Annotated in this window: 51 protein-coding genes (2 of these 51 running past the window's edge); 29 read left to right on the top strand and 22 right to left on the bottom strand. The window is 64.9% G+C overall.

Annotation, left to right across the window (positions count from 1 at the left end):
* Positions 1–1699, top strand: partial view of a glycoside hydrolase family 127 protein gene (locus EH240_RS15360; RefSeq protein ID WP_124999564.1) — the 3' portion only. 266 nt of this gene lie to the left of the window's left edge; only the last 1699 of its 1965 coding nucleotides appear in the window; the start codon falls outside the window, past its left edge; its stop codon occupies positions 1697–1699.
* 65 nt (positions 1700–1764) lie between these two features.
* Here EH240_RS15360 and EH240_RS15355 read toward each other — a convergent pair whose 3' ends face one another.
* Both EH240_RS15355 and EH240_RS15350 read right to left on the bottom strand, forming a co-directional pair.
* Positions 1765–2664 carry a DUF1194 domain-containing protein gene (locus EH240_RS15355; protein WP_342634089.1) on the bottom strand — a complete coding sequence of 300 codons (900 nt, stop codon included), beginning with the start codon at positions 2662–2664 and terminating at the stop codon, positions 1765–1767.
* Positions 2648–3643, bottom strand: coding sequence for a DMT family transporter (locus tag EH240_RS15350; protein WP_124999562.1), 996 nt, complete (start codon positions 3641–3643; stop codon positions 2648–2650). The genes EH240_RS15355 and EH240_RS15350 overlap by 17 nt, the downstream gene beginning before the upstream one ends.
* Before the next feature lie 161 nt (positions 3644–3804).
* Here EH240_RS15350 and EH240_RS15345 point away from each other — a divergent pair, with 161 nt between their 5' ends.
* Together EH240_RS15345 and EH240_RS15340 are read left to right on the top strand one after the other, a co-directional pair.
* Positions 3805–5781, top strand: a complete 1977-nt coding sequence (locus EH240_RS15345) for a BTAD domain-containing putative transcriptional regulator (protein WP_124999560.1) — start codon at positions 3805–3807, stop codon at positions 5779–5781.
* Between the two features lie 246 nt (positions 5782–6027).
* Positions 6028–6324, top strand: coding sequence for a hypothetical protein (locus EH240_RS15340; protein ID WP_206075272.1), 297 nt, complete (start codon positions 6028–6030; stop codon positions 6322–6324).
* A gap of 43 nt (positions 6325–6367) precedes the next feature.
* Here EH240_RS15340 and EH240_RS15335 read toward each other — a convergent pair whose 3' ends face one another.
* Positions 6368–7147 (bottom strand): response regulator, encoded by a 780-nt coding sequence (locus EH240_RS15335; RefSeq protein ID WP_124999556.1) that lies wholly within the window; start codon positions 7145–7147, stop codon positions 6368–6370.
* Between the two features lie 122 nt (positions 7148–7269).
* Here EH240_RS15335 and EH240_RS15330 point away from each other — a divergent pair, with 122 nt between their 5' ends.
* The 5 genes from EH240_RS15330 (at position 7270) to EH240_RS15315 (ending at position 13019) form a co-directional block, all read left to right on the top strand.
* On the top strand, positions 7270–8292 hold the full coding sequence (locus EH240_RS15330) for a cytochrome-c peroxidase (RefSeq protein ID WP_124999555.1): 1023 nt from the start codon (positions 7270–7272) through the stop codon (positions 8290–8292).
* The gene (locus tag EH240_RS15325) at positions 8289–10805 is read left to right on the top strand and encodes a two-component system VirA-like sensor kinase (protein ID WP_124999553.1); all 2517 of its coding nucleotides are present in this window, start codon (positions 8289–8291) and stop codon (positions 10803–10805) included. Before EH240_RS15330 ends, EH240_RS15325 begins: the two co-directional genes overlap by 4 nt.
* Positions 10806–11014: 209 nt before the next feature.
* A complete protein-coding gene (locus EH240_RS15320; protein ID WP_342634088.1) occupies positions 11015–11812 on the top strand; it encodes a methyltransferase family protein in 798 nt (265 codons plus the stop codon).
* The gene (locus EH240_RS39865; protein ID WP_342634087.1) at positions 11809–12069 is read left to right on the top strand and encodes a methyltransferase; all 261 of its coding nucleotides are present in this window, start codon (positions 11809–11811) and stop codon (positions 12067–12069) included. The genes EH240_RS15320 and EH240_RS39865 overlap by 4 nt, the downstream gene beginning before the upstream one ends.
* A gap of 77 nt (positions 12070–12146) precedes the next feature.
* Positions 12147–13019, top strand: coding sequence for a class I SAM-dependent methyltransferase (locus EH240_RS15315; RefSeq protein ID WP_167484029.1), 873 nt, complete (start codon positions 12147–12149; stop codon positions 13017–13019).
* Positions 13020–13135: 116 nt separating this feature from the next.
* On the opposite strand, the gene EH240_RS15310 is transcribed toward EH240_RS15315, so the two are convergent.
* The 5 genes from EH240_RS15310 to EH240_RS15290 all read right to left on the bottom strand — a co-directional run bounded on the left by EH240_RS15310 (position 13136) and on the right by EH240_RS15290 (position 19158).
* Entirely contained in the window at positions 13136–13933 is a 798-nt protein-coding gene (locus tag EH240_RS15310) for an endonuclease/exonuclease/phosphatase family protein (protein WP_124999549.1), read from the bottom strand.
* 25 nt (positions 13934–13958) lie between these two features.
* Positions 13959–15419 (bottom strand): phospholipase D-like domain-containing protein, encoded by a 1461-nt coding sequence (locus EH240_RS15305; RefSeq protein ID WP_124999547.1) that lies wholly within the window; start codon positions 15417–15419, stop codon positions 13959–13961.
* Positions 15420–15613: 194 nt separating this feature from the next.
* Positions 15614–16327 (bottom strand): alpha/beta hydrolase, encoded by a 714-nt coding sequence (locus EH240_RS15300; RefSeq protein ID WP_342634086.1) that lies wholly within the window; start codon positions 16325–16327, stop codon positions 15614–15616.
* 110 nt (positions 16328–16437) lie between these two features.
* Positions 16438–17913, bottom strand: coding sequence for an NAD-dependent succinate-semialdehyde dehydrogenase (locus EH240_RS15295; RefSeq protein ID WP_124999543.1), 1476 nt, complete (start codon positions 17911–17913; stop codon positions 16438–16440).
* Positions 17914–17931: 18 nt separating this feature from the next.
* A complete protein-coding gene (locus EH240_RS15290; protein WP_124999541.1) occupies positions 17932–19158 on the bottom strand; it encodes an iron-containing alcohol dehydrogenase in 1227 nt (408 codons plus the stop codon).
* A gap of 240 nt (positions 19159–19398) precedes the next feature.
* Here EH240_RS15290 and EH240_RS15285 point away from each other — a divergent pair, with 240 nt between their 5' ends.
* From EH240_RS15285 to EH240_RS15265, 5 genes are all read left to right on the top strand, one after another.
* Positions 19399–20097: a GntR family transcriptional regulator gene (locus EH240_RS15285; protein ID WP_124999539.1), complete on the top strand. Its 699-nt coding sequence runs from the start codon at positions 19399–19401 to the stop codon at positions 20095–20097.
* A gap of 75 nt (positions 20098–20172) precedes the next feature.
* Complete coding sequence (locus EH240_RS15280; protein WP_124999537.1) at positions 20173–20766, top strand: DJ-1/PfpI family protein; 594 nt, start codon at positions 20173–20175, stop codon at positions 20764–20766.
* Between the two features lie 367 nt (positions 20767–21133).
* Positions 21134–22021, top strand: a complete 888-nt coding sequence (locus EH240_RS15275; RefSeq protein ID WP_124999535.1) for a metal-dependent phosphohydrolase — start codon at positions 21134–21136, stop codon at positions 22019–22021.
* A gap of 199 nt (positions 22022–22220) precedes the next feature.
* The gene (locus tag EH240_RS15270) at positions 22221–23288 is read left to right on the top strand and encodes a cyclic nucleotide-gated potassium channel (RefSeq protein WP_124999533.1); all 1068 of its coding nucleotides are present in this window, start codon (positions 22221–22223) and stop codon (positions 23286–23288) included.
* 776 nt (positions 23289–24064) lie between these two features.
* The gene (locus EH240_RS15265) at positions 24065–25810 is read left to right on the top strand and encodes an adenylate/guanylate cyclase domain-containing protein (protein ID WP_124999532.1); all 1746 of its coding nucleotides are present in this window, start codon (positions 24065–24067) and stop codon (positions 25808–25810) included.
* Positions 25811–26202: 392 nt separating this feature from the next.
* Here EH240_RS15265 and EH240_RS15260 read toward each other — a convergent pair whose 3' ends face one another.
* Together EH240_RS15260 and EH240_RS15255 are read right to left on the bottom strand one after the other, a co-directional pair.
* A complete protein-coding gene (locus tag EH240_RS15260) occupies positions 26203–26475 on the bottom strand; it encodes a hypothetical protein (RefSeq protein ID WP_124999530.1) in 273 nt (90 codons plus the stop codon).
* Positions 26476–26567: 92 nt separating this feature from the next.
* The gene (locus tag EH240_RS15255; RefSeq protein ID WP_124999528.1) at positions 26568–27317 is read right to left on the bottom strand and encodes a DUF899 domain-containing protein; all 750 of its coding nucleotides are present in this window, start codon (positions 27315–27317) and stop codon (positions 26568–26570) included.
* A gap of 125 nt (positions 27318–27442) precedes the next feature.
* On the opposite strand from EH240_RS15255, the gene EH240_RS15250 reads away from it, so the two are divergent.
* The 3 genes from EH240_RS15250 (at position 27443) to EH240_RS15240 (ending at position 30438) form a co-directional block, all read left to right on the top strand.
* Positions 27443–28663, top strand: a complete 1221-nt coding sequence (locus tag EH240_RS15250; RefSeq protein WP_124999526.1) for a helix-turn-helix domain-containing protein — start codon at positions 27443–27445, stop codon at positions 28661–28663.
* A 30-nt stretch (positions 28664–28693) separates the two neighbouring features.
* Positions 28694–29698 carry a zinc-dependent alcohol dehydrogenase family protein gene (locus tag EH240_RS15245; protein WP_124999524.1) on the top strand — a complete coding sequence of 335 codons (1005 nt, stop codon included), beginning with the start codon at positions 28694–28696 and terminating at the stop codon, positions 29696–29698.
* A 98-nt stretch (positions 29699–29796) separates the two neighbouring features.
* Positions 29797–30438, top strand: a complete 642-nt coding sequence (locus EH240_RS15240) for a Vgb family protein (RefSeq protein WP_124999522.1) — start codon at positions 29797–29799, stop codon at positions 30436–30438.
* 23 nt (positions 30439–30461) lie between these two features.
* On the opposite strand, the gene EH240_RS15235 is transcribed toward EH240_RS15240, so the two are convergent.
* The 3 genes from EH240_RS15235 to EH240_RS15225 form a co-directional block, all read right to left on the bottom strand.
* Positions 30462–31550 (bottom strand): acyltransferase family protein, encoded by a 1089-nt coding sequence (locus EH240_RS15235; protein WP_124999520.1) that lies wholly within the window; start codon positions 31548–31550, stop codon positions 30462–30464.
* 112 nt (positions 31551–31662) lie between these two features.
* Complete coding sequence (locus tag EH240_RS15230; RefSeq protein ID WP_245436068.1) at positions 31663–32895, bottom strand: MFS transporter; 1233 nt, start codon at positions 32893–32895, stop codon at positions 31663–31665.
* Positions 32892–33623, bottom strand: coding sequence for an MBL fold metallo-hydrolase (locus EH240_RS15225; RefSeq protein ID WP_124999518.1), 732 nt, complete (start codon positions 33621–33623; stop codon positions 32892–32894). Before EH240_RS15225 ends, EH240_RS15230 begins: the two co-directional genes overlap by 4 nt.
* A 110-nt stretch (positions 33624–33733) precedes the next feature.
* Between EH240_RS15225 and EH240_RS15220 the strand changes: the two genes are divergently transcribed.
* Positions 33734–34399 (top strand): ArsR/SmtB family transcription factor, encoded by a 666-nt coding sequence (locus EH240_RS15220; RefSeq protein WP_124999516.1) that lies wholly within the window; start codon positions 33734–33736, stop codon positions 34397–34399.
* A gap of 841 nt (positions 34400–35240) precedes the next feature.
* Positions 35241–36083, top strand: a complete 843-nt coding sequence (locus EH240_RS15215; RefSeq protein ID WP_124999514.1) for a hypothetical protein — start codon at positions 35241–35243, stop codon at positions 36081–36083.
* A gap of 197 nt (positions 36084–36280) precedes the next feature.
* On the opposite strand, the gene efp is transcribed toward EH240_RS15215, so the two are convergent.
* The gene (efp, locus tag EH240_RS15210) at positions 36281–36850 is read right to left on the bottom strand and encodes an elongation factor P (RefSeq protein WP_124999512.1); all 570 of its coding nucleotides are present in this window, start codon (positions 36848–36850) and stop codon (positions 36281–36283) included.
* A 129-nt stretch (positions 36851–36979) separates the two neighbouring features.
* On the opposite strand from efp, the gene epmA reads away from it, so the two are divergent.
* Entirely contained in the window at positions 36980–38026 is a 1047-nt protein-coding gene (epmA, locus tag EH240_RS15205; RefSeq protein ID WP_124999510.1) for an EF-P lysine aminoacylase EpmA, read from the top strand.
* Between the two features lie 33 nt (positions 38027–38059).
* On the opposite strand, the gene EH240_RS15200 is transcribed toward epmA, so the two are convergent.
* The 4 genes from EH240_RS15200 to EH240_RS15185 are packed head-to-tail and all read right to left on the bottom strand — an operon-like array spanning position 38060 to position 42407.
* Positions 38060–38884 (bottom strand): ABC transporter permease, encoded by an 825-nt coding sequence (locus EH240_RS15200; protein WP_124999508.1) that lies wholly within the window; start codon positions 38882–38884, stop codon positions 38060–38062.
* 2 nt (positions 38885–38886) lie between these two features.
* Positions 38887–40170 carry an ABC transporter permease gene (locus EH240_RS15195; protein ID WP_124999506.1) on the bottom strand — a complete coding sequence of 428 codons (1284 nt, stop codon included), beginning with the start codon at positions 40168–40170 and terminating at the stop codon, positions 38887–38889.
* A 6-nt stretch (positions 40171–40176) separates the two neighbouring features.
* The gene (locus tag EH240_RS15190) at positions 40177–41229 is read right to left on the bottom strand and encodes an ABC transporter substrate-binding protein (RefSeq protein ID WP_124999504.1); all 1053 of its coding nucleotides are present in this window, start codon (positions 41227–41229) and stop codon (positions 40177–40179) included.
* Positions 41226–42407, bottom strand: coding sequence for an ABC transporter ATP-binding protein (locus tag EH240_RS15185; protein ID WP_124999502.1), 1182 nt, complete (start codon positions 42405–42407; stop codon positions 41226–41228). The genes EH240_RS15190 and EH240_RS15185 overlap by 4 nt, the downstream gene beginning before the upstream one ends.
* Positions 42408–42690: 283 nt before the next feature.
* Here EH240_RS15185 and EH240_RS15180 point away from each other — a divergent pair, with 283 nt between their 5' ends.
* Entirely contained in the window at positions 42691–44079 is a 1389-nt protein-coding gene (locus EH240_RS15180) for an aminotransferase-like domain-containing protein (RefSeq protein ID WP_124999500.1), read from the top strand.
* 2 nt (positions 44080–44081) lie between these two features.
* Positions 44082–45335 (top strand): NAD(P)/FAD-dependent oxidoreductase, encoded by a 1254-nt coding sequence (locus tag EH240_RS15175; protein WP_124999498.1) that lies wholly within the window; start codon positions 44082–44084, stop codon positions 45333–45335.
* A 12-nt stretch (positions 45336–45347) separates the two neighbouring features.
* On the opposite strand, the gene EH240_RS15170 is transcribed toward EH240_RS15175, so the two are convergent.
* Positions 45348–45764: a VOC family protein gene (locus EH240_RS15170; RefSeq protein ID WP_124999496.1), complete on the bottom strand. Its 417-nt coding sequence runs from the start codon at positions 45762–45764 to the stop codon at positions 45348–45350.
* 222 nt (positions 45765–45986) lie between these two features.
* Here EH240_RS15170 and EH240_RS15165 point away from each other — a divergent pair, with 222 nt between their 5' ends.
* From EH240_RS15165 to lpxK, 6 genes are all read left to right on the top strand, one after another.
* On the top strand, positions 45987–47330 hold the full coding sequence (locus EH240_RS15165) for a TldD/PmbA family protein (RefSeq protein WP_124999494.1): 1344 nt from the start codon (positions 45987–45989) through the stop codon (positions 47328–47330).
* On the top strand, positions 47317–48126 hold the full coding sequence (locus tag EH240_RS15160) for a 3'(2'),5'-bisphosphate nucleotidase CysQ (RefSeq protein WP_425374803.1): 810 nt from the start codon (positions 47317–47319) through the stop codon (positions 48124–48126). Before EH240_RS15165 ends, EH240_RS15160 begins: the two co-directional genes overlap by 14 nt.
* Before the next feature lie 75 nt (positions 48127–48201).
* Complete coding sequence (locus tag EH240_RS15155; RefSeq protein ID WP_040973997.1) at positions 48202–48447, top strand: DUF4170 domain-containing protein; 246 nt, start codon at positions 48202–48204, stop codon at positions 48445–48447.
* A 5-nt stretch (positions 48448–48452) separates the two neighbouring features.
* Positions 48453–49229 (top strand): lysophospholipid acyltransferase family protein, encoded by a 777-nt coding sequence (locus tag EH240_RS15150; RefSeq protein WP_124999492.1) that lies wholly within the window; start codon positions 48453–48455, stop codon positions 49227–49229.
* Entirely contained in the window at positions 49226–50542 is a 1317-nt protein-coding gene (gene waaA, locus EH240_RS15145; protein WP_124999490.1) for a lipid IV(A) 3-deoxy-D-manno-octulosonic acid transferase, read from the top strand. Before EH240_RS15150 ends, waaA begins: the two co-directional genes overlap by 4 nt.
* Before the next feature lie 74 nt (positions 50543–50616).
* Positions 50617–51654 (top strand): tetraacyldisaccharide 4'-kinase, encoded by a 1038-nt coding sequence (gene lpxK / locus EH240_RS15140; protein WP_124999488.1) that lies wholly within the window; start codon positions 50617–50619, stop codon positions 51652–51654.
* A gap of 194 nt (positions 51655–51848) precedes the next feature.
* Here the strand turns inward: lpxK and EH240_RS15135 are convergent, their stop codons facing one another.
* Positions 51849–52082: a DUF2093 domain-containing protein gene (locus tag EH240_RS15135; RefSeq protein ID WP_124999580.1), complete on the bottom strand. Its 234-nt coding sequence runs from the start codon at positions 52080–52082 to the stop codon at positions 51849–51851.
* Between the two features lie 114 nt (positions 52083–52196).
* Between EH240_RS15135 and EH240_RS15130 the strand changes: the two genes are divergently transcribed.
* Positions 52197–52796 carry a hypothetical protein gene (locus EH240_RS15130; protein WP_124999486.1) on the top strand — a complete coding sequence of 200 codons (600 nt, stop codon included), beginning with the start codon at positions 52197–52199 and terminating at the stop codon, positions 52794–52796.
* A gap of 6 nt (positions 52797–52802) precedes the next feature.
* Here the strand turns inward: EH240_RS15130 and EH240_RS15125 are convergent, their stop codons facing one another.
* Entirely contained in the window at positions 52803–53729 is a 927-nt protein-coding gene (locus tag EH240_RS15125) for a LysR substrate-binding domain-containing protein (RefSeq protein WP_124999484.1), read from the bottom strand.
* 90 nt (positions 53730–53819) lie between these two features.
* On the opposite strand from EH240_RS15125, the gene EH240_RS15120 reads away from it, so the two are divergent.
* On the top strand, positions 53820–54713 hold the full coding sequence (locus tag EH240_RS15120; protein ID WP_124999481.1) for a DMT family transporter: 894 nt from the start codon (positions 53820–53822) through the stop codon (positions 54711–54713).
* Positions 54714–54911: 198 nt separating this feature from the next.
* Here EH240_RS15120 and mutL read toward each other — a convergent pair whose 3' ends face one another.
* Positions 54912–56204: the 3' portion of a DNA mismatch repair endonuclease MutL gene (gene mutL / locus EH240_RS15115; RefSeq protein ID WP_124999479.1), read on the bottom strand. The gene runs 594 nt beyond the window's last position; 1293 of the gene's 1887 nt are visible here — the last part of the coding sequence; its start codon lies beyond the right edge, outside the window; the stop codon is at positions 54912–54914.

The raw sequence follows: 56204 nt of genomic DNA, 5'->3' as shown, positions 1-56204 counted from the left end.
GATGTTCTGGGATTCCGACTGGGGCAAGACCATCGAGACCGCGGCCTATTCGCTCTACCGCCGCCGCAATCCTGATCTGGAAAAGAAGATCGACGCCGTCATCGACATGTACGGCAAGCTGCAGCAGGAGGACGGCTATCTGTCGAGCTGGTACCAGCGCATCCAGCCCGGCCTGCGCTGGACCAACCTGCGCGATTGCCACGAGCTTTACTGCGCCGGCCATCTGATCGAGGGCGCAGTCGCCTACTTTCAGGCGACGGGAAAACGCAAGCTCCTCGATATCATGAGCCGCTACGCCGACCACATCGCCGACACATTCGGTCCCGAGCCCGGCAAGCGGAAGGGCTATTGCGGTCATGAGGAGATCGAGCTGGCCCTGGTCAAGCTCGCGCGCGTGACCGGCAACCAGGAATACATGGAGCTGGCAAAGTACTTCATCGACCAGCGCGGCCAGCAGCCGCATTATTTCGACGAGGAGGCCAGGGCACGCGGCGCCGACCCCAAGGATTTCCACTTCAAGACCTACGAATACAACCAGTCGCACAAGCCGGTGCGCGAGCAGGACAAGGTCGTCGGCCATGCGGTGCGGGCGATGTATCTCTATTCCGGCATGGCCGACATCGCGACCGAATATGGCGACGACACGCTGAAGGTCGCGCTCGAGCGGCTGTGGGACGATCTCACGACGAAGAGCCTCTATGTCACCGGCGGCCTCGGCCCGTCGGCCGACAACGAGGGCTTCACCAACGACTACGACCTGCCCAACGAGACTGCCTACGCCGAGACCTGCGCCTCGGTCGGCCTGGTGTTCTGGGCAAGCCGCATGCTCGGCATGGGGCCGAACGCCCGCTACGCCGACATGATGGAACGCGCCCTCTATAACGGCTCGATCTCGGGCCTGTCGCTCGACGGCTCGCTGTTCTTCTATGAGAATCCGCTGGAGAGCAGGGGCGGCCACCACCGCTGGAAATGGCATCGCTGCCCGTGCTGCCCACCCAATATCGGCCGCATGGTGGCGTCTATCGGCAGCTATTTCTACGGCCTCGCCGACGATGCGCTGGCGGTGCATCTCTACGGCGACTCGACGGCCCGCTTCGAGATCGCCGGCCGGCCGGTCAGCCTCGTCCAGACCAGCAGCTATCCCTGGGACGGCGCCGTCGCGATCGAAGTCGAGACCGAGGCGCCGATTGCGTTCACGCTTTACCTGCGCATACCCGCATGGTGCCGCAACGCAGCGCTCACGGTGAACGGCAAGATGGTCGATCTCGATGCGGCGACCAGCGACGGCTACGCTGCGATCCGGCGCGAATGGCGCCGGGGCGATCGCGTCGAGCTCGACCTCGAAATGTCGATGGCCCGCCTCTTCGCCAATCCGGAAGTGCGGCAGGACATCGGCCGCGTCGCGCTTGCGCGCGGCCCGCTGATCTACTGTGTGGAGGAAACCGACAATGGCGGTGGACTGCATCGAATCGCACTGCCGCGGACGGCCAGGCTGGAGGCGCGCAAAGAGCCGAACCTGCTTGGCGGCATCGTCACGCTCTCGGCCATCGGCAGCAGGGCGGAGGCGAAGAACTGGGGCGGCGATCTCTATCGCCCCGAACCGCCGGCCGCCGAAGAGACGAAGCTCAAGGCTGTGCCGTATTTCGCCTGGGACAATCGCGATCCCGGCGAGATGCTGGTCTGGCTGCGGGAGGGGTAGGGCGGCGGCGCTGCATCCGCATCGGGCGCGGTGCAGCGCGCCAGCACAAATACGGCAGTGCAGGCCTATTGAGGCCCTGTCGCCGGAATGTGTCGGTCGACGTTCATGCTGACTTCCGTCACCAGCTTGCGGCGAAGGGCAGTGATGTAATCGTGCTGCCCCTTCGGCGACAGGACGAAGGCCTGGGAGCCGCCAATGACGGACCGGGCAAAATAGGATGCCAGCGATTGCTCGGGATTCTCGTCCGCTGCCGGAATGGCGATCGCATTTATCGTGTATCCCTTGGCGATGGCATTCATCCTGCTGGGCTGAACGGGAAGCCCGTCGTTGTTCTCGCCATTGGAAGAGATGTCGATCACTTTCTTCATCGCGTTTCCTGGAAACCGGTCGAGCATGAGGCTTCCGACATCGATGGCCGCCGACACCGATGTTCCGCCCCGGCCGCCGCGACCATAGCCGGTATCGCCTGTGTTGCTGATCACTGACGCAGCTGCCTTGGCATCTTCCAGCCCGCAGATTCGTGTCCACGGCAGCACGGTGCGTGTGTGACCTGGACTTGACCATTCGAAATAGGCCACGCCGATGCAACCGATATAGTTCTGGGTGATGGCGCTGATGATCTCGGGCGAGGTGAGTGCTGCGGCATGCCCCTCGCGTTGCAGGTCGGCGATCTTGGGGTTGATCGACGACGAGAAATCCACGGCGAATACGACCGCGACGTCTACATTCAGCATCGCTCCATCGACGTTGGCACTGTGTGCCGTCGGACACCAAAACGCCGCGGCTGCGAGCGTTGCCAACCTCAGCAATGAATTGGCCCGCTGTCCCGGCCCAGAGTGAAACCTGGACCTCGAATCCTGATGATGGCGCCCGACCATGTTACCCTCCATCTCAAAGACAGATCGTTTTCGAAGCGATCGACCGCGGCTGGCAGGACGAGTGAGGGCGTTACCGGGAAGGGTCATGGAATGCCTCCTCGTGACCTGGATTGGCGGTGGCAGGAATGCCCCAACCCGCCGGGGCGGCTCCAAAGGCACGGACCGGCGCGTCGGGAGCGCTGGGGTCGGTTCGCAAGGGCAGGCGTGCCGCCGGCATGCGGTTCGACATTGCGACCGAGAGGATCGAGCCGAGAATGATCGCCGCACCCAACGCGCCTACGGCAGAAGACCGCTCGCCAAGGAAGACCGCCGCGCCCATGGCGCCGAAGACGCTTTCGGCGCTGACGATCACGGCAGCATGGCTGGCGGAGGTGAAGCGCAGGGTGGCAATCAGTATGCCGAAGGCGACCGCGGTGGAGAAAACCCCGAGCACCAAGAGTTCAGGGGTAGCTTCGGAAGCCGCTGTGAATGAGAGGTTGCCATGCACCGCCCCGAGCGGAAGGGCGAAGGCTGCTGTGCCGAGGAACTGTGCGGCTGCGGCCGTGAGCGGACGCGCATGAGCCTGCATGTGCCGGCCAAGCTCGACCGTCCAGAGTGCATAGCAGCCGGCCGACAGGACAGCGGTAATATCCCCGCCGCTGAGACCGGCGATCCCGCCTGACAGAAGCAGGCAGCCAATCACCGTCGATCCGGCGGCGAGTATCAGACCCGCCGTTGGACGTTCGCCGATGAGAAGCCAGGCGGCCAGCGGCGTTATCACCGTTGCCGTGCTTATCAGGAAGCTTGCATTCGTGACCGTGGCGCCGAGATAGCAGACCTGCTGCAGCATGATGGAGACGGCAAACAGCACGACCACCCGGATCAGGCTGGAAAAATGGGCGGCGTCGACAGGCAGTCGCCGCTCGGTCAAGACAAAAGGCAAGACAAGTAGCCCGCCGATCAGGCAGCGCAGGCCAACCGCGCTCAGCGCGTCGAGGTGACCGAGCACCGTCTTTTGCGCCACGTTCCCGAAGCCCCATAGCGCGGCGGCAAACAGGAGCAGCAGATTGGCTGTGAGCTTAGACATTCCCCGCACCCCCCGGCCGGAAACCATGGTAGGTTCAGCCGCCGCTAATTCAGGCAAGTCTAATTCAGCTATCGTCAGGGCAGCGCTTGGGGGCGGGGCTGCGGAGTTTCCGCTGCGTTAGTTTTGAGTTACAATGTCGTCATTCTGAAAGCTGTTAAGCAATGCAAAGCGGGGAAAGCGTCGCTACCGGCAGAATCTCACTCTTCGGCGGTTTCCATATTGAAATGGAAGCCGGCGGTCCGGTCTGGCTGACCGGAAGGCGAGGTCCCGCGATCCTCGCCTATCTGACCCGCTGTCCCGGTCTGGTGGCGCCAAGGGAGCGGCTGGCTGACCTCCTGTGGAGCGACAGCGACGGCGAGCACTCGCGCAACAGTCTGCGGCAGACCCTAAGCGTCCTGCGCCGGGATTTGTCGCGGGCGGGGATGGATATCATTCATTCCCGCAGGGACCTGATCGGCCTCAGGCCGGATGCCGTTCGCGTGGATGTGGAGGATTTTGAAACGGGTCTCCTGGGCCGTTCCGCGCAGGAACTCGAAACGGCTCTGGCACTTTACACCGGACCGTTTCTCGATGGCCTCTATCTGGGCAGCAATGCTTTCGATGATTGGGCCGCCTCGGAGCGCGAAAAGCTGCTCAGCCGCGCGCTTGAGTCCTTCGAAAAGCTCGCCCGTCTCGTAGACGCTGAAAGTGGGCTGGTCGTGGCTGATCGAATTCTGGCCATGGAACCGACGCGAGAGGAATCCTATCGGCTGAAAATGGAACTGCTCGTTGCGTGCGGCCAACGCGACAGGGCGTTGCGGACATTCGAGACTTGCAGAAGCGTATTGAAGAAGGAGTTTGGCGTCGATGTCGGCCAAGAGACAAGAGCGCTTTGGCGATCCATTTCTGTTGCCGATATTTCATCAAATCTGCAGTCGGCAAATAGTGTGCCGGCCGGGCAGCGCCTCGGGCATCCATCCATCAGTGTTGCCGACTTCGTCAACCTGACAGGAAAGCGAGGCGACGACTTTTTCGCCAGGGGCCTTGTCCATGACATCACCACGGCGCTCTCTGAAGTTGCCGACTATGTCGTGCTGTCAGGGCTCCCGCCCGTCGAGAAGAGCGGCGATGAATCCAAAGCCCCGGGAAGCTTGCGCGCTCGCTATACGCTCAACGGCAGCATCCAGAGATCCGGCGACGAACTGAGAGTGAACGTTCAACTCGTCGATGCTGCCGATGGTCACAATGTCTGGGCCCAGAAATTCGACGGCCATTCAGAAAACGCACTCGAATTCCAGGACAGGATCGCGCGGTCGGTTGTGCTGGCGGTGAGCCTCGAGCTTCAGCTGACCAACTGGAAAGTTCGTGACAAGAGCCCGCCGGGCATCTCCGAAGTGCGCAGGTTGGTGAACGAAGCTCTGATGAAGTACTTCGAGATGACCCGGGACTCGCTGCTGATCTCGAAGGAACTCGCCGAGAATGCCCTTTTGATCGCTCCCGAAAACGCTCGCGCAAAGCGGACGCTCTCCATCGCGACGTCCATGGGCCTTGCATTCGGTGCGCTACCTGGCAAGCAGGAGCATGTCGATGACGCGCTGCGGCTTGCCGAAGACTCGGTAAGGGCAGTGCCGGATGATGAAATTGCCCGTTGCATCCTGTCGTTCGCCTACGAATGCGATGGCCGGATCGACGAAGCTATTGTGCAATGCCGTCACGCAGTCAGCCTCAACCCGAGCTATCCGAGTGGCCACGGTGATCTCGGCGAGCTCTACGGCCTGCGCGGCCAAGTGAGCGAGGCGCTGCACGAGGCCAATGAAGCCATCCGGCTCGGCGCGCACGACGTCATCGACTTCTGGCGTCACCATGGCTTGGTTGTTGCATTCTTCGCCGGCGGCGACGACCGCCGGGCGCTCGAAGTCGCCCGCAGAGTGGTGAGGACAAAGCCGGGTTTCGTCCGCGGCGCCCTTTATTGGGCGGCCGCCGCTTCGGCGACAGGGAACAAGGAAGAAGCCTCACGCGCCATCCATCATTGCCTGTCGCAACTTCCACATCTCAACCTGAAAAATGTCTGTCCAGGCTTTCTGCCGCGCTATGTGCGGGATGATCATCACGCCCGGTTCCTCGAAATGCTGGCGAGGGCCGGCCTTCCGAATTCCTAATGAACGTGGCGGCACGAAATTTGCGACGCCGGCGGAACAGCGCCACCCGGTCCTGCCTGCATAAAAAGGTACCCATCATTCTGTCTGGCGATAGCGATCGCCGTCCGGTTTCAAATGTAGCCAGGTTTTCCGGCTCTGAAATCCCATTGTAACCGGCCTCCTTCACTGTGCCGTCGAAAGCATGGAAAGGAGGTTGCCATGTATGTGAAAACTCAAGCAAAGTCCGGCGCCTTGCGGCGCGCAGTCGTGACCGCGATCAGCGGATCCTGGGTCGCTTCAACTGCTGTGGCAGCTTTTGTCGCCGGCGGGACGCTGGCGGGCGGCAGCCAGGCCGCATATGCCGCGACGGCGCCGGCCTGCATCATCCGCAAAGTCCATCCCAACAACGAGAATGCCAGCATTTTCAATTATTGCGGGAGGACCATGCGGGTCCAGGTCAGAGTCCGCTGGAATTTCGACTCGCCTTGCTACACCCTCGCCGATGGGCAGTCTGTCAATTTCGCCTGGGGGGCGGGAGACTACAGGAAGGTTTCCGTTTGCTGAGGGCTGAAGCACGGCCGCGGGCCGAGCGCACCTTGCCGCGATGTTAGGCCGCCTCGACCCCCGCCGCGAACACATAGCCGGCGCCGCGTTCGGTGACGATGAGCTTCGGCTCGCTGGGATTTGCCTCGAGCTTGCGGCGCAGCCGCAGGATCTGCACGTCGATGCTGCGATCGAACACCTCCTCGTCGTGCATCCTGCTGGCGGCAAGAAGCTGCTCGCGGCTGAGGATCTGCTGCGGCGATCTGAGGAATGCCGCCAGGAGGTTGAATTCGCCAGCGGTCAGCGGCGTCGCTTCGCCCGCTGGCGACTTGAGGCGCCTGGTGCGCATGTCGAGTTCCCAGCCGGCAAAGCGGTAGCGCGGATGCTTCCTGCCCTGCGGGCGCCGTTGCGCCGAGCCCGATCGCCTGAGCACGGCGCGCACGCGCGCGAGCAGCTCCCTGAGGCTGAAGGGCTTGGTTATATAGTCGTCGGCTCCGAGCTCCAGGCCGACGATACGGTCCGTCTCGTCGCGCCTGTGGCCGGTGATGATGATGATCGGCGCCTCCGGCGGGCAGCCCAACTGCCGCATGATGTCGAACCCATCTTCGTCGGCAAGCTTCATGTCGAGGATCATCAGGTCCACCGCCCGTGCATTGAAAACGCGCGACATCGCCCGGCTGTCGGCGACGGCGCTGACCCTGAAGTTCTCGCCCTCCAGGTAGTTAGCAAGCATGGCGCGCATGTCGGGGTCGTCGTCGACGACAAGGATATGCTTTCCCGCCGTTAACGATTCTATCCCGTCTTGTGCCTGTTCTTCGTGGCGCGCGTTTTGTTCGGTAGACATCTCGCTCCGTCCGCAAGCATGGAACCCATGGCCTCGCCGTTGCTTTATTAAACGTCGATTTTCGGCGATCTGTTGGTAAGCGCCGGTGATCTTCCTGATTGGATATACCGAAGGCTCGCTCGATGGCGCATGAGCAGACTGGTAAGTTCCGGGCAGGGCTTTTTGTTCCGCTTTGCCTGGCAGCGGCGGCACCTTTTGCCTTGATCGAGGCCGGTCGGCCAGCTCCCGAAATGGGCGAGCCGATCGCGCCGGTAACGGATGCCGGACCCGCCGACCAGGCCAGGATCGCGCTCGGCGAGCTTCTCTTCAACGATCCGCGGCTGTCGCATGGCGATGCGCTCGCCTGCAGCTCCTGCCACAGGCTCGATCTCAGCGGCGACGACGGCCAGGCGCGTTCGGTGGCGGCGAGTGGCGAGCGTCTCGACTTCAACGCGCCGACCGTCTTCAATGCGGCGCTCGATTTCCGCCTCAACTGGCGCGGCAATTTCCGCAGCTTCGAAGAGCAGAACGAGGCGGCCCTGCTCGACCAAAGGCTGATGAATACGAGCTGGGACGAATTGCTCGCCAAGCTGCGCGCGGACCCGGACTATTCGCAAAGGTTCGCCGGCGCCTACAGCGCCGCGCCAGGCCGCACGGACGTGCTCGACGCGCTCGCCGCCTTTCAACGCTCGCTCATCACGCCCGATGCCCCGTTCGACCGCTACCTCAAGGGCGAGCGCGACGCCATCACCCGCGACGAGGAGCATGGCTATCGGCTGTTCAAGGCCTATGGTTGCATCGCCTGTCACCAGGGCGTCAATGTCGGCGGCAACCTGTTCCAGAAGTTCGGCATCTTCCAGGATCCGTTTGCCGGGCAGAAGACCGTCACCACGGCCGACCTCGGCCGCTTCGCCATCACCGGTGTCGAGGCCGACCGCCATGTGTTCCGCGTTCCGAGCCTGCGCAATGTCGCCGTGACGGCGCCGTATTTCCACGACGGCCGCACCGCCTCGCTTGCCGATGCGGTGCGGATCATGGCGCGCAACCAGCTCGGCCGGGAACTCGACTGGCGCGATGTCAACCTGATCGTCCAATTCCTCGGCACGCTGACGGGCCGCTACCGCGGCAAGCCGTTGACCAGCGCAGCCGATCATCCGCAGCAATGAAGTCGCTTCCCATCCTGGCGCCGGTCATCGCCTGCCTGCTCATCGTGCTCACCTACCTTCTGGTGCAGGGCGCGGCTCCGGACGCCGCGCGCCACGAACGCGCGCTTGACGCGCTGAGGACCGTCATCCTCTACAACGCGGCCCTCCAGCGCGACGTGCTCAGGGCGCGCACGGGGCTGCTGCGCGACTATGACCCGCTTGTCCGTTCGGTCGGGAGACTGGACGAGGCGACACGCAGCCTGCCCATCGCCCGCGACGTCGCGGGCGGCGAGGCCCAGGCCGACATCGACCGGCGTGTCGCCGGGGTCACGGCTGCGGTGCGCGACGAGGAAGCGCTTGTCGAGGCGTTCAAGTCGGACAATGCGCTGCTGCAGAATTCCCTGAACTATTTCAACTATATGAGCAGCCGGCTTGCGACCGAGGGCGGCGGTCTGCGGGCGGTCGAGATCGGAGTTCTCACGACCGCGATGTCGCGCTTCATCGGCGATCCCCAGCCGGAGGCGGCGAAGGCGGTGACCGCCGCGCTCGACCGGCTGGAAAGACCCTCCGTCGACACGCCATCGGCAAGCGATATCGGGTCGCTTTTGTCGCACGCCCGGCTCATCGTCGCGCGGCTGCCGGCGGTCGACGATCTCGTCGCACGTCTGCAGGCCGCGCCGACCAGCGAGCGGGCCCGCGCGCTGCAGGACGTCTATCTCCAGGCGCACGGACGAGTGGCCGCCAGAGCCTCGCTGTTCCAGGCGCTGCTTTACGCCGCAGCGCTGATCCTTGTGGGCTACGTGGCCTATCTGCTCGCGCGCCTCCGCCGCAACGCGCAGATCCTGCGCGAGCGGTTGGAATTCGAGCGCCTGATCGCCTCGATCTCGTCCCAGTTCATCAACCTGCCGCGCGACCGCATCCGCGCCGAAATCAGCGAGGGCCTCTCGCGCCTCGTGGCCCAGGCCGGGCTCGACGGCGCGCAGATCGTCGTCAGCCGTGCGGGCGACACCGGACCGTCCGGCGGCTACGCCTATCGCCGCCCGGGCATAGATATGCCGGCGCGTTCGGCCAAGGACATGATCGAGCTCGCTTCGCGCTGGACGCTCAAGGACCACGAGCGCCAGGGCTGCATCTCGGTCCCCCGTGTCGGCGAGCTTCCGGATGGCTCGGAGAAGGCGCGGCTCGGGGCCGATCGGCTGCGCTCCTGGCTGTGCATTCCGCTCTGGCACACCGGGGAGCGTCTGGGCTTCCTGGCTCTCGACGCCGTCACGCATGAAAGGCATTGGGCCGACGACGACATCGCCCTCCTGCGCACCGCCGCCGAGATCTTCGCCAACGCCATCGCCCGCGAGCGGAGCGAGCGCGAGCGCGAGGCCCTGCAGGCCCGGCTCAACCAGTCGCAGCGGCTGGAGGCGATCGGAACGCTTGCCGGCGGCATAGCGCACGAGTTCAACAACATCCTTGGCGCCATTCTCGGTTACAGCGAGATGGCGCTGGCGGTGCTGCTCAAGGATTCGCGCGCGCGGCGCTATGTCCAGCAGATCATGAAGGCCGGCGGCCGGGCGCAGGATGTCACCGAGCAGATCCTTGCCTTCGGCCGCCGCCGCGAGCGGCAGCACCGCGCGCTGCGGGTGGAACCCGTGGTGGCGGAGGCGGTCGACCTGCTGCGCGCCTCGTTCCCCGCCACGCTTTCGGTAAAGACGCATCTTTCCGCCGGCGACGCAGCGATGATGGGCGATCCGACCGAGCTTCAGCAGGTGGTCATGAATCTCGGCACGAACGCGGCGCAGGCGATGAACAATCGCGGCGTGTTGCGGATCGGTCTCGGCACGACGGACCTTGCGGAGGCCAGGATGCTGTCGCATGCCAGCCTGGCCCCCGCCCGCTATATCCGGCTTTGCGTCAGCGACGATGGCAGCGGGATGGATCAGCCGACCCTGGAGCGCATCTTCGAGCCGTTCTTCACGACCAAGCCGGCGGGGCAGGGCACCGGGCTCGGCCTGTCGACGGCGCACGGCATCATCGCGGTGCACGGGGGCGCGGTGGATGTGAGGAGCAGGGTCGGCGAAGGCACGACGTTCGAAATCTACTTTCCGCGGATCGATCGCGCGGCTGCCGATGTGCCTGATAGCGAGGCGGAGCCCGCCGAGACACCGGTCGAGTATGGCAATGGCGAGACGATCCTTGTCGTCGACGATGACAGGCCGCTCATGCAGCTTGCCGAGGAGATGCTGGCCGCGCTCGGTTACGAGCCGGTCGGCTTCGACCGCACGCCTGCCGCGCTCAAGGCGTTCCGCGCCGAGCCGGAGCGCTTCGATCTGGTGTTGACCGACGAGGTCATGCCGGAGATGACGGGCATCGAGCTTTCCGGCCAGCTGCATCGCATCCGGCCGGACCTGCCGATCGTGCTGATGACCGGCTACGGCCGTCCGCTGAGGTCCCGTCAACTGACGGCCGCCGGCATAAGCGAAGTCATCAAGAAGCCGCTGCTGTCGGCGGCTGTCGCGCAATGCCTCGCCCGCCAACTGCACTGACGTCGACGGTCCAATCAACTGCCGTCTCCGTTACGATTGTAACCGAATTCTCGCCCGCTGAAATCAACCGGTAGCCGGCTTCCCCGACATTCTCGCCGTGACCTGGGCCGCGATCCGGAACCTTTCGATCCGGCAAGATCGTGGCCGATCAACCGGATGGAGCCTCATCCCGTTTCAATGGATCAGGCTCCGGAGCCAGGAGGACAGTCATGGACACACGCATCACCGAGGCGACGAAAGCGACGGCAGGAGAAAGGGACGTCACGGAACTCTCGCCTGAAGGCATCATGCAGCTGGGTCTGGGCTTCTGGGCGTCGAAGACGTTGCTGAGCGCCGTCGAGCTCGGCCTTTTCACCGAGCTGGCCGCCGGACCCCTCGATTGCGAGACGTTGCGCAGCCGGCTCGGATTGCATCAGCGTGGAGCGCGCGACTTCTTCGACGCGCTAGTGGCGCTCGGCATGCTGGAGCGCGAGGCGGGCGTCTACCGCAACACGCCGGTGACCGGCCGCTATCTCGACAGCAACAAGGCGACCTATGTCGGCGGCATGCTCGCCGGGGCGGGACAGCGGCTCTACGCGAACTGGGGTTCGCTCACCGAGGCGCTCAGGACCGGCAAGCCGCAAAACGGCACCGAGGACGGCGAGGACCTCTTCGAGATGCTGTTTTCGGACCCGGAGAAGGTAGAGATGTTCGCCAAGGCGATGAGCGGCGGCAGCCTGCAGGCGGCGGAAGCGCTCGCCCGTCGCTTTCCCTGGGCGAACTACGACACTTTCATCGACATCGGCACGGCCGAAGGCATGCTTCCGGTCGAGGTCGGACGCCTCCATTCCCATCTCGCCGGCGGCGGCTTCGACCTGCCGCCGATGCGGCCGGTGTTTGAGGCCTATGTCGAGCGGCATGCGCTGGCGGACAGGCTGAGCTTTTATTCGGGCGATTTCCTCGCCGGGCCGCTGCCTTCGGCCGAAGTGCTGGTGATGGGTCACATCCTTCACGACTGGAACCTGTGAAGCGCGCGCTGCTCGCCAAGGCCTGGTCGGCGTTGCCGAAGGGCGGCGCGCTCATCGTCTACGACCAGATCATCGATGACGAGCGGCGGGAGAATGCCGCGGGGCTGCTGATGAGTCTCAACATGCTGGTCAATACCAATGGGGGCTTCGACTACACCCGCGCCGAGGGCATCGGCTGGGTCAAGGAGGCCGGCTTTGCGGACGTCCGCTGCGAGCATCTCGCCGGCCCCGCGTCGATCATCGTGGGGATCAAATGACCGGCGTCCGCCAATCGACGAAAGACCCAATCGGCGAAAGACAACGAACAGCCTTCTCAGCGAAAGAGGAGAGATTCATGGACAAGAGGCTTGCCAGTTTCGGCATGGGCGCCGATGCGCCTACAACCGATCCGCGCCCTTACGCGCTGGGTTATTCCACGCGCGAGCTGCAGCGGCTGGCGCTGCAGGGCGCGCTGATCCGCGACTTCACGGAAGACATGCTGCGCCGTGCGGGAATTCAGCCGGGCATGCGCGTGCTCGACATCGGCTGCGGCGTGGGCGACGTGTCGCTGCTGGCCGGCAAGATGGTCGGTCCCCGGGGCATGGTGCTTGGCGTGGACCGTTCTGCGGAGGCAATAGACCTAGCGGAGCGCCGCGCCACCGAGGCCGGGCAATGCCACTGGACCAGGTTTGCCGCCGAAGATCTCGACACCTTCGCGCCAGACGAAACTTTCGATGCCGTGATCGGCCGGCTGGTGCTGATGTACCTGCCAGATCCGTCCGCGACGCTCAGGCGGCTTGCCGGCCATGTCAGGCCAGGCGGCATCGTCGCCTTCCAGGAGATGGCGATGCCGCTCGCGCGCAGCGTTCCCGACGGGCCGCTGTTCAGCCGCTGCGTCGGCTGGATCACCGATACGATCGAGCGCGCTGGCTTCGAGATCGACATGGGCGGCAGGCTGCCGGTGACTTTCGCTGCCGCGGGGCTCCCGGCGCCTCAGATGATTTCCGCCGGCCTCGCCGGCAGCGGACCGGCCTCGCCGCTCTACAACTATATCGCGGAGACCCTGCGCAGCCTGCTGCCGATGGCCGAGCGCCTGGGCATAGCGACCGCCGACGAGATCGAGGTCGACACGCTGGCCGAAAGGCTGTGCCGCGAAGCGGTCGAGCAACGGTCCTGCGTGATGACGCCGCCCTTTGTCGGCGCATGGGCAAACGTGCCGGCATGGTAGGAGGCGAAGAAGCGCCGAAGCGGCCGATGGCGCCGGCCTGTCAGCGATCCGCGGGCCGGCGGATGGACTGGATCCATCGCCATGTCCGCGAGATGGCGGTCTGGCCGCGCCACGCGCTAGAGATGCACGTAAGCCGTGAGCGGCAAATGATCGGAGGCGACCCGCGACAGCGGCGTGTCATGCGCTTCCACGGCCGTGACCATGCCTTGCCGGTTGCCCATGATGCGGTCGAGCGCCAGCACCGGCAGGCCCGATGGGAAGGTGGGCACCGCCGGCGGCGGGCCGAAGGTCGTGTGCAGCGTGTTGAGCGCCGAGCGGTTGCCCAGGCGCCATTCGTTGAGGTCGCCGAGCAATAGCGTCGGCCTTTCATCCGCGCTGCTCATGATATCGAGCACGACGCGTGCCTGTTCCGAGCGCGAGCGCCGCAGCAGGCCGAGATGGGCCGCGATCACACGCAGCGTCCGGTTCTCGTCGAGATCGATCTCGGCGACCAGCGCTCCGCGCGGCTCCAGGCCCGGCAGCTTGATCTGGTGAACGTCGCGCACGGTGCCGCGCTTGAACAGAAGCACGTTGCCGCGCCAGCCATGCGCCTTGCCGTTTCCGCTGACCGGTACCGGCACCAGCCCCGTTTCGATTTCGAGACGGTTGAGGTCGAGCAGGCCGGCGCGGTCGCCGAAGCGGTTGTCCGCCTCCTGCAGCGCGATCACGTCGGGACTGATTTCGCGGATGACGCGCGCGGTCCGCTCGGGGTCGAATTTGCGGTCGGTGCCGATGCATTTGTGGACGTTGTAGGAGGCAACCACCATCTCGGCGTCGCCGATCCGTTTGGGCGGCGTCGTTTTCGCCTTGCGCATCTTTCTGCCGCGGATCGACAGGAGCACGGTTTCCGGGAGGCTGCGTCCGTTTCTCTCCATGGTTCCTGCTGCTCGTCTTCCTTGCCTATAGATAGGGCGATCCCAGCCACAGCAATCGGTCGAAGACACGAACGACGAACGGCCGGGCCTTCAGCGTTTGCAGTGTCACCTCCTGCGCGGACCCGATCGCCGCTTCAATGCGAGCCTCGATCTCTCCGGCGAAATTGGCGTCCAGGATCTCCATGTCGATCTCGAAATTCAGTCGGAGCGACCGGGCGTCGAGATTGGACGAGCCGACATAGGCCCACACGCCGTCGATTGCCATCAGTTTCGAATGATCGAACGGGCCTTCATGGCGCCAGACGCGGCAATAGTGCTTCAGCACCTGGTCGAACTGTGCCGTCATCGCATGGTCGACAAGGAAAAGGTTGTTCACCGCCGGCACGACGATGTCGATTTCGACGCCGCGCCGGCCGGCGGTGGTCAGCGCGCTGATCAGCTCGCGGTCCGGCAGGAAATAGGGCGACATGATGCGGATCGATTTGCGGGCGACCGAAAACGCCCCCATCAGCAGCTTGTGGTTGGTTTCGTTCGAGGCATCCGGACCCGTCGCCACGGCTCTGACCAGCATCGGCTGGCCGGGCGGAGGCGCGGTTCGCTCGACCTGCCAGATGTCTCCCTTCAGCGCCTCGTTGCCGGCGAAGCGCCAGTCCTCGGCGGCGACCGAGAGCAGGTCCGCCACCACCGGCCCGGTGACCTCGAAATGCGTGTCCCTGGAACTGTCGGAGCCGGCGAATTCGGCCGAAAATCCCTTGCGGATGTTCATGCCTCCCGTGAACGCCACCGTGCCGTCGACAACCAGTATCTTCCTGTGGGTCCGCAGGTTGGCATAGGGAAGTCTCAAGCCGATGACGATCTTGCCGTTGAAGAGATCGACGGCGACGTTGGCTTCCCTGAGCTGCTTGAGGATGCTCGGCACGGAATAACGCACGCCGACGGCGTCGATCAGCACGCGCACCGCAACACCGCGTTTGGCCGCGGCGGCAAGCGACTGGACAAACAGCTGCCCGACCGCGTCGTTGTCGAAAATATAGGTTTCGAGAAGCACGCTTTTTTGCGCGCCGTCAATCGCCCGGCACATCGCCGCATAGGCCTCGTCGCCGGTCGTGAGCACGGCGATCGTGTTTCCCGAGGTCAGCGGTCGCCGCGCCACCCTGTCGCCGAGCGTCTTCAACCCGATGAAGCGCTCGCCATATTGGGCGCTGATCAACGCCTCCATGGCGACATCGCGGTCATGCCTTGCCTCGGCGGCCTCGCCGGTGACGGGCCGCATGGCGCTGATCGTGGCGCGGCGGATGCGGTTGATGCCGGCGATGGCGTAGATGATCGCGCCGAGGAAGGGCGACAGCAGCATCACGCCGACCCAGCCGGTGGCGGCGCGCACGTCCTCCTTCGTCATGATGGCGTGGACGATACCGACGGCCGCCATCGCCAACGACAGGAGGAGGATAAGCTCGGACCAGTGACTCGCTATCGCCTGCAACATCGGCCCGACTATTGAGCGATGATGAGCGGAAGGCAATGCGCCAGGTCAAAGCGATCCGAGCCTGGGCGCGAAGTCGTTTTCCACTCCAATCCTTCGAAAGCAAAGGCTTGAAGCGTCATGATTGTTCGGACGCTTACCGGCTTTTGACCCAAAGCGGGACCTGCCGCAGCCGACGTCCGGCCGCATCGAGCCTTTCAGATGGCCAGCAGGCGCGCCAATGATGCCGCGGCTTCGGTACCAGCCAGGCCCAGGTCGCGGACGCTGCTCATGTGATTGGCCGCCGCGAGGCTCGTGCGCGAGACGGTCAACCCCCGTTTTCCAAGATTTTCTGCGAAAGTCTCGGCCTGGATGTGGAAGGGCGGCGTTTCATCGGCCCCGACGGAGACCTCGACGCTCACCGAAGGATCGAAGCTATGATTGATCGGGGAGAACCGCTCAACCTCTGCGTCGGTGATCGCGATCTCGGCCGCGAGAAACGACGCCTGTAACGGCTTCAAATCGTAAATGCCGCCCAGCAGGAGCGCGCCTTTGATACCCGACGGGCGGCTGTCGTCGTCAAAAAGCATCGTTGCGAGATGCGCGCCGGCAGAATGGCCGCTGACGGTCAACATGCCGGGATTGCCGCCCTGGCTTGCGATATGCTCATCAACCCACCGCCTGGCGCGGCGTATCTGGTCGACGATCGTGCCCATCCTCACTGCCGGCATCAGCGCGTAATCTACGATAACCGCGATCGCTCCTGCATTCGTGACAGTGTCCGCGACATAGGAATAGTCGCGCTTGGAAAACATGCGCCAGTAGCCGCCGTGAATGAACATGTGCACCGGCAGCCGATCGCGTTTGCCTTTCGGGAAAAACAGGTCGACGGCTTCCGTGCGGTCGGGTCCGTAGGGGACATCGGAAACCATTGGAACTTTCGCCCGGGTCTGCGCGCTGCGGCGGACGATCTCGGCGACGATGTCGTCGAACTCGGGAACGTGATCGCGGATTCGGAACGGATCTTTCGGCATCTGTCTGCTCAGATCGTCACGGCGATGTACTTCGCCTCCATGAACTCGGCTATGCCGTGCTTCTGCCCGCCTTCGCGTCCAAGCCCGCTCTGCTTGACGCCGCCGAAGGGCGCCGCCGGGTCCGACACCAGGCCGCGATTGAGCGCGATCATGCCGGACTCGATCTTCGATGCCACGCGCATGCCCTTTGCCAGGTCGCGCGTGTAGATGTAGGCGGCCAGGCCGTATTCGGAATCGTTCGCCTTTGCAATCACGTCCGCCTCTTCTTCGAAGCGGCTGATGGGAGCAACAGGACCGAATATCTCCTCATGCGCCATTGCCGCGTCAGCCGGCACGTCGCGAAGCACAGTCGGCGGATAGAAGTAGCCTCTGCCTTCGGAGATCGCGCCGCCGCAGAGTACTTTCGCGCCGCGGGCAACTGCGTCCTGGACGAGCCGGTCGATCTTGTCCACGGCCTTCCTGGTGATCATCGGGCCGCATTCGGTTTCCGGGTCCGTGCCCGAACCCATATTGAGCGCTGCCATGCGTTTGCGGAGCCCCTCCGCGAAAGCGTCATGGATGCCGGCCTGCACGTAGAGCCGATTGGCAGCCGTGCAGGCTCCGCCGGCATTGCGCATCTTGGCGATCATGGCGCCGTCGAGGGCCGCTGCAAGGTCGGCATCATCGAATACGATGAATGGCGCGTTGCCGCCAAGTTCCATCGAACAGGAGACGACGTGTTTTGCCGCTTCGGCGAGAAGCACGCGGCCGACGCCGGTCGAGCCGGTGAACGACAGCTTTCGCACCCGTGCATCCGCGAGCATGGCCGCCGTCACCGGGCCCGGCTTCGAGGTGGTGATGACGTTGACGACGCCGGGCGGCACGCCGGCTTCTTCGTAGAGGGCTGCAAGCGCATAGGCCGTCAGCGGCGTCTCGCCGGCGGGCTTCAGGATCACGGTGCAGCCGGCAGCAAGCGCCGGCGCGATTTTCCGTGTCGCCATCGCAGCCGGGAAATTCCAGGGTGTTATCAGAACGCAAATGCCGATGGGCTGGTAGTCGACGACGATCCGGTTTGCGCCCGACGGTGCCAGGCCGAACTCGCCGCTGATGCGGACCGCTTCCTCGGCGTTCCAGCGGAAGAACTCGGCCGCATAGGCGACTTCGCCGCGCGCGTCGCGTAGGGCCTTGCCGTTCTCCAGGGAGATCAGCGCGGCCAAGGTCTCCGCCCGTTCGCTTATAAGCTCGAAGCAGCGCCTCAGGATCTCGGATCGCCGGCGCGGCGGGGTTTCGCGCCAGCTTGCCGCTGCCTCTGCGGCCGCATCGACGGCGGCAGCGGCGTCGGCCAGCGTGGCATCGGGAACCGCCGCGATCACCGCTTCGACCACCTCGATGACGCGGCCGTCGGACGAGGGTCGCCATGTCCCGCCGATGTAGAGGCCGTGCGAAAACGTAGCGTAGTCGGACGTGTCAGAATCCTGGTTGAATAGCTCTGGGGAAATGTTCATTGGAAACCGCTCCATCCCTCACATCGCGGCGGCGGCCATGTCGCCGTCATAAGCAGCCCTGACCAGGCGCCGCATCGCGGCGATGTCGAATGGGCGGGGACTGTTCTTGATCAGCCGGTCGATGCCGAGCGCCTGCTCGGCCGTCCAGTCGATCTTGTCCTCGGCAAGCCCCAGGTCGGCCAGCGTCCGTGTGATGCCGATGGCGTCGAACAGTCGCGCAACTTCCTTGATCGTGGCGTCCGCCAGCCTTTCGGCATCGTCGTCTTGGCGAGGCAGGCCAAGAGCGGTGCCGAGTTCGGCAATCTCTGCCGCAACCGCGGGAAGGTTGTACTGCATCACATAAGGAAGCATCGTCGCGACGCCCAGCCCGTGCGGCGTGTGGGTGAGCGCGCCGACCGGATATTGCACGGCATGGGCGGCGGCGGTTCCCGCCGTGCCGAAGGCGCAGCCGGCGGCGAGCCCCCCCATCATGACATCGGCGCGCGCGTTCTCGTTCGATCCGTCACGCCAGGCCGCTTCGAGGCTGCGGCCCAAAAGCCTGATCGCCAGCAGGGCGAAATGATCGGTCAAGGCGCTCTTGCCAATGAAGACGTGCCGCTGCGGCAGATGGGCATCGGCGCCACGCCTGGCGGCGGTGAAGGCTTCTATCGCGTGCGTCAGCGCGTCGGCGCCCGCGACAGCGGTCAGCGACGGCGGGCAGGTCGCCGTCAGGTCCGGGTCGCATAGCGCCACAGCGGCGATTAGGTGGGGGCTGGAGATGCCGACTTTGAGCGTCCGCTCCGGATCCGAGATCACGGCGACCGGGGTAACTTCAGAGCCGGTGCCGGCCGTTGTCGGCACCGCGATCACGGGGAGGGTGGGGCCCGGCACCTTGAACTCACCATAATAGTCCTGGAGCTTGCCGCCGTGGCTGAGCAGAAGCGCTGCGCATTTGGCCATGTCGAGGCAACTGCCGCCGCCGATGCCGATCACCATGTCCGGCTTGAAGCTTTTGGCCTGCGCAATACAGGCGGCGACGCTGTCGCGAGGCACGTCTGGCAAGGTTTGGTCGTAGACGCACATGTCGACCTGGGCCGCTTCCAGGCCGGCGAGGATTTCAGCGAGCTCGGACGTCTTCGCGAGGCGTTCGTCGGTGCAGACGAACGCGCGTTTGCCATATCGTGCGGCAATGGCAGGCAGCGCGTGGCGCTGGCCTTTGCCGAACAGGATTTCGCGCGGCAGGCGCGCGGCTGCAAACAAGGTCATCGACTTGTGTCCTTGGAAGTGGATGGATGCAAGGTGTCGAGTTCGTTGCAGTCCTCGTTTGGTGGCAAGGCGGCTCGCTCTTTAGCGTCAGGTTTCGTGCCATGCGAGCCTCACACGCGCAACCGGCATCCACACGGGTTCTAGCCCATTCGTTCATATCCTCTATAAAATCGTATATGATATAGTATTGAATTAGCCGGAGCATCGTGTTAGTGCTTGCTCCTGTCAAGAGGCAATGCGATGCAAAACCCGGACCTGACGGTTGACAACGAAGCCCGCTCGAGCGGCCGCATCCAGCGCGCAAACAGTCTGGCCGGCGATGTCTATGAAGCAATCTTCGCCCAGCTGATGTCGCTGAGGATTCCCCCGGGATCGCGGATCACGGTCGACAATCTGGTCAAGGAATTCAACGTCTCTCACACGCCTATCCGCGAAGCCCTCGGGCGGCTGGAAGGCGAGGGGCTGGTGGTGAAGACCCACCTGATCGGCTATCGCGCCGCCGCGCAAATCACACGGCGCCGGTTCGACGAGCTTTACGAGTTGCGCCTTCTGTTGGAACCCGCCGCTGCGGCCAAGGCCACGGCAGCGCTGGATGAGGAGCGCCTTGCAACCTTAAGGGAAGCGGCCGGCGTCATGGCCCGGCGGGTGGGGAAGGACGAGCGCCTGCGCTACGCCAACTTCGCGCGACAGGACGCGATCTTTCACGACAAGATCATGGAGTTCGCGCAGAACGAGCTCATCCGCGAGACGCTGAGCCATCAGCATACCCACTTCCATATCTTCCGCCTGATGTACCACTCGCGCGTTACCGAAGAAGCGCTGGATGAGCACGAGGCAATTCTCGCTGCCTTCGCCGCGGGCGACGCAGGCGCCGCCGAGAGGGCGATGCGCGTGCACATCGAGAATTCGCGGGACCGGCTCCTGCCCGCCTTCGAGTAATCGCTCCAATTCAAACTGCGACGGCCGAGGCGCGTTGGCGCGGCCCTGTGATCTCCAAAATCGAAAGGACAAGTCATGCCAGCCAAGAAGATTCTGATGCTGACCGGTGAGTTCACCGAGGAATACGAAATCTATGTCTATCAACAGGCGATGGAGGCCGTCGGCCACACCGTCCACGTCGTGTGTCCCGACAAGAATGCGGGCGACCTGATCAAGACCTCATTGCACGACTTCGAGGGTGACCAGACCTACACAGAGAAGCTCGGTCACTACGCGTTGATCAACAAGACGTTCTCCGACGCGGAGAAGCAGCTCGACCAGTACGACGCCGTCTATTGCGCCGGCGGCCGCGGACCGGAGTACATCCGCACCGACAAGCGCGTTCAGGCCATGGTGCGCCATTTCCACGAGGCCAGGAAGCCGATCTTCACCATCTGCCACGGCGTGCAGATCCTGATCGCGGTCGACGGCGTCGTGCGCGGCAAGAAGGTTGGCGCGCTCGCGGCCTGCGAGCCGGAAGTGACGCTCGCCGGCGGCACATACATCGACCTGTCCCCGACAGAGGCTTATGTCGACGGCACAATGGTTTCGGCCAAAGGCTGGACCGCTCTTGCAGCCTTCATCCGGGAATGCCTGAAGGTGCTCGGCACGGAAATCCGGCACGCCTAGTCTGAAGCAACCTGGTCGATGTGGTGAATGCCGTTCGACCAGGTTGCCTCCTTGATCGTTCTGTCTTCAGCTCCGCCCCACCCTGAGCGTGACGTCTGCTTCTAGAGGGAAGGTCCGCAACTTGCGCTCAACGGGGCATTTGGGCTCCATACGGCGCTTAATGGGCCGCAATATCAAACTCACGCCCGCCTCGTCGCCAGCCGCTGCCACGGCGCCAGATGGAACGCGGCCATCAGCAGATACATCGACACCATGCCGGTGAGCATCGAGGGGCCGGACATGCACATCATGTCCCACGCCGGAACCGTGCTAGGATGGCCGCCGCGGCGCGACTTGTCGAACTCCAAAGCGCTCAGGAACGATTGTCATGCTCAATCCAATCTCCATCATGGCCAACCGGCTCGGCGACTATCTGTCAGATCTCTATCTCCAGTATTTCTCGCATCGCAATCCGGAATATGCGAGCTACATAGGCGGGGCGGCCCGCCTTGTCCTGGAGCGCATCGGCAATTCGAATGCCCTCTATCACAACATCGAGCACACGCTGATGGTTACGCTCGCTGGCCAGCAGATCATCCGCGGCCGGCTGCTTTCGGAATCCCTGACCCCCGATGACTGGCTGCATTATACCTGCGCGCTGCTTGTCCACGACATTGGCATGGTGCACGGCGTGTGCCAGGGCGACACCGAGGATAGCTTCGTCATTAACGAGGCCGGCGACCGCTATACGCCACCGCGCGGCGCCTCCGATGCGGTGCTTGCGCCCTATCATATCGAGCGCGCCAAGATCTATGCGTGCCAACGTTTTGCTACCTCGAAGTTCGTCAACGAGGAGCGCATCGTCGAGGCGATCGAGATGACGCGCTTTCCGGTACCGAATGATCCGGCCTACCAGGTCACCAACACCGAGCCGGCGCTGGTCAGGGCCGCGGACCTGATCGGCCAGCTCGCTGATCCCTTCTACCACCGCAAGCTGCCGGCGCTGTTTGCCGAGTTCTCTGAGATCGGGATGGTAGAAAAGCTCGGCTGCAAGACCGCCGCCGATCTCGGCGCCATCTTCACCGATTTCTTCACGCTGCAGGTCGAGCCCTACATCGGCGACGCGATCCGCTATCTGGAGCTGACGACCGAAGGCAAGCAGTGGATAGCCAACCTCCACAGCAACCTCTTCCAGTCCGGGCATCGCCCAGCCAGGATCGGGCCGTTCCCCGGCGTGTTGCAGTCGACCTCGGCGAGCCTTTTGGTGGGTACTTAAGAACCCGGGATTGTTTCCTTTTTTCCGCCGGTGCCAAGCCGGCAGAGGTTGCATGCGGCGGCTGTCGACGAAGATGAACGCAGGGGTCGAGGTCATCTGAGTTCACCGTTGGTGATGCACATCGCAGCGACAGTAAGCACTTTGCGCTTGCCTTGAAGGCATCCTATTCTGGAGGGTAGTAGCCGCTCGTGGGCATAGAATGTCGGTACTGCCTTTCTTAAGAATTTGCGCGCCGCTCAATGCGCTGCTGGCTGCGACTGGGCTTGTGGCGGTGGCTACGCTCACGACACCGGACATGTCCGGACGAAGCAGACTGGCTCTGGCTGCCGTGCTCACGGTCATTTGGGGCGCCTATCTCCTGCAACTGGCCGAGACGCTGCTCAAGCGCCGGGCGGGAGACGTTCGTGACAGGACGCCGGCAATCGCCATCGATGTGCTCGCGGTTTTGGTTCCACTCGCCGCATTTCTGCTCGTCGGCACGCCCGACAGGAGCCTCTACTGTGCTGTCTGGCTGCTGAAACCGCTGCGCGACTCGACTTTCTTCCCGCTGCTGGGCAGGGTCCTGACCAACGAAGCGCGCAACCTGATCGGCGTCACCACGGTCTTCGGCATCGTTCTGTTCGGTGTCGCGCTCGCGGCCTATGTCATCGAGCGCGACGTCCAACCGGAAAAGTTCGGCAGCATCCCCCAGGCAATGTGGTGGGCGGTGGTCACGCTGTCCACCACCGGCTATGGCGACGCTATTCCGGAAAGCTTCGCCGGCCGCGTCCTCGCCGGGGTGGTCATGATGAGTGGCATTGGCATCTTCGCGCTCTGGGCTGGCATTCTTGCCACCGGCTTCTATCAAGAAGTCCGTCGCGAGGATTTCGTCCGTAATTGGCAACTGGTCGCCGCCGTGCCGTTGTTTCAGAAGCTCGGCCCGGCCGCGGTAGTCGAGATCGTGCGCGCGTTAAGACCTCGCATCGTGCCGGCGGGCGCCGTGATCTGCCGCAATGGCGAGACTGGTGATCAGATGTTCTTCGTCGTGGAGGGGCGCGTCAAAGTCGCGATGCCGAACCCGGTGGAGCTTGGCCCTGGCACCTTCTTCGGCGAGATGGCACTGATCAGCGGCGAACCGCGTTCGGCGACCGTCAGCGCCGCAACGGTGGTCTCGCTCCTGTCGCTGCACTCGGCGGATTTCCAGATGCTGTGCAGCAGCAGCCCGGAGATCGCGGAAATCATTCGCAAAACCGCGCTCGAGCGGCGCGCCGCGGCGCCGATGGCTTGACCGCACTAGGTGTGCAGTCCCGGACTGTAATGGTGTATCATCGACCCAGAGTCGTCAGGAGGAGGATGCGATTGCAAGGTGGCCAATTGCCTGCCGATGTGGCCGGCTGGAACTACATGGTGCGGCTCTATCGGCACGCGCGGAGCTTCTGGACGGCACATGGAAGGCAACTAAGCGTCATTGCTAAAGGTCCGCTTGGGGGTCACGGGCGTCGTTCAGACGACGGCGAGCGAAAAGCCGCTTGGGGTCAGGTCGCGTCATGAGCCAGCCGCCGGAACGGGCAACTTAGCGCCGCATCTCGGCCGTAGAGATCGGCTTCGCAGCCTCCTGAATGCAGAGCTTGCCGGCGATCACGCTGGAGGTCGTAGTTGCGCCACTTGCCGACCTCAGCACCTCTAAGCGCGAACATCTGGTGTGATGCGCCGATGCGCGCGTTCGTGCTGTTACATCGCGGTGACAAACGCACCGCCACGGTGGCGTCAACCGGTTACACAGGGCAGGAAATATCTCCGGCCTTCTGGGAGTGGCGTGTCAGCGTCCCCAGAGGCTGCGTGGGCGTGTCGTCGGTTGGCTGTTAGCGCGGCGACTGGAACGCTCCACGCCTCGCAAGCGGGATAGCGAAATCTCGTGAAGGCAAGGTCAAGTTGCGTTCTCCGTTCTGTATCGGCGACGGGCGGCGACTGGGAGAGATGGATACCATGCACGTGGGGCGTCTGGAAGTTGGCAGGACATGGACGCGGGGCGGCCCGCGTGCAGGCGCTTGGCTGAGCGGTGCAATGACCACGCAGCGCCACCTCGCAGCGATCCTGGCTTGCGACGTGGTCGGCTATTCGCGCCTGACGGAGCGCGACGAGCGCGGCACGCTCGAGCGGCTGAAGATCTACCGCAAGGACCTCCTCGAACCGCTGGTCTCCGAGCACCAGGGTCGGATCGTCAAGCTCACCGGCGACGGCATGCTGTGCGAATTCGCGAGCGTCGTTAACGCGGTGACCTCGGCGATGGCGATCCAGCAGGCCTTGGCAGAACACGAGGCGGAGACGCCCGAGGAAGAGCGGATACGCTTCCGCATCGGCATCAATCTCGGCGACGTGGTCTGCGAGGAGGACGGCGACCTCTACGGCGACGGGGTCAACATCGCCGCCCGCCTCGAAAGCATCGCCGATCCCGGCACCGTGCTCGTCTCCGGCACCGCCTACGACCACCTTCAGGGCAAGCTCGACTGCGGCTTCACGCCGCTCGGCGACCTGCGCCTCAAGAACATCGAGCGGCCTGTGCGCGCCTACCGCGTCGAGACCGACGCCAGCGCCTCGGTGGCTGCACCGCCTCCTCTGCCCGAGAAACCCTCGATCGCGGTTCTGCCTTTCACCAACATGAGCGGCGACCCCGACCAGGAATACTTCGCCGACGGGCTGGTGGAGGACATCATCACGGGATTGAGCCGGGTGAACTCCTTCTTCGTGATCGCCCGCAACTCGTCCTTCACCTACAAGGGCCGGGCGGTGGACCTGCGCCAGGTCGGGCGCGAGCTGGGCGTCCGCTACGTGCTAGAAGGCAGCATCCGCAGAGCAGGATCGCGGGTGCGCATCAGTGGGCAGTTGGTGGACGCGATCAGCGGACACCATGTCTGGGCCAACCGCTTCGAGGGCGACGTGAGCGACATCTTCGACCTGCAGGACAAGGTGACCGAGAGCGTCGTCGGCGCTGTCGAACCGAGCATCCGGCTGGAGGAGATCAAGCAGGCGCGCATGAAGCCGACCGAGTACATGAGCGCCTACGACCTGTACCTTCGCGCGCTGCCGCGCTTCTACAGCATGACGCGCGAAGGCTTTGCCGACGTGCGCCGGCTCACCAACGAGGCGCTCAGCATCGACCCTGGCTTCAACTTGGCGAAGGCACTCGGCGCCTATATCCGCAGCCTATCCGTGAGCCAGTGCTGGCACGAGCCCGACGATATCCGAGTCGCCGCGCGCATGGCGCAAGAGGTGCTGGCGGAAGCGCGCGACGACCCCACGAGCCTACGCTTCGCCGCGCAGGTGATCGCCTACAGCGCGAAGGACTACGAGATGGCGCTGGGCACGATCGAACGATCCCTGCTACTCAACCCCAATTCGGCGCAGGGCCATACGGGCAGCGGCTGGGTGAACGCACATTCCAGCCGCCCGCTCGTCGCGATCGAGCACTTTCACAGGGCACTGCGGCTGAGCCCGGTCGACCCCGAGAAGGGCATCGCGCTCTCCGGCATCGGGATGAGCTACCTGATGCTCGAGCGCTACGAGGAAGCGCTGGCATGGGGAGAACGCGCGCTGCACGAGATGCCGAACTACGGCTCCTCGCACCGGGTGGTGATCATGGCGCTGGTCGAACTCAACCGGCTGGACGAGGCGCAGGCGGCAGCGCGGCGGCTGATGGAGGCGTTCCCGACCTACACGCTCACCCTGCAGAGACAGATCAACCCGTGGCTGGACAAGGTGTTCGCCGAGCGTTACGTCGAGGCGCTGGGCATGTCCGGCGTGCCGGCGTGATCGTCGCGGTTGCAAAGATGCCCTGTCCTGCGCGTCACGTCCGGCCAGGGCGATGCCCTCGATCCCGCGTCGCTTCTGGAAGGATAGTTCTCTGGCCGGCACGTCCGAGGACTGAGCGCGTAGAGCAGCCGTGAACAGCCCGCGAGGTCTCTGTTGGGTTCGCGTCGAATTTCCGGTTTCCACCTGACGAGACCTACCGACGGTCCAGACAAATGTCGCCGTTGGGTCAGGTCACGACAATGGGTGTGCGGAAATGAATGTCTGCTCTGCTAGATCGGGAGATCAGAACCCGCCAGTCCGCTGTCGGCCCCAAACCGGCCGCCCATAGTCTCGCGCTGAACGTCGGCAGTTGGCGTTCAGCGGGCATTTCGGCTTTGGCGCTCAGCCAAACCTCACGCCTGCTGCGCCGCCAGCCGCAGCCACGGCGCCAGATGGAACGCGGCCATCAGGAGATACATCGGCACCATGCCGATGAGCATCGAGGCTCCAAGTCCGGACATGCACATCATGTCCTGACCGCCATAGGCGGCGGTGAGCAGCGCCATGGCCGCGAAGGTCGGCGCTGCGGCGAGGCAGAGCCAGTCGGCGAGGCCGAAGCCGCTCGAGCCGGCCGGGCGAGGGGCGCTCGCCGTTTCGATGGCGACGTCTGGGTTTTCGATGCTCATCTTATCCACCATCCAAATGGCCGTGCTTCAAGGCGTGTGTGGAAGGAATCGGCTCTGGCGGCGCGGCAGGCGCCGCCAGAGTCGCTTCGCGCTCAGGCGTTCTTGTTGCGGAACGCCGCTTCGCCGGCGTCCGACACCTCGACCCATCTCTGGTCGGGAGCGGCGCCTTCCTCATAGCTGTCGTGCCAGTTCCACCACTTGTAGGTCTGGGTCTGCGGATAGCCCTCTGGCGAATCCTCCCACACCTCCTGGCGGCCGAGCGGGGTGATGTCGAGATAGCTCCACACGGTGCCAAACGCCTCGTCGCCGCGGTTGTTGACGAAATAGGTGCGGAAGATGCGGTTGCCGTCGTGGATGAAGACGTTGTGGCCGTGCCATTCGTCGACGCCGAAATCCTTATCCCAGCTGTCGGTGATGGTGTACCAGGGCATCTTCCAGTCCATTCGCTGCTTCAGCCGCTGGATGTCGGCCTGCGGCGCGCGCGATGCATAGGCAAGCGTGGTGTCGCGGGCGTTGAGATGGGCGAGGTTGCCGACCTGGTCTGCGCCGAGCGAGCAGCCGCGGCAGGCATGCTCCGGCCAGCCATAGACGCCCGGCTCGAAGAAAGCGCGGTAGATGATCAGCTGCCGGCGGCCCTCGAACAGGTCGAGCAGGCTCGCCTTGCCGTTCGGACCTTCGAACACATAGTCCTTCTCGACAAGCATCCACGGCATGCGCCTGCGTTCCGCGGCGAGCGCGTCGCGGGCCCGGGTCAGGGCCTTTTCTTTCACGAGCATCTCCTCGTAGGCGCCTTCCCAGGCTTCTTGCGAAACGACCGGTGGTGTCTTCATGTGCTGGGTCATTGCTCTTGTCCCGTTCTTTCGGTTTGGTTGGGGGTGACGGGGACAGACATAGGGCCGGACAGCGCAATGGTGAGAGTTACAAGTGTGACGCGATTTGATCCGGCGGACCCCGAAGCAGGCATGGCATGGACTCGCTGATCAATGCCGCCGGCCGTGCGTTGGCGTCGGGAGACCCGCTCGGCGCCCTCAAACGCGTCGCGCTGCGCGATGACGCGCCGGCGCTGGCGCTGCGCGGCATCGCCATGGCTCAACTCGGCGACTTCGCCAAGGCCAAGGCGCTGCTGAAGAGCGCCGCCCGCGCCTTCAGCCCGAAGGAAGCGGTAGCGCGCGCGCGCTGCGTCGTCGCCGAGGCCGAGATCGCGCTGGTCTCACGCGATCTCGGCTGGCCGGAGAAGGCATTGCGAGCCGCAAGAACGACGCTTCAAGCGCATGGCGATCGGGTCAATGCCGCCTACGCGGGAAGCCTCGAGGCCCGCCGGTTGATCCTGATCGGCCGCCTCGACGAAGCCGAGCGCCTGCTTGCCGGCTTCGATCCGGCACCGCTGCCGCCGGTCGCGCGCGTCGCGCATGAGCTCGCGGCCGCGGGCATCGCGGTCAGGCGTTTGCGAACGAAGGTGGCACGCTCGGCGCTCGGCCGGGCGGCGCTCGCGGCCTACCAAGCCAACATTCCGGCGCTGAAGGCGGAGGTCGAAGGCGCGTCGCTGGTGCTGAACGTGCCGGTGGCGCGGCTCGTATCGAAGGGTTTGGAGAAGCCGCTGCAGCTCGATGAGGTCGAGGCGCTGCTCGCATCCGGCGCGCTCGTCATCGATGCCTGCCGCAATGTCGTGCGCGAGGCCGACACAGTCGTTTCGCTGGCGACGCGGCCGGTGCTGTTCACGCTGGCGCGCACGCTGGCCGAGGCCTGGCCGGCTGATGCTTCGCGGGAGGTGCTGCTGAGGCGCGCCTTCAGGGCCAGGCACGCCGATGAATCGCATCGCGCGCGGCTCAGGGTCGAGATGGGCCGGCTGCGCGCCGAGCTCGGCGCGCTCGCTGAGGTCAACGCCACGGCGGCAGGCTTTGCGCTTTCGCCGCTGAACGCCGCCGAGGTCGTCGTGCTCGCGCCGCCTGTCGAGGAGGAGCATGGCGCGGTGCTCGCCTTCCTGGCCGACGGCGAGTCCTGGTCGAGCTCGGCGCTGGCGATCGCGCTCGGCGCCAGCGCGCGCACCGTGCAGCGGGCGCTGGAAGCGCTCTCGGCCGACAATAAGGTGCAAGCGGTCGGCCGCGGCAGGGCGCGCCGTTGGATGACGCCGCCGATGACTGGATTCCCGACTGTCTTGTTACTCCCGGGTCCGCTGCCGAGCGACTAAGGCTCCGGGCGAAGATTGGAGGGAAAGATCATGAGACTGGTCAGATTGGAAGCGCCTGGAGGTTTGAGAAAGTTAAAGCTGGTGGAGGAGGATCGCCCCGAGCCGGCGGCGGGCGAACTGTTGGTCGGGATTCGCGCCTGTTCGCTGAACTTCCACGACGGCATGGTGGCGGCGGGCAAGAAACCGTGCGCTGACGGACGTATCCCCTTGTCCGATGGCGCCGGCGAGGTGATCGCGGTCGGCGAGGGCGTCGACGCATTCAAGCCCGGCGATGCCGTCGTCAGCACCTATTGGCCGAACTGGCTGGCAGGCGAGGCGACGCCCGCCACCAAAACCGGCGAACTGGGCGACGACCTCGACGGCTATGCCCGGGAATATGTCTGCATGCCCTGGCATGCCTTCACCAAGGCTCCCGCGGGTTACTCACATGTCGAGGCGGCGACGCTCGCCTGCGCAGGCGTTACCGCCTGGAAAAGCCTCGTCGTGTGCGGCCGGGTGAAGCCAGGGGACACGGTGCTGGTCCTCGGTACGGGCAGCGTGTCGCTGTTCGCGCTGCAATTCGCGAAGGCTGCGGGCGCCCGGGTCATCGCGACGTCTTCCTCCGAGGAGAAGCAGGAGAGACTAGGGCTTCTCGGCGCAGATGACGTCATCAACTACCGGTCCGTGGCCGACTGGGGCCTCAAGGCGAGGGACTTGACCGACGGTCGCGGTGTCGATCACGTCATCGAGGTCGGCGGTCCCGCCACGCTGGCGCAGTCCATCGCGGCCTGCAGGATGGGCGGCCATATTGCCCTTGTCGGAGTCCTGACTGGGTTCGCCGGCGAGGTGTCGATCCCAGCGCTGTTCTCCAACCAGATACGCATCAGCGGCATCTCGGTCGGCAGCAGGACGGATCAGGAGGAGATGATCAGGGCGATAAATGCCAATCGGCTGAGGCCGGTCGTCGACCGCGCGTTTCCATTGCAAGAGATCGCCGGCGCCTTCAGCTTCTATGAATCGCAAAAGCATTTCGGCAAGATTTGCCTCGAGCTGTGAAGGTCCGCAATTCGCGACGCTCTTGTTACTCCCGCAGTATTTGCCGAACGACTAGTGTCGAAACAAGCAAAATGAGATTAGAAATCGAGGATGATGAGATGAAACGAGCCGCTGCCGAGATCCTGCGGGAATATGGACCCTTCCCGGACGCCGAGCGCGTCAATGGCGTGACCTATGACGGCAAGAATGTCTGGTTCGCCACCGGCGACAGACTGAAGGCGCTCGACCCGGAGAGCGGCGCGATCGTGCGATCGATCGACGTCGCCTCGCATGCCGGGACCGCCTTCGACGGCGAGCACCTCTACCAGATCGCCGAGGACCGCATCCACAAGGTCGACCCGAAGACCGGCAAGGTCGTCGCCACCATTCCCGCCCCCGGCAATGGCGGTGACTCTGGGCTTGCCTGGGCCGAAGGTTCGCTCTGGGTCGGCGAATACAGGGCGCACAAGATCCATCAGATCGATCCTGAAACGGGCAAGGTGATCCGCACCATCGAGTCGAAGCGCGTCGTCACCGGCGTCACCTGGGTCGATGGCGAGCTCTGGCATGCCACTTGGGAAGGTGAGGAGGGTGATCTGCTGCGCATCGATCCTGAGACGGGCGACGTGCTGCAGGAGGTGGCAATGCCCTCCGGCGTGTCGGGGCTGGAATCCGATGGCGGCGGCTGCTTCTTCTGCGGAGGCGGCAGCAGCGGCAAGATCAAGGCCGTGCGCCGGCCGGGATATGACGCTGACAAGTAACGGATAGCCTGGAACGGGCGGCCTCAGCCCGCCTCGCGCGCCGGCCGGGCAACGCCCTTGTTTGAGATCTGGCCGGCATTCGGCCTGTCGATATGCGCCCAGGCCGGCCGCTCGAACAGGAAGTTGCCGAAGCCGGTGCGCTTGACGATGAAATAGAGAATAACCGGGCTGATGACCGAAACGAGCAGCACCGCGAGGCTCAGCATGCCGGTGTCGGTCAGAAGGCCGCTTGCCAGCATGACGCCGCGGAAGATCGACATCGGGATGGTGAAGGCGACATAGACGACCAGCGAATGTTCGCCGAGCCAGCGCAGCCATTCCATCGAGGCGAACGTCGACAGGAAGCCGCCGGCGACGCAGAGCGCGACCGCGCCGGCGACGGCCAGCGTAAGATGCAGCGGCGGCCATGCGGCCAGGCCCATCTGCATGCCGACCGGCTCAACGGCGTAACCCGGCGAATAGACGAGCAGGCCGTTGACGACCGCCCACGCGATCAAGCCCGTAACGGCGATCGCCGGACGGTCTTGCGTCCACGCGACCAGCCGGAACACCAGCGCCGCCAGGACGAAACCGAGATAGAAGAACACGAAATAGGCGGCGAATTGCGTGAGGGCATAGCTCTCCGAGTACGGCGCCCACATCTGCAGCATGGCGGCAGCCAAGATGACGATCCGGTGCGGCACGCCAAGCTCGCGCAAAATGCGCGCGGCGAGGCCGAACACCGCCAGCATGTAGATGAACCACAGCACGCCATAGGGCTGGACGACAGCCATTGCGAGGTCATGCAGCATACCAGCGGGATCGCGGCTGAAGATGCCGATCTTCAGCCCGATCGAGATGATCGCCCACAGTACGTAGAAATAGAGATAGTGGACGACGCGCCGGTCGATATAACGCCGCCACGGCCGATCGATCACCTGCGACAGGAACAGGCCGGAAATGAGAAAGAATTCCGGCATGCGGAACGGCGTCGCGAAGCCGATGACGTAGTGGAGAAAGCCGACGCCGCCGGTATATTCGCCGGTGTTGTAGGCGGAATACATCATCACCACCAGGATGATGGAAAGGCCTTTTGCCGTGTCCACCCACGACATGCGTGCCGAGCTGCTCATGAACGATCCAAGGAAATTCACCCGCCCAATAGTACCGGACAGGCTCATCTCTAGCAGCATGAAGCTTCGGATATCGTAAACGTGACGCTGCCGTCCGTTGCTTAGTGTCGGGTCAGCGACCTGTCTCCCGCATCGTCACCGCCACGATCGCGCCCGACAGGAAGGTCAGCGCCGCGATTGCCGCGATCGCCGCGACGAAGCCGAAGAAGTCGGCGATCAGCCCTGCCGACAGCGCCCCGAGCGCGTAGCCGAGGTCGCGCCAGAAACGGTACACGCTGAGCGAGCGCGCCCGCCACGAGGGATGCGATGCGTCCGACACCGCCGCGATCAGGCTCGGATAGACCATCGCCGTGCCGAGGCCGAGCAGCAGGCTTGCCAGCAGCCACCAGCCGAAATCGCGCGTCATCGCGGTAGTGAGAAGCCCTGCCGCCTGCACCCACATGCCGGCGACGATCAGGCCCTTGCGGCCCCACCGGTCGCTGAGCGGACCGGTCGCGACCTGGAAGACGCCCCAGACCGCGGGATAGACCGCCTTGAGGATGCCGATACGCTCGACGCCGAGCCCGTTGGCGAGGAAGAAGAGCGGGAAGAGCCCCCAGCTCATGCCGTCGTTCAGATTGTTCACAAGGCCGGCCTGCGAGGCCGCGAACAGGTTGCGGTCACGGAGCGAAGTCAGCATGAAGATCTCGCGGAAGCTGAGCGGCGAAGCCTGCTTGGCGTGGTTCGAAAGCTCCAGTCGCACATGCTCGCGCGTGTCGCGCACGAGCAGGATCGACAGCGCGGCACCGAGGATCGCGTAGCCGACGCCGAGATAGATCGGCACCGGGCGCAGCCCGTAGCGGCTTGCCAGATAGCCGGTGAGGAAGGCGGTGACGCCGACGGCGAGGTAGCCGGCGAACTCGTTGAGGCCGACCGCAAGCCCGCGCGATTTCGGCCCGACCAGATCGACCTTCATGATCACCGTCATCGACCAGGCAAGGCCCTGGTTGATGCCGAGCAGCGCATTGGCGGCGACGATCCAGCCCCAGCTCGGTGCCCAGATGATGATGAAGGGCACCGGCAGGCCGAACAGCCAGCCGAGGATCAGCACGCGCTTGCGGCCCCACCTGTCGGCAAGCTGGCCGGACACGAGATTGGCGCAGGCCTTGACCACGCCGAAGCTGACGATGAAGGAGACGACCAATGTCGTGGAAGCGACGCCGAATTCCTCCGCGCCGATCAGCGGCACCACCGTCCGCTCGATGCCGACCATTCCGCCGACGAAGGCGTTGATCAGCACCAGCAGCGCGAACTGCTTCCAGTTGGCCCTGAGGCCGAGCGCGACGCCGGGCGCCGCTGCGCTCAAGATCGAGCCCCGGCGTTTGCGGCCCGGGTGCGGGCGGCGTCCGGCGGCGGGGGAGGGATGTCGGCGGTCATGGCGGCTACGAACTGGTCCTCGTCCTCGATGCGGAAGGCCTTGTTGAAGCGCCGCTCGAAGCCGATCGTCGATGTCGGCTTGCCGCTCAGCGAGCGGCCGCAGACCGAGCCGGAATAGGCGCCCGGCAGCACCTCGATATGATCGGGCAATTCTTTCAGGCGGCGTACGCTGGCATAGAGCGCGCGGGCGCCGTCCTCGGCGTTTGAAGCAAGCTCGGTACGGCCGAGATCGCCGACCATCAGCGTATGTCCGGTGAGCACGAACCAGGGTTCGGCCGACCGTGTCCGGTCGGTGACGAGCAGGCTCAGATGCTCCGGCGTGTGGCCCGGCGTATGCATCACGGTCGCCGTGACATTGCCGAGTTCCAGCACCTCGCCGTCCTTCACGCGCCGGAACGGGAAGCCGGCCGCGGCGCCTTCGAACAGCACGTATTCGGCGCCGGTCGCCTCGGCGAGCGCTCGCCCGGCCGAGATATGGTCGGCATGGATATGCGTGTCGACGACATAGAGGATGCGCATGCCCGTGGCATCCGCCGCTTTGACATAGGGCGCGATGTCGCCGACCGGGTCGACCACGGCCGCGCAAGCCTTGCCGCCGCAGCCGAACAGATAGGAAGCCGCAACCGGGTCGGTGTGCAGGAACTGCCTGAGAATCATCGCTTTTCCTCTGTGGCGGCACCGCGTCGGGCGGGCGCCCAACTTGACACCAGATGCCGAAACTGTCATTCAATCATTCTATTGAATGACGATGCGTCGCTGAAAGGCCAATGTCAATCCGCAATCCGAAGCAGGCGCTTTACGAGCAGTTCGCGATCGTCGCCAAGGCGCTCGGCCATCCGCTGCGCCTGGAAATGATCGAGCATCTCGCGCAAGGCGCGCGCAGCGTCGAAGCGCTGGCCGCGAAGCTCGGCCAGCCTGTCGCCAACATCTCCCAGCATCTTCAGGCGCTTCGCCGCGCCGGCATCGTCTCGGCCGAACGCGACGGCAAGTTCGTCCGCTATGCACTTACGGATGAGAGCGTGCTCGATGCCTTCGCTTCGGTGCGCGGCGTTGCCGAGCGGCGCCTTGCCGAGGTCGACCGCATCGTGCGCGGCTATTTCGACGCGCGGGACGATATGCGGGCCGTCAGCCGGGACGAGCTTCAGGCGCTGATGCGCGACGGGTTGGTGACCTTGATCGACGTCCGTCCGCCGGACGAGTTCGCGCTCGGCCATGTGCCCGGCGCGATCAATGTCCCGCTCAGCCAAATCAGGACCTGGTCTGCGGGGACCGCTGCCGACCGCGAGATCGTCGCTTACTGCCGCGGTCCGTGGTGCGTGATGTCCTTCGAGGCGGTCGCAGCACTACGCTCTCTCGGGCATTCCGCGCGCCGCCTTGAGGACGGCATGCCGGAATGGAAGGCCGCCGGCCTGCCGGTGGAGATGGCCGCCTGATATTGTGGCTAATTGGGCGGGCGGAATGCTCGCGAGCCGAAAGGCCACCGAGCGCCAGTTGCGGACGCTTGATTACAACATGACGAATGCCTTGAGTGGGCCGAAAGCAGTCGGTCTATTGCCGGTATGCCGGAGCCGGAAAGCCTACAGTCGCCTTTGCCAATTCAGTGGAATATCCAGTCAGATGATCGGGCGTATTGGGATGGAGTGCGTGTCTGCCGAGACCCTTATCCGTGGATCAATCGAAACGTACCGCGACCTGAGCCATGCCTTCTCCGATATGCCAGATCGAGCCGGGAATTATTGAAAAGAACGCGTGGAACGTTGCCGCAGTTTTCAGACCAGCACCTGAGCGCGTAGGACTTACGTCATCTTCACCTGGGAATGCTTCGGCGGCGCTCTCGCATTGCCGTTTCGCACCACTCGGATTATCCCATCCAATGCGTACATCGCCCCACTCTAGCCTACCTTGCGGTGTCGAAACATTTTCTCGGTCGGACCGCTTATGAGTTCGCGTTCGCTTGGATCGCCGAGGCGCAGCGGCCGTTGGTCCCAACGCTGGAAGCCGCACTTGATGAGCGAGATAGTGCAGGAGAGCCCGCTACACACAAGGCACGACTGGGCGCCTTCTCGACTTGAAGAGCTAGGCATCGAATGAGCACTGCACGAGCGCGCACCAAATCGCTGATTTTGGCATGGTTCGATAAGCGCAAGCCCACGGCATTACAGCGAAGGCGGTTTGCCGCCGATATCGATCGCTTTTTTGATGTGCTCGCGACACGGGCAAGCTGGTGCGAATGCCTCGACCCTCCTGGATGATAAGGGTACGGCAGATTTCTCGATGAGTGGACACGACTGGCGCGCCCGGCCCAGTGCCAAAGGCCTCGTCGTCAGCTCGATCGTGCCTGGCTGGAGTTTTGGCTGGCGCGGAATCCTCAAAGACGACATCGCCGATGACATCCTCGTATGGCTTGGTCACTACGCCCGGCAATATATTTATCGGTCCAACATCGCGAAGGTGCTTATGGCTGTTTGGGAGCGGAACGGTCTCGTCCTGCACCCCTTCGGCACAGGCCTGATAATTGAACGATACAGCAATTTCCGGCCGAAGCCGTCTACCCGTGAGATCTTCGCGAAGGCCGAACGCAGCTATACTGACCAATGGGGCACGTTCAGCGGGGATCATCGAGCATATCGTTCTAAGTGGGAATCGCGAAACACCCTCGACCCCGCGATCCATCAAGGCGTTTTCCATTTTCTCCGGGCCAAGAGCCCAGCGTCTGCTGAATTTGAACTGGAGGCGCTGGCTGCCTACGACTGCGTGCTGCACTCGCTTCAGGATTTCGACTGGAGATGGGCGCCGGGAAATCCGAAGCGCGATCGGCGGGACCTCGTTCGGGCGCTTCGCCTGGGTGAACGCGCCGAAAACCTCGCCGAACACGTCTATTTTCTACGCAACCAGTTTATTGCCCATGCCGGCGGCTGGAGATGGTGGGATGCAGGCGAGTATCTCGAAGTCGATTTAAGTGCGAATGCCGGCCGGTTGGCATCAAGGGCATTGCGCAAGGCAGCCGACATCGAGCCACTGTATCGCCGCCTCGATCCGGCCCCGCCGGACTGGGCACTCTGGTTAGAAGAGAATTTTCCGCGAATTTGGTCGGCGATATGGTTCCGCGATCCTTAGAACGAATGACAGGGTTCGGCCGATCCGCAACGGATCCGGATGTCGTAAATGGGGCGCAAAGCTGCCGTTCCGTTCGCGCGCGAAACTGACGGACCGGGTCAAAAGGCGACCTTAGCTGGCGGAGTATTTATGCTGATGGCAGGCCCGCCTGATCACAGGCGAGCCGGGTAACTGGGCTGCAGTGAAACTCCGGATCCTCAGTCCTTGGCGCGCTCGACGTAGGAGCCGTCGGCGGTCATCACCACCACGCGCGTGCCGGCGGAGATATGCGGCGGCACCGCCGTGCGCACGCCGTTGGAAAGCATTGCCGGCTTGTAGGATGACGACGCCGTCTGGCCCTTGGTGACCGGCTCGGTCTCGACCACCTCGAAGACGGCGCGCTGCGGCAGTACCAGCGAGATCGGCACGTCGTTGAACTGCGCCAGCTGCACCGCCATGCCTTCCTGGAGGTAGGGAGCCATGTCGCCGACCACGCTTTCGGGAGCCACGACCTGGTCGTAGCTTTCCGGGTTCATGAAATGGAAGCCTTCGCCGTCGGAATAGAGGAAGGTGTGCTCGCGCTCCTCGACATAGGCGCGCTCGACCATCTCGGTCGTGCGGTAGCGCTCCGAAACCTTCACCCCGTCGCCGATGCGGCGCATGTCGAGCTGCGTCACCGGCGTGCCCTTGCCAGGGTGGATGTTTTCGGCAAAGAGGATGACATAGAGCTTGCCGTCCTTATCGACGACGTTGCCTTTGCGTAAGGAACTGGCGATGACCTTGACCACGGTATTCAATCCTAATCGAGTTTTTCGGCCCGCAAGCGTCGATTGCCACGAAGCGGCGACGGCGGCCATCGCGTGCGCCCTAGCGCATCTTACGCTGAACCGCCAGCCTTCCCGGCGATTTTCCTGCCCATGACCGACGCTTCGCCCTGGTGGACGCCGCATATTCATGCCGATCGCCGGCCACGGCTGATGGCGCGCAACGCCATCGCCGCCGCCTTGCGCGGCTGGTTCGCCGAGCGCGATTTCGTCGAGGTGACGACGGCCGCGCTGCAGGTTTCGCCCGGCAACGAGGCGCATCTTTCAGCCTTCGCCACCGAGGCGATCGGGCGCGACGCATCGCGCCAGCCGCTCTATCTTCACACCTCGCCGGAATTCGCCTGCAAGAAGCTGCTTGCAGCCGGCGAGAAACGTATTTTTAACCTCGGCGCGGTGTGGCGCAACCGCGAGCGCGGGCCGCTGCACCATCCCGAATTCACCATGCTCGAATGGTACCGTGTCGGCGAGGCCTATGAGCGCCTGATGGCCGACTGCGCCGAATTCCTGGCGCTTGCCGCCGACAAGGCCGGCGCCAAAAGCTTCCAGTTTCGCGGCCGCGAGGCCGATCCTTTCGCCGAACCGGAGCGGCTGAGCGTGGCCGAAGCCTTCTTGGCGCATGCCGGCATCGATCTGCTGGCGACCGTCGCGTCCGACGGCAGCACGGATCGCGGCGCGCTCCACGCGGCCCTTAGCCGTGCCGGCCTGCGCACCGCGCCCGACGACAACTGGGCCGACCTGTTCAGCCGGGTGATGGTGGAAAAGATCGAGCCGGCGCTGGGGCAGGGGCGGGCGACCATCCTCTACGGCTATCCGGTCTCGGAGGCCGCCTTGGCGCGACCGAGCGCGGAGGATCCGCGCGTCGCCGAACGCTTCGAGCTCTATTGCTGCGGCGTCGAGCTCGCCAATGCCTTCGGCGAACTGACCGACCCGGCCGAGCAGCGCCGCCGCTTCGTCGCCGAGATGGACGAGAAGGAGCGCATCTACGGCGAGCGCTACCCGCTGGACGAGGATTTCCTCTCGGCACTGGCCATCATGCCGCAGGCCAGCGGCGCGGCGCTCGGCTTTGACCGGCTGGTGATGCTGGCGACGGGCGCGACGAAGATCGAGGACGTGATCTGGGCGCCGGTGGCCGGCGCATGATGGAGCCCGCCGGCCGGCGCCTCTTAAGATCTACTATGCAGCGCCCGGCTGCTTCAGGCCGCGACGCGCGAGCAGGTTGGCGACGACCAGGAGCACGATCGACAGCGCCATCATCAACGTCGCCGCGGCGGTGATTGCGGGGCTGAGCTTCTCGCGAAGGCCGATGAACATTTCGAGCGGCATGGTGCGTTGACTGGCGCTGGCCAGGAACTGCACGACCACCACCTCGTCAAAAGAAGTGACGAAGGCGAAGGCCGCTCCGGACAGCACGCCCGGCAGGATCAGCGGCAGCATGACCCGGAAGAAAGCTGTCACAGGCTTCGCCCCTGAGATCGCAGCGGCGCGCATCAGGTTGCGGTCGAAGCCGGTCAGGCTCGCGCCCACCGTCACCACGACGAACGGGCTTGCGAGCGCTGTATGCGCGAGGATGATACCGGCATAGGAGCTGGCCAGCCCGACGCGCGCGTAGAACAAATACGACCCGACGGCGGTGATCACCACCGGCACGATCAACGGCGAGAGCAACAGCGGCATGACGATGCGGCGGCCGGGAAATTTCTCGTCGGAAAGCGCGATCGCCGTCAGTGTGCCGAGCGTCGTTGCGATCAGCGTCGTGCCGAAGGCGACGATCAGGCTATTGCCGATTGCCGATTGCCAGCGCTGCGTGCCGAGCACCACCTCGTACCAACGCGTCGAGAGGCCTTCGAGCGGGAAAATGAAGAAGGCGCCGCTGTTGAAGGAGAGCGGCACGGGGATGAGGATCGGGACCAAGAGGAACAGGATCACCAGGCCGCACCATATCCAGAGCAGGGTGACGCGGATGCGGTCGCCGGTGGTGGGATAGGGGGACAAGAGCATGGCTACACCAGCTTCAGACGATCGAGGCCGAGGATGCGAGCAAAGATGCCGAACAGCGCCAGCGTGAAGACCAGCAATATGAAGCTTAGCGCCGCTGCCATCTCCCAGTTCAGTTCGACGTTGACGTAATTGGCGATGAAATTGCTGATCAGCTGGTCGCTGGCGCCGCCGATCAGCGCTGGCGTGATGTAGTAGCCGAGGCATAGGATGAAGGTGAGAAGGCATCCCGCCATGACGCCGGGAAATACCTGCGGAAGATAGATACGCCGGAAGGCAGTGAAGGGCCTTGCACCCAGCGAATAGGCCGCCTTCATCTGCGACGGCTGGATGGTGCGCATGACGCTGTAGATCGGCAGCAGCGTGAACGGCAGCTGGATATGGGTCATGGCGATGATCAAGCCCATGCGGCTGTACATCAGGTCGAGCCGGTCGCTCGCGACGCCAACCCAAAGCAAGAGGTCGTTGACCAGGCCGAATTTCTGCAACAGCACCGTCCAGGCGGCCGTGCGCACGAGGATGGATGTCCAGAACGGCAGGAGCACTGCGACGATAAGGACGGCCGCCGGCCCCTTCGGTAGGTTGGCGATGAGATAGGCGAGCGGAAAGCCAAGGATCAGCGTGGCAAGCGTTACCGCCGCAGCGACCAAGAAGGTGCGCAGGAAGACCTGCACGAAGATCGCCTGTTCCGGCGGCACCCGCTCGATGCCGCCATCGGTGTTCCAGCGCAGGTCGAGGGCGCTCAGCAGGTAGAATGAGGTGAAGCTGCGGGTGCCGTTCTGGATCGCCGGCCATGTCGATGGCGCAGACCAGAATGGAACCGATTTCATGATTTCGAGCGGCGGCTGGCCGCTATCGTCACCCAGCTTGCGCACCGTCTTGAGCACCTGGCTGCGCGCGCCGGGCAGGCGGGCATTCAGGCTCTTGGCCAACTCATAGGCCGTGCCCTTGACCTGGTCGTCCTTGAGGTCCGAGGCCAAGGCGGTGAAGGCGTCGTCTGCGGGCAGGCCCTGGCCGTTCCAGCCGCTGAGCGCCGCGGCTGTCCTAGGCAAGGCGTCGGCAATGGTCGGATCGTAAACAGCGCGCGAGAGCAGCAGCACGATCGGGATGCCGAAGCTCAGCGCCAAGAGGACGAGCAAGGGTGCCGCCAGCAGCAGCGAGCGCAGCCGGTCGCCGAATTCGGCGCGGCGGAGCGCCGCCGACACGGACTTCCGGTCCGCGTCGGCGGCTGCTGACCGGCCGCGGGCCAGCGCCGGCCGGTCGACTTCGCTAGGCTGGAGTGCCGACATCGCTGCCTACTGAGCGAGCCAGGCGTTGAAGCGCTTGACGAGGTCCTCGCCATAGTCGCCCCAGAATTCGGTATCGGCGACTAGGTAGCCGCCGCTCAGATGGTCCGGAGCGTTGGGCAGCTTCGGCAGCGCGTCGGCCGCGACGAAGGACGCCGCGTCGGTACGCACCGGCCCGTAGGTGATGTAGCTGGCGAGCTTGGCGTTGTTTTTCGGGTCACTGATAAAGGCGAGATATTTGTAGGCGAGGTCCGGGCTCTTGGCGCCCTTCGGAATGGCGATCATATCGTATTCCAGGATCTGGTTGTTCCAGACGATCTTGAATGGCTTGCCGTCGGTATCGATTGCATTCTGGATGCGCCCGTTCCAGGCGGTGGTCATCACCACTTCCTTGGAAGCGAGAAGCTGCGCCGGTTGGGCGCCTGCATCCCACCAGACGATGTCCTTCTTGATCGTGTCGAGCTTCTTGAAAGCGCGCTCGACTCCTTCCGGCGTGGCGAGCACCTTGTAGATGTCAGCCGGCGCCACACCGTCGGCCATCAGCGCCCATTCGAGGTTTTGCGCCGGGAACTTGCGCATGGCGCGCTTGCCCGGGAATTTCGTCGTGTCGAAGAGATCGAGAACCGAGGTCGGCGCCTCTTTCAACACGGTCGGGTCGTAGGCGAGGATGTCGCCGTAAGCGTCCAGTCCGACACCGCAATCGAGCGCCGAGCCCTCGATAAATTTGTCGCGGGGCGCGATCTTCGAATAGTCGAGGCGTTCGAGGATGCCGGCATCGCAACCCTGCAGTACGGTCGCGGTCTCGACCGTCACCAGGTCGATCGGCACGTTGCCGGTCTCGACCATGGCTTTGACCTTGCCGAGATCGCCGAGATATTCCTGTTCCAGGATCTTGGCGCCGGTTTCCTTGCCGAATGGCTCGAACCAGGCCTTGCGCTGCGCGTCCTGCCAGGCGCCGCCGCTCGCCATGATGGAGAGCTCGTCGGCTATGGCCGAGTGGCCGATCGTCATGACCGCTGTGGCGGCCGCGAGTGCGAAAAGATGTGTCCTCACATATTTCATGCTGCTTTCCCCTGTTTTGGAATGGCGCCGCCCGTTTCGGCATCCGCCGGAAAGGCGCGGCAATCGTTGGGCGCGCAGGAAACCGTCACGGTCTCCTCGTTTGCCATGGTCGCTTCGGGGCCGACCTTGACGGTCAGCACCTGGTCGTTGGCGAGTCTGGCCAGAAGGCGCAGGTGATCGCCGAGATAGATGCGCCCGTCGACAGTCGCCGAGAGCGCGTTGTCGCCGGCGGATGCTGGCGTCAGGTTCAGCCGCTCGGGCCGGATAGCGACGTGACAGGCAGCGCCTTGCGTGACGCCGATTGCCAAAGCGATCAGTTCGCCGCCACCGTTCAGTCGGACGCGGCACTGGTCGCCCGAGACGCGGTCGACCACGCCGTCAAGGGTGTTGTTCTCGCCGATGAAGCTCGCCACGAACGAGCTTTGCGGCGCCTTGTAGAGATCGTCCGGCGAGCCGAGTTGGGCGATCGCGCCGTGGTTGAAGACCGCGACGCGGTCGGACATCGTCAGCGCCTCGCTCTGGTCGTGCGTGACATAGACGATCGTTACGCCGAGCATCATGTGGAGCTGCTTGATTTCCAGCTGCATATGCTCGCGCAATTTCTTGTCGAGAGCGCCGAGCGGCTCGTCCATCAGTACCAGGCTCGGCTGGAACACTAGCGCGCGAGCAAGCGCGACGCGCTGCTGCTGGCCGCCGGAAAGCTGCGTCGGCCGACGGTCGCCGAATTGCCGGAGCCGCACCATATCGAGAGCGCGCGCCACCCGGCTCGCGATGTCGGCCTTGCTCACTTGACGGACGGAGAGCGGGAAGCCGACGTTCTCTTCGACCGTCATGTGCGGAAACAGGGCGTAGTTCTGGAACACCATGCCGATGTTGCGCTGGTAAGGAGGCAAGCGGTCGACCGGTTGCCCTTCGAGCGTGATCGTGCCGTGCGTTGGCCGCTCGAAGCCGGCGAGCATGTTGAGCGTCGTTGTCTTTCCGGAGCCGGAGGGACCGAGCAGCGTCAGGAACTCGCCGCGCGCTACGACGAGGTTCATCCGCGTCACTGCGAAGGTGCGCCCGTCATAGGATTTCTCGACATCGGCGAACTCGACGAATCCCCGGCCGGCTGCACTGGCCAGCGCGGAAAGCGCCTTCATGGTCTGGGTGGCCGGCATGCCGGCCTGGCTGGCGCTCATTGTCCGTGATCCTGGACGCGGCTGATCGATTCGAAATCGGGTTTGCGATCCATGCCTCGTCTCCCGGGAGCCAGCCTGTCGCCAGACTTGTATGATCACACAATTAACCTGAAATCGACCATAGATGTGGACAACTTTGTCCGTCAAGATGGTTTTTTCGAAGTTGTGTGATTATTTTGGGTCGGCTAGCTGCAGCCATATGCCAGACAAGTTCTATTGTACGGGGCAATGTCTTATGCTAGATGCCTCACAAGTGAGACATCAGCCTTAGTTCGAATCTCGAATGCTCCAAGATCTTCGCCTCCCGCAGGATGAAAGTCCGGTCTACCGACGTCTTGCCGACGCGATCGCGGAACGCATCGCCGCCGGCGTGCTCGCGGTGGGCGACCGCCTGCCGCCGCAACGCGAGATCGCGCGGGCGCTGGGCATCAATGTCACGACAGTGACGCGTGCCCTGTCCACCTTGCAGCAGCAGGGCTTGCTCGAGGCGAGGCCCGGGCGCGGCACGACGGTCGCCGCCCGCGATGCCACCGAGAGGCCGGCCTTCGTGTCGGCGCCGAGCGATCAGAGCGGCATCATCGATCTTTCCGTCAACCGACCGGCGACCGACGCCTATCTGGACGCAGTCGCTGCGCTGCTGCCGCGCCTGTCGAAGGACAGGCATTATGCCGCGCTGCAGGACTACCATCCGCCGGAGGGACCGCTCTGGGGACGCGCGGCGATCGCCGATTGGCTGAAGTCCGTCGCCGGCGATGGCGATCCGGGTCGGGTCGTATTGGCCGCTGGCGCCCAGCATGGCCTGGATTGTCTCCTCGGCGCGGTCACCAGGCATGGCGAGGTCGTGCTTGCCGACGAGGTGACCTATCAGGGCATCAACGCGCTCTGCCGCGTGCACGGGCTAGATCTGCGAGGCGTCGCCATGGATCGCGGCGGCATGCGTCCCGACGCCTTCGAGGCTGCCTGCGCGCAACTGCGACCGCGCGTGGTTTTCCTGGTGCCGACGCTGCACAATCCGACGACGATCACGCTGAGCGCGGAACGTCGGCAAGAGCTCGCCGCGGTTGCCCGGCGGCACAATGTGCTGATCATCGAGGATGACGTCTATCGCCCGCTGGCCGACGATCCGCCGCCGTCTTTCGCCAGTCTGGAGCCTGAGCTGACAGTATATATCGGTGCCTTGTCGAAATGCCTGGCGCCGGGCCTTCGCCTCGGTTTCGTTATTGCGCCGCGGGTGATCGCCGGCCAGATCGCGGCGGCGCTACGCATCAATTGCTGGAGCATCAGCCCACTGACGGCGCTGATTGGCGCTAGGCTGATCGAGGAAGGCGCGGCGGCTCGCATCATCGAGGTCCAGAAGCAGGAGCTGCGCCAGCGTCAGGGCATCCTGAGCGAAATCCTCGGCCGCTTCGACATACAGAGCTATCCAACCTCGACCCATGCCTGGTTGCGCCTGCCCGAACCCTGGCGCGGCGCCGGCTTCGCCCGCACCTGCCTCGAACGCGGCGTGGCCGTGTTGCCGGGCGATGCCTTTGCCGTCGGCCGCGAACCGGTGCAGCACGGCGTTCGCATCAATGTCGGCGCGGCGCGTTCACTGGACGATCTGCGCACCGCGCTTACTACGATGGCTGAGCTGCTTGCCGCCGGCCATCTGCAACTGCCTGGCTTCGTCTGATCATGGCTTCCGCGCCCGCGCCGAAATCGGTCGAAATCGCCATTGTCGGCGCCGGCATCGTCGGCCTGGCAACGGCGTTTCGGCTTGCCGGCGAGGGCCATGAGGTGCTGCTCATCGATCCCAACGAGCCCGGCTCGGGCGCCTCGTTCGGCAATGCCGGAACGATTGCCGAATATGCCTGCATGCCTGTAGGGAACCCGGGCGTGCTGCGCGCGCTGCCGAAGCTGTTGCTCGATCCCGACAGCCCTTTTGCATTGCGCTGGACCGCACTTGTCCAGCTCGCGCCGTGGCTGATCCGCTTTGTCCGGCAGTCTCTTCCGGCGGCCACCCGCGCCAACGCGCTGGCGCTCGCGGGTCTGCTTGGCGAGGCTTTGTCGGCCTGGGAGGAGATGGCTGCCGAGGCCGGCGTCGCCGACCTGCTGCGACGCAACGGCTGCATTTATATCTACCGGCGTGAAGGCGATTTCGCCGCCGCGGCTGGTGGGCGGGCCATGCGCGCCAAGTTTGGCGTCCACCAGGAAGTCCTGACCGCCGAGCAGGTGGCTGCGCTGGAGCCGTCGCTAGCCAATGCTTCGATCCAGGGCCTCTTTTTTCCGGATTCGATCAATGTCAGCGACCCCAAGGCGGTGATGCAGCGGTTGGCGGCGGCTGCTGCGGATCGTGGCGTCCACCTGCTGCGAGCGAAGGTCACCGGACTGACGGCGCATGCCGGCGGCGTTCGGCTGAGCGGGCGGGATCTCGACATCACCACACGAAAGGTGGTGATTGCGGCGGGCGCGCGATCAAGGGTGCTTGCCGCGCAGGCCGGCGACAGGATTCCGCTGGATACCGAGCGCGGCTATCACCTGGAATTCCCGACCGCCGCGCCATTGCTCAACCGGCCGGTCTGCCCTGTCGATCTCGGCTTCTACATGACGCCGATGGAGGGCAGGCTGCGAGTTGCCGGCACCGTCGAGCTCGGCTTGCTTACAGCGCCGCCCAATCCGCGTCGGCTCGCGCTGCTCGATCGCGGCGTCAGGCAGTTCTTTCCCGATCTTGGCCGACCGTCATCCGAGTGGCTGGGCTTCAGGCCATCGCTGCCCGATTCGCGACCGGTCATCGGTCCGTCCCGCCGTACCCCCGGCGTCATCCACGCCTTCGGTCATGGCCATCTCGGGCTGACGCTGGCGCCGATCACTGCGCGCCTGGTCGCCGATGTGATCGCCGGACGCGACAATCCGGCGTGCGCGGCGCCGTTTGCCGCCGACCGCTTCTGATCGCCGTTGCACTCAATGCGCGAAGACCTGCTCCAGCGCGCGGAAGCCCTTGAACTCGAGCGCATTGCCCGAAGGGTCGCGGATGAAGAGCGTTGCCTGTTCGCCGGGCTCACCCTTGAAGCGCACCATCGGGCGCTCCAGCCAGTCTATGTCGGAGCGGGCCTCCAGCCGCGCGGCGAGCCGCTCCCATTCGTCCATCAAGAGCACCGCGCCGAAATGCGGGATCGGCACCGCGACGCCGTCGACCTCGCCGTCGCGTGCCGCCCCCGTCGCCTGCGGCCGCAAATGCGCCGACATCTGGTGGCCATAGAGGTCGAAATCGACCCAGGTGGCGGATGAGCGGCCGATCGCGCAGCCCAGCACCTCGCCATAGAAAGCGCGGGTTTCGTCGAGATCACGGACCGGGAAGGCGAGATGGAAAGGCGTCATGCGAGAACTCCGGATAGGCAAAGGTGCTGCGGCAGCCGTTTGGGCCGCCTTTGGGCGATTTGGCCGCGGCATCCTGATTGGCCTTCGCCCATTGCACAAGCGCCCATTGCACAAGCGGCGGTGGAGCAATAGATGGTGCGATAGCATCCATAAATGGTGCGGCAGCATCCAGTGCGGCAGCATCTGCCCTTCCGGACAGCTTGAACAAACAGGACCAAGTGCATGACCGATACGCTCGACGCAGCGAAACTGACCGACCGCGTCGCAGCGCTCGTCGAGGCGGCGAAGCGCGCCGGCGCTGACGCGGCCGACGCGGTCGCGGTGCGCGGCCGCTCAGCCGGCGTGTCGGTGAGGCTGGGCAAGGTCGAGGGCACCGAATCGTCGGAGAGTGAAGATGTGGCGCTGCGCGTCTTCGTCGGCCAGCGCGTGGCGAGCGTTTCGGCCACCGCCGCCTCCGATCCAAAGGCGCTTGCCGAGCGTGCCGTCGCCATGGCGAAAGTCTCACCTGAGGATCCTTATCAAGGTCTCGCCGACCCGGCCCTGCTTGCCCGCAATCCGCGCGATCTCGACCTCTTCGACCCGACCGAGGTTTCGGCCGATCAGCTGAAGGAGGCAGCGCTTGAGGCGGAAGCGGCGGCTCTTGCGGTGAAAGGCGTCACCAATTCGGCCGGCAGCAACGCCAGCGCCGGGCTGGGCGGCCTGGTGCTTGCTACTTCGCATGGCTTCCTTGGCCAATATGTCGCCTCGCGCTTTTCGCGCTCGACCAGCGTCATTGCCGGCGAGGGCACGGCGATGGAGCGCGACTATGAATTCTCCTCGCGCCAGCATTTCGCCGACCTCGACGCGCCGGAGGACATCGGCCGCAAGGCCGGCGAGCGCGCCGTGCGCCGCCTCGGCGCCCGCAAGGCGGCGACCGGCCCGGTCGACGTCGTGCTCGACCCGCGCGTGGGGCGCGGCATTGCCGGCCATCTCGCCGGCGCCATCAACGGCGCCGCCGTGGCCCGCAAGACAAGCTTCCTGCGCGACATGATGGGTAAGCGAGTGGCTTCCGCCGCGATCACCGTCACCGACGAGCCGTTGCGGCGTCGCGGCCAGGCCTCGCGTCCCTTCGACGGCGAGGGCGTCGAGGGCGAGAAGCTTTTGATGGTCGACAAGGGCGTGCTCAACCACTGGTTCCTGTCGACCTCTGCGGCGCGCGAGCTTGGTCTCGTCACCAACGGCCGCGGCTCGCGCAGCGGCTCCTCGGTTTCGCCATCATCGACCAACCTCGCCATCGAGCCCGGAGAGCGCACCCCGGAGGAATTGATCGGGTCCCTGAAGCGTGGCTTCTACGTCACCGAAGTGTTCGGCCAGGGCGTCGACATGGTCACCGGCGAATACAGCCGCGGCGCTTCCGGCTTCTGGATCGAGAATGGCGCGCTCGCCTATCCGGTGGCCGAGGTGACGATCGCGTCGAACTTGAAGACCATGTTCCTCAACATGGTGCCGGCAAGCGACCTCGACCGCAATTTCGGCACCGCCGCGCCCACGCTGCTGATCGAGGGGATGACCCTTGCCGGTGCCTGACGCGGTCATTTCAACCGCGGCCCGCGAGGATCTCGCCTTGCTGCGTGACGCCGCCCGCGAGGCCGGCGCTATCGCCATGCACTATTTCGGCAACAACCCGCAGGTGTGGATGAAAGGCGGCACCTCGCCGGTCAGCGAGGCCGACCATGCCGCGGACGCCTATCTGCGCGAGACCTTGCTCAAGGCGCGGCCGGATTACGGCTGGCTGTCGGAGGAAACCGCCGACGATCATGCCAGGCTTTCGGCCCGCCGCACCTTCGTCGTCGATCCGATCGACGGAACGCGGGGCTTTCTCGACGGGCTGCATTCCTGGTGCGTCAGCGTCGCCGTGGTCGAGGACGGCCGCTCGCTGGCCGGCGTGCTTGAATGCCCGGCAAAGCAGGAGACCTACTGGGCGCTGCCGGGCGAGGGCGCCTTTCTCAACGCCAAGCGCATCCATGTGCGCCCACTCGGCGACACTGTCGAGATCGGCGGGCCGAAGCCGCTGGTCGACCGCATGCCGCAAGCCTGGCAGGGGAGGCTGCGGCGCATGCCCTACATCCCCTCGCTCGCCTACCGGTTGGCGATGATCGCCAATGGCAAACTCGACGCGACCTTCGTCAAGCCGAGCGCGCATGACTGGGACATCGCGGCCGCCGATCTTATCCTGCGCGAAGCCGGCGGCGCCTTGCTCGACCGCGGCGGCGAGCGGCCGCGCTATGCCGGCGAGGTGATCAACCATGGCGCTCTCGCCGCCGGCAGCGGCGAGCTACTGGACGTTCTTGCCGGCATCATCGCCACAGCTGACGAGGGGTGAGGCCGTCCGTAGTTCCAAAAACGGCTGCTTTGGTCTAGACCTGTCACAAACCTCATGAATCTGCGAAGGATCGGCATGGCCGTGGAAGACGGAAAGAAACAGCTTTTGCACCTGGTGTTCGGCGGCGAGCTGAAAAAGCTGGGTGGAACCGAGTTCCGTGACCTGGACGCGCTCGACATCGTCGGCATCTACCCCGACTATCAATCGGCGCACGCCGCCTGGAAGGCGAAGGCGCAGGCCAGCGTCGATAATGCCCATATGCGTTATTTCGTCGTTCACCTGCACCGGTTGCTCGACCCGGAAACAAAGGCAGCCGGTTGATATCGATGGAGCATGAAGCGGTGAAAGGGGCGACGGGGCGCTCCGCCGGGCGGGGCGGGACGCGCACGCTGTGGCGCCGCATCCGCGAGCCGCTCGCCCAGTCGCGATTCGTCAAGAATTTCATCGCCGGCCTGTTCGCCTGGTTCGTGCGTCTGATTCGACTCACCAGCCCGCTGGTTAAAGGCTCGACCCAGGTCGCGGGCGGCGCCTATGCCCATCTCGAGCCCGGCATCATCGCGCTCTGGCACGGCCAGCACCTCTTGACGCCTGCCTACTATCCCAAGGGCCGGCCGCTGGTCGCCATGGTCTCGCGCAGCGCCGATGCCGAGCTCAACGCGCTGATGATCGAGAAATTCGGCATCGAGGCGGTGCGCGGCTCGGGTGGCCGCGAAAGTTCGAGGCATCTCGACAAAGGCGGCGCCAAAGCCTTGATCTCGCTCAAGAAAGCGCTGGTCGCCGGCAAGAATGTCGCCATGATCGCTGACATTCCGCATGGCACGCCGCGCGACGCCGGCATGGGCATCGTGCTGTTGGCCAGGCTGTCCGGCCGGCCGATCCTCCCCTCCGCGATCGCCACCAGCCGCCGCAAGGTGCTGGAAAAGAGCTGGGACAAGACCACCATAAATCTGCCCTTCGGCCGCTCCGCGGTCATCGTCGGCACACCCGTCTTCGTGCCCGCCGATGCCGACGAGGCCGAGATGGAGCGCAAGCGCCAGGAGGTCACCGCCTCGCTCAACGCCGCTACAGCCGAGGCCTATCGCCTCGTGGACGGCGCCAAATGAGCGAGCGCTGGGCGCGCGCGGCCCTGACGGCCTACCGTTATGCGGGGGCCGTCGCCTATCCGCTGGTCGGCCCCTATGTCGCCTGGCGCGCCTCGCGCGGCAAGGAAGACCGCGTTCGCCGCCGCGAGCGCTACGGCGTCGCCGGGCGTGCGCGCCCGGAAGGCCCGGTGATCTGGATCCACGCCGCGAGCGTCGGCGAGACGATCGCCGTCGTGCCGCTGGTCGAAAGCATCCTCGACTACGGCGTCAACATCGTGCTGACGACCGGCACGGTGACCTCGGCGCATGTTGCCGACGAGCGGCTCGGCAGCCGCATCATCCACCAATATGTGCCGCTCGACCTCAAGCCCGCGGTCAGCCGCTTCCTCGATCACTGGCGGCCGGAGCTGGCCATCATTGCCGAATCGGAGATCTGGCCGATGACCATTTTGGAGCTTGGCGCGCGCAACGTGCCGCAGGTCCTGGTCAACGGGCGGCTGTCGGACCGTTCCTTCCGCTCATGGAAGAAGCGCGCCAGCGTCGCCGAGGCGCTGTTCGAGAACCTGGCGCACGTCGTTGCCCAGTCGGATGTCGACGGCGAGCGTTTCCGCGTGCTCGGCGCCAGGCCGGTCACCATCTCCGGCAACCTCAAGGTCGACACCAACCCGCCTCCGGTCGACGAGCGGGCGCTGGCGACGCTGCAGCGCCAAATCGGCGGGCGCCCGACCTGGGCGGCGATCTCGACCCATGACGGCGAGGAGGTCGTCGCGGCGGAAGTCCACGCTACCCTGCACCGGCGGCATCCCGGCCTGTTGACCATCGTCGTGCCGCGCCATCCCGACCGCGCCGATGCGCTTGCCGCGCAGATCTCCGGCATGGGCCTCAAGATCGCGCGGCGCAGCAAGGGCGACCGCATCACGCCCGACACCGATATCCTGCTCGGCGACACGATCGGCGAGATGGGGCTCTATCTCCGGCTGACCGAGATCGCCTTCGTCGGCCGCTCGCTGACTTCCGAGGGCGGGCAAAATCCTCTGGAGCCGGCGATGCTCGATACGGCGGTGCTTGCCGGACGCAACGTGCAGAATTTCCGCGAGGCCTATCAGCGGCTGCTTGACCGCGGCGGCGCCAAGCTGGTGCGCGACCGCGATATGCTCGCCGGCGCGGTCAATTTCCTTTTGACCAACGAGGTCGCGCGGCACGAGATGATGGCGGCGGGTGCTGCGACCGTCGACGAGATGCGCGGCGCGCTCGCCCGCACGCTGAAGTCGCTGGAGCCCTATATCCAGCCGCTGGTCGTCAAGGCGCGCCTGAAAGGCGCCAACGGGCGCTAGCGCATGACCCGAAAAATCGGAATCGATTTTTGGAAAGGATCATGCGCTAGCGCAAATTGCGCGGAACCGGCGTCATGACCAGCGAAGCGCCGCCCTTCTGGTGGGAAAAGCCGGACTGGCGTGTGCTGGCGCTGTCGCCGGTGTCGGCGATCTATGGAATGGTGGCTGGGCGCCGCATGCGCCACGCGCCGCGCGACAAGATCGCCGCACCAGTGCTTTGCGTCGGCAATTTCACCGTCGGCGGCAGCGGCAAGACGCCGGTCGCCATCGCGCTGGCGAAACAGGCAAGGCGCATGCAGCTCACGCCCGGCTTCCTGTCGCGCGGCCATGGCGGCACCTTCGCCAAGCCGCATGTCGTCGATGTGCATCACGACGCAGCCAAGCATGTCGGCGACGAGCCGCTGCTGCTCGCCGAGCACGCGCCGGTGGCGGTGACGGCCAACCGCGCCGCCGGCGCCAGGTTGCTGATGGAAGAGCACGGCTGCGATTTCCTCATCATGGACGACGGCTTCCAGTCGGCGCGCATCCATATCGACTATGCGCTGGTCGTGGTCGACGCGCGCTTCGGCATCGGCAATGGCCGCGTCATTCCCGGCGGGCCGCTCAGGGCCAAGGTCGTCGACCAGTTGGTCTTCACCAGCGGGCTATTGAAGATGGGCGAGGGGAGCGCGGCCGATACGGTGGTCCGCCAGGCGGCGCGCGCCGGCCGGCCGATCTTTTTGGCGCATGTCGAGCCGGCGAGCCCGGCGCGCTTTATCGGCGGCCGCTTCCTCGCCTTTGCCGGCATCGGCCATCCCGAGAAATTCTTCGACACGGTGCGCGGTGTCGGCGGCGAGGTCGCGCTGTCGCGCGCCTTCCCGGATCATCATTTCTACGCCGCGGACGAGCTCGCCGATCTGGCCGTGCTTGCTGAGCGCGAGGGGCTGCGCCTCGTCACCACGGCCAAGGACGCCGTGCGACTCCGCCACGGTCCAGCGCCCGCCGGCTTCCTCGACCAACTCGACGTGCTGGATATCGATGCCGTGTTCGAGCTCGACCACGTGCCGGAGCGCATCATCGGCGAGACGCTGGATGCTTGGCGGCTGCGGAAGTTGAGGATGTCGTCATCCTAGGGCGGAGCTACGCGAAGCGGAGCGCAGACCCTAGGATGCCGTGACATTGGCTAAAAAACGCGGCGGATCAAGAGTTTATACCGGTTGGCACCAAGCTATTCTCGGCCGTCGGAGCACTGCTGCGAGGTCACGGCATGGGTCTCCGCGACGTCGCTTCGCTCCTGCTTCGCCCTAGGATGACGAAGTTGAGGCGTCTATCCGCGCTTGCGCATCTCCGGATGCATCTCGATCTCGCGGCGCAGGGATGCTGTCGCGTTCACATAAGGCTCCTGCCGGGCGACGCTCCAGTATTTAAGCTCGTCCAGCGGAATGCTCTCGCCGGTTACCGCGCAGCGCACGAACGCGCCGGGGCTCGTCACCTGGAAGTCGCCGTCGAGATAGCGGATGCGCGCTTCCTTGCCGCCGGGGCCTTCAAAACGGTTCATCATGAAATGGCGCTTGAGTTCATCGGGGTTCAATCGCCACAAATCGTGGGCAAGGTCAAGCTTGGCGCAATGCTGATGTAATAGTGCGGTACGGCACAATGGTTGTCGGGAAGCGCCATGGACATCACCAATGCCAGCATGACGTCGCTGCTGAAAGAGGCGCTTACGCCGCAGTCGATGCCGTCGGCCCGACCTGACCCGGCGACCGCGGCGCTGGTCAGGGCGCTCGTCCAGCCGCCGGCGCCCGCGACGGTGGCGTCTGCGCAGTTCGCCGCGCAGGCGCTGAGCAGCTCCCTGGCCAAGCCGCCCGCTCAATCGTCGCAGCGCCTGTCGTCCGCGGAGATCGAGAACGCCTACAGGGCCGTCATGGAGCCGGATGCCGGCGCGGATTCCGCGGCGCCGAGGACCCCGGCACGCAGGCCGGCGGCCGATGCCGATCAGCCTTTGCGAGCGGTGCCCCAGGGGCAACCGCCGGCCACCGACGGCACGGCGAAGGTCGTGGCGGCCCCGCCGCCCTCTTCGTTCGCGCCGGCCCTTGCTTCCGGAGTGCTGGTTGCAGCCAACGCCAACGCGCCGCAACCGAGGGGCGCGGCGGCCCGCCCGGCGGGCCATGCGCCGCGATCCGAACCCAGCCAGACGCCGCTGTGGATGATATCGGTCGTGACGGCCGTCGTCTCGGCAGCGACGACCACGATCATGCTGATGCTGCTTCGCTGAGCCGCTTCAATTGTCGTCCTGGAGAAACGCGTCGAGCTTCTCCGGCGCCAGGCCGGCTTGTTCGGCGATGCGTCGGGCGAGATCGGCGGCGGCCGCGCGCGGCCGTCCGACTGGACGGTCGAGCCAGTAGGACACCGGATTGAGCGCGACGCGGTCGTCGACGGCGACGATTCGCCCGGACTTCAACTGATCCTGCGTCAGCGGCGGCCGCGCCAGAGCGACACCCAGACCGTGCGCCGCCGCGTCGAGCACCAGATTATAGTCCTCAAAGCGCCGGTCCTGCGGGCGAGGGCGGTAGTCCACCTCCTGCGCCGCGAACCAGGCGCGCCAGCCCGATGCGTCGGAATCGTTGATCAGGGGGAATTTCAGCAGCCGTGCCGGGTCGCCTTGGCCGATCTCGTTTGCCAGTCCCGGCGAGGCGATCGGGAAGATGTGCTCTTCGAAAAGCTGCACCGAGATGCGTCCCGGGATGCGGCCGCGCCCGCAGCGCACCGAGAGGTCGATGCCTTCGTCGGCGAGGTCGGCCTGGCGGTTGTCGACGTCGAGCACGATGCGCAGCCGGGTCGGGTTGTTCTCCAGCGCCGCCATGCGCGGCATCAGCCAGAGGCCGCTGACCGAGGGGATCGAGGCAAGCCGCACCACGGCGGTGCCGCGCGGCTCGACCCAGTGGTCGGAATTGACCGAGATCAGCGCAAAGGCCTCGGTGGTGCGAAGATGCAGCCGGTTGCCCTCATTGGTCAGCGTCACGCCGCGCGCGTTGCGCTCGAACACTTTGAGCCCCAGCCAGCCCTCCAGCTTGGCGATCTGGCGGCTCACCGCGCCATGCGTGAGGTTGAGCTTGTCGGCCGCGGCGGAAAAGCTCCCGGTGCGCGCCGCCGCGTCGAAAGCGCGCAAAGTCTCGAGCGGTAATATCTGGTTCGAGCTGTGATCCATACTCACAGCTGATCCTCGAATTGCTCGTTTGTCAATCGCCCGGCGATAGCGTTTTCTGCGCTCATGACACTGAAAGACGAGGATTCGGCAATGAGCGCTTACACCGGCGCGTTGAATGAGACACAGCGCATAGATAGCGCAGCGGCGGTCGCGGTGGCGCTGACGGTGCTCGGCTGGGCCTCGGCCTTCCCGGCGATCCGCGCCAGCCTCGCCGCCTTCCAGCCGCTGGAGTTAGGGGCGCTGCGCTTTGCCATCGCGGCCGTGCCGGCGGCGATCTTCCTTGCGGTCAAGCGCCCGGCGCTGCCCAGGGTCGACGAGCTGTGGCGCTTTGGCTTCGGCGGCGCGATCTTCGTCGCGCTCTACACCGCCATGCTCAATTTCGGCGAGTTGACCGTCTCGGCGGGTGCGGCCGGCTTCATCATCAATGTCAGCCCGATCTTCACGGCAATCATGGCTATGGCGCTGCTCGGCGAACGCTTTTCCGGCATGGCCTGGCTCGGCACGGTGATCTCCTTCGCCGGCATCGGTATCATCGCGGTCGCCGACGGACACGGCTTGCATTTCAACGCCGGCGCGATGCTGGTGCTGGGTTCAGCACTTTGTTCGGCCGTCAACACCATCGTCCAGAAGCCGCTCTTTGCCCGTCATCATCCGCTGACGATCTCCGCTTCCAACATGGTGCTCGGCGCGCTCTGCCTGTCGCCCTTCCTGCCGGAGGCGTTCGCGCAGGCGGCGGTCGCCGACACGGCCGGCCTCGGCGCCGTCATCTATCTTGGCATCGTGCCCAGCCTGATCGCTTATGCCGCTTGGGCGACGGCGCTGTCACGGCTGCCTGCCGCACGCGCTTCGAACTTCCTCTATCTGGTCTCGCCGACCTCCGCGCTGATCGGCTTCTTCTGGCTGGGCGAAGTGCCGACGCTGCTCGGCATCCTCGGCGGCGCGCTGGCGCTGGGCGGCGTAATCGTGGTCAATTTGAAGAGATAGATCAGTGGGTTAAATCTGTTTCCTGACTCAAGAAAAGACCCGCTTCGAGCGGCTCTTTTCTTGCCCCCTCATCCGGCCGCTACGCGGCCACCTTCTCCCCGGCGGGGAGAAGAGGCTGGCGCCGGCGAGGAAAGTCTCCTCTGCCCACCGGGGAGAGGTCAGCCGAGCGAAGCGGAGGTTGGGTGAAGGGCCTTTGGCTTACCTTCGCCCAAACAACCTTTCGATGTCAGCCAGTTTCAGCTCGATATAGGTCGGGCGGCCGTGGTTGCAGGTGCCGGATCCCGGCGTCACCTCCATCTGGCGCAGCAGCGCGTTCATCTCCTCGGCCTTGAGCAGGCGGCCCGAGCGCACCGAGCCGTGGCAGGCCATGGTCGCGGCAATTTTGTCCAGCCGTCCTTTGAGCGTCTCAACGGTGTCGTTGTCGGCGATCTCGTCGGCAAGGTCGCGCACCAGTTGCTGCACATTGGTCTCGCCGAGCATCGACGGCGTCTCGCGCACCGCCACCGCGCCCGGCCCGAAGCGCTCCAGGGCGAGGCCGAATCTGGCCAGCGTCTCGGAATGCATGGCGAGCCGCTCGGCGTCCTCCTCTGGCAGGTCGACGATCTCCGGCAGGAGCAGCATCTGCGAGGGCACGGCGCGGGAATGCAGCGCGTTCTTCAACGCCTCGTAGACCAGCCGCTCATGGGCGGCATGCTGGTCGACAATGACGAGCGAATCCCTGGTCTGGGCCACGATGTAGTTCTCATGCACCTGCGCGCGCGCCGCGCCCAGCGCCATGCCCAGCAGCGCCTCCGCCGGCTCGGCCGTGCCCGCTCGCGCATCGGCGCTGGCGAGCGGCGCGGTTTCGAAGGCAGCCTGTTCGTTTTCCGCGAAGCCATTCCTTGGCGGCCGCTCTTCACCGTAGCCCATATCCAGCGGCCGCTGCGGCGAGCGTGCCAAATTCGAACCATGGTCGAAGCCACTAAAGCCGGAGGCGCGAAAGGCTGCCTCGTAGCTGCGATGGACGTTGGTCGGACCGGGATGCGCGAAGGGCGCCGCGCCCGGGCGGAACGCCGCCATCATGCCGGCCGCCCCGGTGGTCGCCGCGCGGATGCCGGCGCCGGCCAGCGCCTCGCGGACGGCGCCGACGATCAGTCCGCGCACCAGCCCCGGATCGCGGAAGCGAACGTCGGCCTTGGCCGGATGGACGTTGACGTCGACGGTCGCCGGATCGAGCGAAAGGAAAAGCACACTGACCGCATGCCGGTCGCGCGGCAGCACGTCGGCGAAGGCGCCGCGGATCGCGCCGGCGATCAGCTTGTCGCGCACCGGCCTGCCGTTGACATAGGCATATTGCTGCAGCGCATTGGCGCGCGTGTAGGACGGGATCGAGACGTGGCCGGAAAGATGCACGCCGTCCCTGCTGGCGTCGATGGCAATGGCATTGTCGGGAAAGTCGGCGCCCATCACCTGCGCGACGCGCGCGAGCCGGCCTTCCGGCGTGTCGCCGGT

The organism is Mesorhizobium tamadayense (genome assembly GCF_003863365.1).
GTDB lineage: Bacteria > Pseudomonadota > Alphaproteobacteria > Rhizobiales > Rhizobiaceae > Mesorhizobium > Mesorhizobium tamadayense.
The sequence above is the reverse complement of the archived record's forward strand: the minus strand, read 5'-3'. Positions and strand labels throughout refer to the sequence as shown.

Bases quoted from the DNA above. Each gene is read 5' to 3' on its own strand.
- EH240_RS15335 (WP_124999556.1), bottom strand. From the start codon at position 7,147: ATGTCTACCGAACAAAACGCGCGCCACGAAGAACAGGCACAAGACGGG.
- EH240_RS15135 (WP_124999580.1), bottom strand. From the start codon at position 52,082: ATGATGAACCGTTTTGAAGGCCCCGGCGGCAAGGAAGCGCGCATCCGC.
- EH240_RS15315 (WP_167484029.1), top strand. From the start codon at position 12,147: ATGGACAAGAGGCTTGCCAGTTTCGGCATGGGCGCCGATGCGCCTACA.
- EH240_RS15225 (WP_124999518.1), bottom strand. From the start codon at position 33,623: ATGATTCTCAGGCAGTTCCTGCACACCGACCCGGTTGCGGCTTCCTAT.
- EH240_RS15250 (WP_124999526.1), top strand. From the start codon at position 27,443: ATGGACTCGCTGATCAATGCCGCCGGCCGTGCGTTGGCGTCGGGAGAC.
- EH240_RS15185 (WP_124999502.1), bottom strand. From the start codon at position 42,407: ATGAGCGCCAGCCAGGCCGGCATGCCGGCCACCCAGACCATGAAGGCG.
- lpxK (WP_124999488.1), top strand. From the start codon at position 50,617: ATGACCAGCGAAGCGCCGCCCTTCTGGTGGGAAAAGCCGGACTGGCGT.
- EH240_RS15255 (WP_124999528.1), bottom strand. From the start codon at position 27,317: ATGACCCAGCACATGAAGACACCACCGGTCGTTTCGCAAGAAGCCTGG.
- EH240_RS15320 (WP_342634088.1), top strand. From the start codon at position 11,015: ATGGACACACGCATCACCGAGGCGACGAAAGCGACGGCAGGAGAAAGG.
- EH240_RS15155 (WP_040973997.1), top strand. From the start codon at position 48,202: ATGGCCGTGGAAGACGGAAAGAAACAGCTTTTGCACCTGGTGTTCGGC.
- EH240_RS15180 (WP_124999500.1), top strand. From the start codon at position 42,691: ATGCTCCAAGATCTTCGCCTCCCGCAGGATGAAAGTCCGGTCTACCGA.
- EH240_RS15275 (WP_124999535.1), top strand. From the start codon at position 21,134: ATGCTCAATCCAATCTCCATCATGGCCAACCGGCTCGGCGACTATCTG.
- EH240_RS15265 (WP_124999532.1), top strand. From the start codon at position 24,065: ATGACCACGCAGCGCCACCTCGCAGCGATCCTGGCTTGCGACGTGGTC.
- EH240_RS15290 (WP_124999541.1), bottom strand. From the start codon at position 19,158: ATGACCTTGTTTGCAGCCGCGCGCCTGCCGCGCGAAATCCTGTTCGGC.
- EH240_RS15150 (WP_124999492.1), top strand. From the start codon at position 48,453: ATGGAGCATGAAGCGGTGAAAGGGGCGACGGGGCGCTCCGCCGGGCGG.
- epmA (WP_124999510.1), top strand. From the start codon at position 36,980: ATGACCGACGCTTCGCCCTGGTGGACGCCGCATATTCATGCCGATCGC.
- EH240_RS15355 (WP_342634089.1), bottom strand. From the start codon at position 2,664: ATGACCCTTCCCGGTAACGCCCTCACTCGTCCTGCCAGCCGCGGTCGA.
- EH240_RS15215 (WP_124999514.1), top strand. From the start codon at position 35,241: ATGAGTGGACACGACTGGCGCGCCCGGCCCAGTGCCAAAGGCCTCGTC.
- EH240_RS15130 (WP_124999486.1), top strand. From the start codon at position 52,197: ATGGACATCACCAATGCCAGCATGACGTCGCTGCTGAAAGAGGCGCTT.
- EH240_RS15240 (WP_124999522.1), top strand. From the start codon at position 29,797: ATGAAACGAGCCGCTGCCGAGATCCTGCGGGAATATGGACCCTTCCCG.
- EH240_RS15170 (WP_124999496.1), bottom strand. From the start codon at position 45,764: ATGACGCCTTTCCATCTCGCCTTCCCGGTCCGTGATCTCGACGAAACC.
- EH240_RS15165 (WP_124999494.1), top strand. From the start codon at position 45,987: ATGACCGATACGCTCGACGCAGCGAAACTGACCGACCGCGTCGCAGCG.
- EH240_RS15120 (WP_124999481.1), top strand. From the start codon at position 53,820: ATGAGCGCTTACACCGGCGCGTTGAATGAGACACAGCGCATAGATAGC.
- EH240_RS15220 (WP_124999516.1), top strand. From the start codon at position 33,734: ATGTCAATCCGCAATCCGAAGCAGGCGCTTTACGAGCAGTTCGCGATC.
- waaA (WP_124999490.1), top strand. From the start codon at position 49,226: ATGAGCGAGCGCTGGGCGCGCGCGGCCCTGACGGCCTACCGTTATGCG.
- EH240_RS15235 (WP_124999520.1), bottom strand. From the start codon at position 31,550: ATGAGCAGCTCGGCACGCATGTCGTGGGTGGACACGGCAAAAGGCCTT.
- EH240_RS15245 (WP_124999524.1), top strand. From the start codon at position 28,694: ATGAGACTGGTCAGATTGGAAGCGCCTGGAGGTTTGAGAAAGTTAAAG.
- EH240_RS15200 (WP_124999508.1), bottom strand. From the start codon at position 38,884: ATGCTCTTGTCCCCCTATCCCACCACCGGCGACCGCATCCGCGTCACC.
- EH240_RS15195 (WP_124999506.1), bottom strand. From the start codon at position 40,170: ATGTCGGCACTCCAGCCTAGCGAAGTCGACCGGCCGGCGCTGGCCCGC.
- EH240_RS15345 (WP_124999560.1), top strand. From the start codon at position 3,805: ATGCAAAGCGGGGAAAGCGTCGCTACCGGCAGAATCTCACTCTTCGGC.
- EH240_RS15310 (WP_124999549.1), bottom strand. From the start codon at position 13,933: ATGGAGAGAAACGGACGCAGCCTCCCGGAAACCGTGCTCCTGTCGATC.
- EH240_RS15295 (WP_124999543.1), bottom strand. From the start codon at position 17,913: ATGAACATTTCCCCAGAGCTATTCAACCAGGATTCTGACACGTCCGAC.
- EH240_RS15125 (WP_124999484.1), bottom strand. From the start codon at position 53,729: ATGGATCACAGCTCGAACCAGATATTACCGCTCGAGACTTTGCGCGCT.
- EH240_RS15350 (WP_124999562.1), bottom strand. From the start codon at position 3,643: ATGTCTAAGCTCACAGCCAATCTGCTGCTCCTGTTTGCCGCCGCGCTA.
- EH240_RS15280 (WP_124999537.1), top strand. From the start codon at position 20,173: ATGCCAGCCAAGAAGATTCTGATGCTGACCGGTGAGTTCACCGAGGAA.
- EH240_RS15300 (WP_342634086.1), bottom strand. From the start codon at position 16,327: ATGGTTTCCGATGTCCCCTACGGACCCGACCGCACGGAAGCCGTCGAC.
- EH240_RS15270 (WP_124999533.1), top strand. From the start codon at position 22,221: ATGTCGGTACTGCCTTTCTTAAGAATTTGCGCGCCGCTCAATGCGCTG.
- EH240_RS15305 (WP_124999547.1), bottom strand. From the start codon at position 15,419: ATGTTGCAGGCGATAGCGAGTCACTGGTCCGAGCTTATCCTCCTCCTG.
- EH240_RS15285 (WP_124999539.1), top strand. From the start codon at position 19,399: ATGCAAAACCCGGACCTGACGGTTGACAACGAAGCCCGCTCGAGCGGC.
- EH240_RS15190 (WP_124999504.1), bottom strand. From the start codon at position 41,229: ATGAAATATGTGAGGACACATCTTTTCGCACTCGCGGCCGCCACAGCG.
- EH240_RS15260 (WP_124999530.1), bottom strand. From the start codon at position 26,475: ATGAGCATCGAAAACCCAGACGTCGCCATCGAAACGGCGAGCGCCCCT.
- EH240_RS15325 (WP_124999553.1), top strand. From the start codon at position 8,289: ATGAAGTCGCTTCCCATCCTGGCGCCGGTCATCGCCTGCCTGCTCATC.
- EH240_RS15175 (WP_124999498.1), top strand. From the start codon at position 44,082: ATGGCTTCCGCGCCCGCGCCGAAATCGGTCGAAATCGCCATTGTCGGC.
- EH240_RS15330 (WP_124999555.1), top strand. From the start codon at position 7,270: ATGGCGCATGAGCAGACTGGTAAGTTCCGGGCAGGGCTTTTTGTTCCG.